A 56,598-nucleotide genomic window follows, 5' to 3' on the forward strand; every position below is an offset into this window, starting at 1 on the left:
ATCAGTGATTCAGACTTGAGAACCCGATCCACCAGGGATTGACCCACGTTTAGTCGGTATTTCGGATAGTTGATGCAGAACCATCGCCTGTCAACATACTCGTCCAGCGTGAGGCCGCCGCCCTTGCGATCGCCAGATCATGGCATATGAGACAAAGCGTCTTGTCCCATGGGTTTCTTTCCACGCAGTAGAACTTGAAATAGGTTTCCCGCACACTTCCTGGGATGTTCTCGCCCGTATGATCGTTGCCGGGAGGTGACGAACGTATGCCTGCGCCAGAGGGGTCTCCATGCCATTTTAGGGGTCGTTTTCAGGTCGCTCCTGCCTGACGATGATTTCCGGTAGAAGGGGATTCCAAAGACCTGGTAATTCTAGCGATGCGGTTCCACATGCGGCCAGATGGGCGTAACCACATCATCCCTCCACAAAACTGAGACAGATGGACCTCGATACTCGTGCCTGCCGTCTTGGTCTTGATGAAGATAATTTGTACTTGTGCGAGATGATCAAGATGCGCTCCGAACGACGATTGATGCCTGAACTGCAGTATACATCCATCCCTTGAACGCGTCAAACGATATTTACTGCCTCCGGCAAATCCGAATTTTGCCCCATTCGACATTCGCCCCCTCCCCAAGTTCGGGGAAGCCCAGTTCCCCTCAGGCTCCAGGTGCGTGAAAGAGGATCGCCCGGTACGGCTGCTCAAGGATGCCAACGGCCGCCTGAATGACGGCGTCAATCTCCCGGTTCAACGCGCCGCCGCAAACCCTCGTCCATGCCGTGCAGGCCAGAACGAGTGCGCAGGAGTCTCGACGTACCTAACCGCGCCCAGGGTCTCCATCCAATCGTAAGGTCTTGACCGCCACATTCTCGATGCCAATAGTCACGAAAGTTGCCCTCGATGACGGCCCGCACCCAAGCGGCGTCGCATCGGCTCGTTGGGCCGCTCGACCTGCGAAGCGCTGGCGAAAAACTTCGTCAATGGCCCGCGACAAGTCGGTTTGCGGGTCCACGCTGATCTGCCAGAAGAAGCAAAGGAGCCGCGCTCGCCCGAGCGCGGTCATTACTTTCTGGCGTAACCGGTTTCGGGGCGAATCCAGTGGAAGGCGTCCGCTGAAACGGCCAGGTCGGGAAGCCATGCGGCGCAGGTCGCAGGACTCGGAACTCGGCCCTTGGACGATGGTCACGTTGGGGTAAGCCCGGCAGTTCTGGGCCACGTGGCGCGCCAGGCGCTCGCCCCGAAGCTCGATTGCCAGCCAGGCGATAGCCCGCCGGGCGAACGAGAGACGGTCGCATTGCCCGCCCGCAGCCGATCTCCAGGATGCGCCCGTCCGGGTAGCGGCCAGGCGGATGATGTCCTCGATCAGCGCATCGAGATAGCGGGTGCACGTTTCATTATAGGGTCCGCGACCTCTCCGAAAATGATGCGGCGTGAGCGGTCAATACTCATCGGCTAAACCAGGTTCGATTCTGTGATCGTTCAGGGCGCCAGCTTCTTCCCAATCTGAGCCACGAGGGCCAAAGAACGGGCGAAGCCAGGCCGCGATAGCAAGATAGACGAAGTGCGAGGGATGGCAAGCAGAAAGTCAACCCCAAGCGCCCTGGCGAGTTGAAAGGTGCAGACGGTGTACATGCCGAGCGGGAAGACCAGGCCCCAATACAGCGGGATGATAGGTCAGCATCCGGTGTTTGTAGAGGTGACGCCATCCGCCGAAGACGAGCAGGAGCGGAATCCACCACGTTCCTATCGCCCAGAAAAGAAAGGTGAAGCCCTCGATGAACGACATCATGTCAGCGAGGAAGGATAGTTGCCGCTCGAGGATGATGTTGGCGCCGCCAGGGTGGTGATGGCGACGGCGCCCATGTTGATCCAATAAGGGGAGGCGTCGACTCCTGCGGGTTGAGCTTGAAGAACATGAAGCGGTAGAAAATGAGCGAGATGACGAGGATGTAGAACATGCATCCGAGCAGGAAGAAGCAGAGCATGGCGAAGAGGAAAATCTCTTGCCAGGCGCCGAAGCGGGGGGCGATCAGCGTTCCCAGCACGGCGACGGACTGCGTGGAGACCACCGTCAACAGCCAGGCGCCGTTGATGCCCCCTTCCAGCGGCGGTTTCTGTTCTTTGATGGTCATCAGCGCGAAGAAGGCGTAGATCAAGACGATCCAGAGAACCAGGCCGACAATCCAAAGCGCCAGCGCCGTTGGCTGTCGCTTTCAGGATGACGAATTGACCGCCCAGCACGTTCGTCCCGGCGACGAGGGTGAGAAAGCCCTGCGCTTCAGGTTGTGGTTGGTGAGGTCGGCGAGGATGCGCAGGAGATGACGAAAGAGCAAGCCCAACGAGCAGCCAGAGCGTTACAGAAAATCTGATTCAGGTAGAACAGGGAAGGGCGAGGAGATCCATGCCCAAGAGATGGCAGGCAGTGGAAACGATGCCCGTGGCGCGACGAGGAGCGAAGTAGGCGGGATGCAGCTCCGCGCTCTCACGATCGAATGGCCCAGAGAGAGGCCCTGGTTTCGTTGGCGGTTCGATTCATGGGTCTATCGCAGCGTCAGTTGTCGTTCCAGGTAGGTTCCCAATGCTCAACCGGTGTCGGGAACCCCTCGTAGCTCTGAACCAGCTTCGATGTCCACGGCAAGGTGAGGGTTGTGACGCCGGCCAGGCGGGTTTCGACATAGTACGCCTGGCCGGCACAGGCGCGACAGAGAATTCTCGCGTCCCGTGTCACCTCGCGCTGGTTGATGATTTCCTCGCCGCAGGCCTCGCAGTTCACGCGCACACCCGCGTGTCCGATCAGGCCGGCGATGTTGATCCGCATCGTCACCCATCGGGAATCGAGCAGGTCCTCGTCGGGCATGCGCTGATAGCCGAGTAGTTGCGCTTCCCAACGGCTGCGCGCCTCAGGCGCAAACGCCGCTTTCCGCCGCACGTCGAGCCGCGGCGCAATGCGAACGCCCGCTGGCTGCGTGTCCACAAAGACGGCGGCAACTTTACGGAAATCTTCCACGCAGCGTGCGCCGACCCACGTAGCAACCCGTTGCTGCGCTGACGCCATCCACGAAGCAGCCGTCGGTCTCGGTGATGGCGAGCAGGCGCTTGTCCGTTTGCGGCAGGTCGAGGGCCAGGAGGAGGCGCCAACATGCTCCCGCGCGTGCACCAGCACCTGCGGGCACAGGCGGTGATGGTGCGTCACGCAGTCGCGTAGGAGTTCATCCAGGTGTTTCATGAGCATTCTTTGCCACGAATTTCACGAATTTGCACGAATGGGGTGCAGTTCCACGCGCCGTTACTTTTGCACCGGCCTGGCGCGATTCCAAATGACCACCTGCAGCGGCCGCCAGAGGTAGGTAATCGGGTAGGTGACCACATGCACCAGCCGCGTGAAGGGGAAGATGCAGATGATGACGAAGCCCCACAGGTGATGCCATTTGACCACCAGGGGCAGCGCCGAGACATATTCGATCTTCGGCTGGAAGACCACCAGGGAGAGCAGCCACGGCTGCGCGGTGCGCAGGAACCAGTCGGACCCCCAGCGGTAGAAGAAGGAGACCCAGAAGCCCAGGATGACCTGCACGAGCAGGGCAAGGATGAGCAGCCAGTCAGCCCAGGTGGTGACGACGCGCACGCGGTCATCGGACATGCGGCGCAGGACGAGCAGGCTGATCCCAACGATGGAGACCAGCGCCAGCGCCATGCCGGTCACCTCGATGATGTAGAGCCGCGTCGGGTCAGCGGTCAGCGCGGCCCACACGCCGGGGAAGAAGAAGGCAAACAGGTGGACGCTCAGAATGGTGACAATGCCGTAGTGCCAGGGCACGGACCCCCAGAACAGGCGGCGGCTTTCCAGGAACTGCGAGGAGAAGCTGGAAAAGGAGAAGCGATCGGAATAGTAGCGGTAGATGCCGACTACTGTCGCCAAAATGACCGCGACGTAAGGAAAGGCAATGAAGGAGCGGCAAGAGGTATCAACGCCCCATCGGCCTCCCCGAAAGGGAGTCCTCCAACAAGAACTTGAACTAATCCACTGCGTCGTATGCCAGGGGAATTTCGTCGAAGGCCTCGCATTGCGCCTGGGCATGGTCTTCCTCCCAGGGCTCGGCCTTGATGAGCGGCTCGCCGACCGTAGTCACCAGCACATCGTACAGGGCTTGCAGCACGGCCAGGTAGAGCGGCAGCGCGGAATGATCGTTCTCGTCGCGCATGCGAGCCGCATGAAGCACCTTGTCCAGCGCCGGCAGGATGGCGTATTGGGTGAGCTCGCAAAACTCCTCCTCATCCTGCAGCACGTTCAAGTAGCGCAGGATGCAGACCAGGTGGTCCGAGAGTTCGCCTCCTTCGCTCAATCCATACGCATGGTAGCGGTTCTTCAGTTCGAGCATGAAGATGCTGCGCTTGTAGGTTTCACCGAGCAGTTGATAGCCGATGTAGGGATACGCGCCGCCCAGGTCGAAGGTGCTGGCGTAGGCCTCCTCCTGTAAGCCGTAGGCCATCGGCTCGACCTCGCGCGCAAACGCGGACAAGAGCGCGTCGGGCGACAGTTGGCGTGAATCTACCGCGAGGAACGGCAGCGCCATGCGGGCCACAGTCTGCGCGCACAGGCGAGATTTCTCGGCCAGGCCGGGCTGGGGATAGTCCAGTACGTCGGCGAATTGGGCCAGGGTGGTTGGGAGCATGGGATGAAGTGTCATGGCTAGAACCTGCGCCCGGGCTGCCGGCGGAAGCCGAAGCCTGTTTCTTGTTTGTTGGTGAGGGGCGGGATGTTTGCTTCGATGGCAACTTCGCGATTCATGGCCGGTACGACGAAGCGTTCATCGTAGGTCGGCAGCGCGGTCAGGCGGAAGATCGCGTCGGCTTCCTGCGGGTCGGTTCCACCGGTGGTGTAGGCCTTGTCGAGTTCCGCCGGCGACACATCCTTGACCGTTTCACTGCGGCGATGAATGCGGACAGCGATCAGTTTGCGATAGACCGCTTCGATCACGTCGGTGTTGCCCGCCGAGAACAGCCGCGCCATGAACTTGATGGGGGACGCGCGCCTTTTCCAACGCGCTCAGCAGGGGAGAGAGACCGTCCGCACCGCTTTGATCCACTTCGTAGTTGCCGTCTTTGGTCTTCGCCAGAACGGGCAGCATGGGCGGGACGTAGAACAGCATCGGCACGGTGCGGAATTCGGCATGAAGCGGCAGGGCGATACCCCACTGCTTGACGAACTTGTAGACGGGCGATTTCTGCGCCGAGTCAATCATGTTGTCGGGAATACCGTTGGCTTTGGCCGCGGCGATCACGGTCGGATCGAACGGGTCCATGATCATGCTGCGCTGCGCGTCAACCAGGCTGGATTCTGCGGCCGAGGCAATTTTCTCGATCTGATCGGCGTCGTAAAGCAGAACGCCGAGATAGCGGATGCGTCCCACGCAGGAATGGAAGCAGGCGGGCGGTTGTCCGCTTTCGATGCGCGGATAGCACAGGATACATTTTTCGGATTTGCCCGTGGACCAGTTGAAGTAGGTCTTCTTGTAGGGGCAGCCGGAGATGCACATGCGCCAGGCGCGGCATTTTTCCTGCGAGAGGAGGACGATGCCGTCCTCGCCGCGTTTGTAGATGGCGCCCGCGGGGCAAGCCGCCACGCAGCCAGGGTTGAGGCAGTGGTTGCAGATGCGCGGCAGGTAGAAGAAGGTCATTCGTTCGACTTCGTTGAGCTGCTGGCGCTCCTCTTGGGTCAGTTCATCGAGATTCTTGTCGTTCTCCGCGTAGACGGGCGAGCCGCCCAGGTCGTCATCCCAGTTCGGGCCGGCCTCGATCGTGTCAATCGGCTTGCCAGTGACGAGCGAGATGGCGCGGGCAGTGGGCTGGTCATCGCCATCGGGGGCGTCGAACAGATGCTGATAGTCGTACGTCCACGGCTCGTAGTAATCGTCCATGTTGGGCAGGTTGGGATTGAAGAAGATGTTGCCCAGCGCGCCCAACCGTCCCTGCAGCTTCAGCCTGAGTTTGCCATCCTTCTCCTCGAAGCCGCCTTTGTATCTCTCCTGGTCTTCCCAGCGCGTGGGGTAGCCCGTGCCAGGCTTGGTTTCCACGTTGTTCCACCACATGTACTCGGTGCCTTTGCGATCCGTCCAGATGTTCTTGCAGGCGATGCTGCACGTGTGGCAGCCGATACATTTGTCGAGATGGAAGACCATTGAAACTTGTGCGCGAATGTCCATGTTCTGCTCCTTGGTATCTCTCACCCCCGTCCCCTCTCCCAAAATGGGGAGAGGAGACGGGGGTGAGGGCTTCTTCTACCACTCCAACTTCTCCATCTTCCTGACCACGCAGTACGTGTCGCGGGTGAAGATGCCGATGGGGCCCCAGTAATTAAAGCCGTAGGTGAACTGGGCGTAGCCGCCCGCCAGCAGCAGCGGGTTGATGCGCGTGCGCGTCAGGCTGTTGTGACCGCCCGCGCGGCGCTTGCCGCGGATCTGCGACTTGGGGATGTAGATCGTGCGCTCGACCGCGTGATAGTACAGGCACATGCCAGGCTGCACGCGCGAACTGACATTGACGCGTGTCACGACCACGCCGTTGTCGTTGTACATCTCCACCCAGTCGTTGTCCACGAGACCAACTTTTTCCGCGTCCTTGTCGTTGATCCAGACGGGATCCATGCCGCGCGAGAGCGTCAACATGCGATGGTTGTCCTTGTACGTGGAGTGAATGTTCCACTTACCGTGCGGCGTGATGTAATTCAGCACAAGGCACTTGTCGTCCACCGGGCTGTTGACGATGTCGCCTGTGGCGCGCGGGTTCAGTTTCGGCTTGAAGGTCGGCAGGTGTTCGCCAAAGTCCAGGTACCACGGATGGTCAACATAGAAGTGCTGGCGCCCTGTCAACGTGCGCCAGGGGATGAGGCGCTCGACGTTGATGCACCAGGCGGCGTAGGCGCGCCCGTCGTTGACCATGCCCGTCCAGCAGGGGCTGATGAGCGTGCGGCGCACTTGCCGCGTCAGGTCGTGGAAGGTCATGTTGACGCCGCGCACACCTTCGGCGAGGTCCGCCAGCGGGAGTCCGACGCGTTCTTCTTCGTGTTTGAACGCTTGATACGAGACTTCGCCGTTGGTTTCGGGCGCGAGATAGAGCAACACGTTGGCGGTATCCAGCGCGTCTTCGAGGCTGGGATATTTCTTTCCGCCCCACTCCACACAGCGCGTGCGGCGCGAGTCGGGCGTGCCGCCGACAGGCTGTTCCATCAAATCATCGTAAAACTTCTCGATGGGAATCTGCACGCCGTTGCCGTTGATTCCGTCCGCGCGGATGTTCGGTCCGAGCGAGATGAAGCGGTTGTACAGATTGATGTAATCGCGCTCGACCACGCGGAAGTGCGGCATGGTCTTGCCAGGGATGGCTTCGCACTCGCCCGCGCGCCAATCCTTCACGTCGGTCTGACCGAGTTCGTCGGGCGTGTCGTGCATGAGCGGGAACGCCACGATGTCGCGCACGGGTTCGGGGAAGACCTCGGGCGCCATCTCGCTGACTCGGAGCGCCAGCAGTTTGAAGATTTCCCAGTCGGTCTTGGATTCCCAAACAGGGGGAACCGCCTGTCCGAGCGGATGCACGTACGAGTGCAGGTCGGTGGTGTTGAGATCGTTCTTTTCGTACCAGAACGCGGAGGGCAGGACGATGTCGGAATACAGCGCCGAAGAGTCCATGCGGAAGTTCAGGTCAACCACCAGGTCCATCTTGCCGCGCGGCACAGGCTCGCGGAAGGTGACGGTCTTGACCTTGCCTTTGGCGTGCTCCTCGGCCGCGATGTTGTCGTGGGTGCCCAGGTAGTGGCGCTGGAAGAACTCGGCGCCCTTGGCGCTGGAGGCCAGCGCGTTGCCGCGCCACATTATCCAGATGCGCGGCCAGTTCTGCTCCGCGTCCGGGTCGTCAATGGCGAATCTGGTCGTTCCATCTTTGAGTTGATCCACCACCCGTTTGATGACATCATCGTTGGACTTTGCGCCTGCCGCGTCCGCGTTCTTGACGACATCAAAAGGATTCTCGTCGAACTGCGGATACGAAGGCATCCAGCCCATGCGAACCGCCATCGTCGCCAGGTCGGCGGCGTGGCCCTTAGCCCATTTGGTCTTCTCAGGGATGGGCGCATAGTCGGTGAAATCGCCCTCGTAGCGCCACTGGTCGCTGTTGATGTAATGCCAGGTGGGAGTCTGCTGGCGGCGCGGAGGTTTGACCCAGTCCAGCGCGAACGCCATCGCCGACCACGGCGCGACCAGCGTCAGTTTTTCCTGTCCCACGTAGTGGTTCATGCCGCCGCCGTTGACTCCGCAGCAGCCGCACAACATCAACGCGGTAATCGGCGCGCGGTACATCAGGCTGTTGTTGTACCAGTGGTTGATGCTGGCGCCGACGATGACCATGGACTTGCCGTTGGTCACTTCCGCGTTGTGCGCAAACTCGCGCGCCAGGCGGGTGACGGTGTCGCGACCGATGCCCGTGTACTGTTCCTGCCAGGCGGGCGTGTACGGGCCGATTTCATCGTAGGATTTCGGGTAATCGCCAGGCAGTCCGCGGCTGACGCCAAATTGCGCCACTAGCAGATCGAAGGCGGTCGTCACGGGGACGCGTCCGCGATCGGTTTCCACGTAGCGGATGGGGATGCCGCGCAGGGCAACTTTCGCCTCGGCGAATTCGTGGTAGGCGACGTTCACAATTTCGTCGTGTTCGTCGAGGAAGGTCAGTTCGGGATCGAGCGGGGTGTCATCCTGCCCGTCCTCCATCTTGAGATTCCACTTGCCTTTTTCCTTGCTCCAGCGGTAGCCGACCGTGCCTTTGGGCATGCGCGGCTGATTGCTGGTTTTATCGAAGACCAGCAGTTTCCAGTCGCCGTTCTCCTCGTTCGTGTAACGCTTGACGCGGTTGGCGCGCAGGAGGCGTCCCGCCTTGTACGAGTCACCATCCTTTTCCAGTTCCACCAGGAACGTGCTGTCGGTGTATTGTTTGAGATAGTTGATGAAATACGGAACCTGGCGTTCTTCGAAGAATTCCTTCAAGATGACGTGATTGACCGCCATCCACAGCGCCGCGTCGGTGCCGGGCTTAACGGGGATCCACCAGTCGGAATACTTGGAGACCTGGCTGAAGTCGGGCGCGATCGAGACGTACTTGGTGCCGTTGTGCCGCGCCTCGGCGATGAAGTGTACATCGGGCGTGCGCGTCATGCTCATGTTCGCGCCGTACGAGACGATGTACTTGCTGTTGTACCAGTCGGCGGATTCGCACACGTCGGTCTGGTCGCCCCAGACTTCGGGGAAGGCGTTGGGCAGGTCCGCGTACCAGTCGTAGAAACTCATGTTGACGCCGCCGAACAATTGCAGGAAGCGCGAGCCGCCCGCGTACGAAAGGTACGACATGGCGGGGATGGGCGAAAAGCCGAAGATGCGGTCGGGTCCGTATTTCTTGGCGGTGTGGAGCATGCCCGCGACGACGATCTCCGTCACTTCGTCCCACGAGGTGCGGCGGAAACCGCCCTTGCCGCGCGCCTTCTGGATGCGCGTCCGCTTCGTCTCATCTCCCATGATGGAGGCATACGCGTCCACGGGACTTTTGCCCGCCGACCGTTCTTCGCGCCAGAAATCCAGCAGGACGCCGCGCGCGTACGGATACTTGACGCGGATCGGGCTGTAGACGTACCACGACGCCGAGATGCCGCGCTGACAACCGCGCGGTTCGTAGGGCGGAAGATCCTTTTCGAGAAGCGGATAATCCGTCTGCTGCATTTCCCAGGTGATGATGCCGTCCTTGACGTACACCTGCCACGAACAGCCGCCTGTGCAGTTTACGCCGTGCGTACTGCGGACGATGTTATCGTGCTGCCAGCGGTTGCGGTAGAACTCCTCCCACTTGCGTGATTTCGGGTTGACCAAGTCTTGGATCCAAGCCATTGCTGCTCCTCCAAACAATCAGATTTCACCCTCACCCTAACCCTCTCCCGCAGGGAGGGGCCCCCCTCCCGGGGGGGGGGGGGGGGGGGGGGGGGGGTTGTTTTTTCCCCTTTTTCTCCCCAGGGGCCCTGCGGGGAAGGGCTGGGGAGGAGGGGGAATTGTTTTACTTCTTTGCGTTGGCGCGCGCGACCAGGGGTCTGCGGACGCCCATCAGTCGTTTTCGCCACCAGACCTGCGCCGAGGCGAGCAAGACCACGCCGCCCGCGCCAGACAACCCCGCCAGCGTCCACAAGGTGGAAGCAGTTCGCAGCGGCGTGGTCGTTGTTTCGAAAAACGCCACCAGGTCTGCGCGCTCCTGGTCGGTCATGGGCTGGTTGGCCCAAATGGCGTTCATGGTGATGGTGGCCGGGCTGCCGAGGAAGGCGGTCAACCCTGCCTGGCCGCCGTAGCGGTTGAACACGTCAGTCAGGTCAGGCCCCAGCGCGCCGCCGCCCAACGCGCCAATGCCGGTCACGCTGTGACAGACCATGCAGGCCGGCCCGCCGTTGGCAAGTCGAGTCGTGCCCAGGAACAGCGCCTTGCCGCGCTCTAAGTCGCCGGCAGGGAGCGCAGGCGCGGCCGGAGCCGCGCGGGCGCCCCACCCGTATCAATGCTCACAAGATAAGCGATCAGCGCGGCCACCTCGCCGTCGGTCAGCCCCAGGTTGGTCATGGGAATCTTGTTGTACTCTTCGTACAACTGCGTGGCTATCGCGTCACCCTCGGCCAGCACCTTGTCCGGCTCCTTGATCCAGCGCGTCAGCCAGGCCCTGTCGCGGCGCGTGGTCACGCCGAGCAGATCAGGCCCGACTAGTTTTCCGCCCCCGATCGTGTGGCAAGCCTTGCATCCTTTGCTGGTAAAGAGTTTTTCGCCTTCGGATGCATCCTGCGCGCCGGCGCGCGTCGGAATCGCAACCAGGGCCAGGATCAACAAACCAAGCGGGATCAGGCAGAAGGCCCGGCAGAGAGACGCAGGTTTTCCGATCATTCGCATCATTGACTCATCCTCCTCAAGGTTTAGGTTTAGGTTTAGGTTGGAAGCCGGGCTGCGCCGCCTCCCAGGGATTGCTGGGCGGCAGGTTCAGAATGGCTTCCACAAAGTCCGAGCTGCGTGCGGGGAGCGTGTGGGCAGAGAAAACACGAAAGATGTTCTGTTCCAGCCCTGCACTGATAACGGGCAGGCTGGGGAACTGCTGCAGGATGGCGGAGGTGAGCGAGGAGACGTTCATCCTATTCTCGCCTTCATCCACGACAATGACCGCGTCGGGGCGCAATTCGAACAGGCGCGCATGGATGTTCTCCTGCGAAAGCTCCATGGGGCCGAGCAACTCCATGTCGTCCACCCGACGCAGAATGGTCTCCAGGCTTTCGCCAAACAAGTGGTGTGAACAGATGAGCAGGACACGACGTTTTACACGTTGCATAAAGTTTGACTCGAACCGACTTCAACAGACAGATGCTTGTTCGCCCAGGAATGAGAATTAAATAAGTGCCCGCTTTGGTGCTGTCTGTATGCTCAAAATTTGCTCGGAACTGGACAGTTAAAAAACTCTCATTCCCCCTGCCCGCACCAGGAAGCAGTGGATGCTTTCGACGCGGGTCAAGATAGGTCAAAAGGGGAAATGAAAAAATCCTCCGTTCGCCCATTCAAGAATGAGAAAAGAAGGATATTTCGGTTGCGCTGAATGCGAAGAACTAGTTCTTGCCTACAGCAGGCCCTTGCTCTTGGCGACGCGTGCGGCCTGGCGTCGTGTGTTCACGTGCAGTTTGGACAAAATGGTGCGCATGTGACTCTTGACGGTGTGAATGCTGATGCACAGTTCTTCCGCAATTTCCTTGTCTGATACGCCCCGCGCCGCGATGGTCAGCGTTTCCAGTTCACGCCTGGTCAGTTCTACCAGTTCGTCGTCATCGGCCGCGGAAAATACGGGCACACGCGAACCGAGGCGGCGAAACTCCTTCAATACTCGCCCGGCCATGCGCGGGCTGAGCGCAGCTTCCCCGCGCAGTGCGCCGCGCAGCATGGCGAGCATATCCTTCGAATGAATGTCCTTGAGCAAATAGCCCTGGGCGCCGCTCTTCAGCGCCTCGAACAGCTTTTCGTCATCGTCGCGCACGGTCAGCATCACGATGGTAGCATGCGCCACCATTTCCTTGATCTGGCGCGTCGCTTCGATCCCGTCGAGCGTGGGCATCTGCACATCCATCAACACCAGGTCCGGCTTGAGTTCCTGCGCCATGACCACCGCCTCCAGCCCATCGCTGGCTTCGCCAACGACGTCCATGTCCGGCTGCGATGTGATGATCCCTGCCAGCCCCTCGCGAAACAGCGCATGGTCGTCAGCCAGCAGCACACGATAGCGGCTCATGATCGCCCCTCCCCATGGGGAAACAACAGGGTCACGCACGTTCCCGCGCCGAGCGCCGATTCGATCAACAGTTTCCCGCCGATGTGTGCGGCGCGCGCCGTCATGACCCGTAAACCAAAGTGCCCGGCCGGCTGCACCGCCGGATCGAAGCCGCGGCCGTCGTCCTCGATCCTGACGAAGCCATGCCCGTTTTCCCGGCCAAAGCGAACACAAATGAATTGGGCGGCCGCGTGACGGCAGGCGTTTTCCAACATCTCGCGCGTCACGTTGAGAATCTGCTCCGTCACGGCGCGCGGAATCGCCGCCGTAAGAACACCCTCCTCCGCCTGCCAGTCAATCCTTGCCTGGTATTTGCCCTCGATCTCACGCACGGTTTCCTGCAAACGATCGCGCAGCTTACGCTCTCGCGGTGCGCCATCCATCAACTGCTGAATGGACGCGCGCACCTGGTGGGTGGCCTGATTGATCGTCCTGCGCATGCGCTCCAGGTTGGCGAGCGCCTTCGCATCTTCGCTCGCCGCCAGCAGGTCGACTGTTTGATCTGTCACAAGGCCCAAATAGCTCAGCATCTGCCCCAGTCCGTCATGCATGTCGGCCGCGATGCGGTTGCGTTCTTCCAGCGTGGCGATCTTCTCTGCCTGCGCAAATAACTGAGCATTCTGCAGCGCCACCGCGGCCGTATTGGCGAGCTTGGTCGCCACGTCCGCAGCCTCCGCGGAGAAATGATTGGGCTGCGAACTGCTCACGCACAAAGCCCCAATCACCTCATCGCCAATGCGCAGGGGAGCCACCACGTGGCTGGCCGCGTGCGCCTCATCCAGCAGACCGCATCCCCCCACGCAGCCTGCACGGCTGCAGACCAGCGCCCGTTGGCTGGCGAGCACCGCGCTGGCGCGGTTGATCGCAGACCTGCGCTCGACCGTTTCGCCGGTCTGCGCGCCGCAGGACGCCTTCAGCGTCAGATACTGATCCTCATCCTCCAGCAGGCACAGCCTGGCGGACTCCGCGTCCAGCAAGGTGCGCGCTTTCTCAGTGACAGAAGTCAACACATGACTGACATCGAGCTGCGAGCTGATCTCATGGCTCACCTCGCTGAGCGCGTTCAGTTCACGTGTGCGCTGCGCGACGCGCGCTTCCAGGGTGGTGGTCAGATCGAGCAGTTCCAGCCGCGACGCGGCCAGGTTCTTGCGCATGACATCGAACGACTCGGACAGGCTGCGTATCTCGCGCGGGCCTGTCACCTGGATCGGTGACTCAAGATCGTTGCCGCCCAACCGGTCCGCCGCGGCAGATAGGTCCTTCAGCGGCGTCAGGGCGGACCGGTGCGTCACCCACGCGCCCACGCCCAGCAGGACCAACGCTCCCACTAGAAAACTCATCTGCATGGCGCGCAGGCGATTGATCTTGGCCGTCGCGTCCGCTTCCAGCAAACGCACCACCGCATCCGCAGCCTCCACCAGGGTGGCCGCTTCATCTTCGAACGTCTGGCGCGTCAGCCAGAAGATGGGATTGCTGCGTGACGCCCACTGCAATTTGTAGAGCTGCGTGCGGAAGTCGCTCCAGGTCTGAGCCACCTGATCGAGCGCGGAAAGAATGCGAGGGTCGGTCGGTCTCTGCAGCGTCACTGAGGCGTCAGGCGGATAAGGCGCCGCGCCGCCTTCGCGCAGGGCGTACAGGGTGCGATCGAAGACTGCTTCGGCCTCCAGCAGCGCGGCATCCACCGCGCTCTTGCGGCTGTCTGCTTCGAGCGCCAGTCGCGTCATCTGCTGCGCCAACATCCGCTGCCGTCCCGCCAGGTTGATGACCAAAGCGTCCTGGCGCTGCGTTTCGCTCCCCCAAATCATCGCGCCGACGGAGACAACGACGAGCAGAACGAAGGCGACAAACAAAAAGATCAAACGCGCTTGCAAACTTTGGAACATCTGAACCCCTCACGTCTACTATAGCACAGGTGGGCGCAGATCAAAAACGCAGGTGAACTGGGTGGCCGGCCAGTCAGCCGCGTCTACACCAGTCATACCGGGCGTTCGTATGCGTACCGTATCAAGACCGCTGGGCCATCCCAACGCCCGGGCCGGGGGACGGATAACAACGAAAAAAAACGAGCATCCCGGCGTATCGTCCGCATGAATAAACCGTCATGTGTGCCGAGCCGGGTGTTCATGTCGCTCTCATGCAGACGATGCACAATGGAATGAGAATTAAATAAGTGTCCGCTTTGGTGCTGTCTGTATGCTCAGAATTTGCTCGGAACTGGACAGTTAAAAAATTCTCATTCTAATCAATGCGCTGAACACCTTGCATCGTACCCATTCTGCAACCCCTTGCACCTGAGCAAGGATTGGCCCCGCCATCCGGCCCCAGCAGGTGAGTCTGTTTCCCTGCCGCGACCGTGGCGCTCCAACAGAGCAATGACCATCCGGTCATTGACCCTGTCTCTGAAGGGAGATTCGTCATGTTACGTAAGTCGCTTCTCGTCTGTTGTGTTGTGTTCCTGGTCGTCCTATTGACTGCGTGCAGCAACCCGCTCGCACCACCCGCCACGGCAACCCCGCTGCCGCCCACCGTCACCCCCATTCCGCCGACCGCCACTCCCGTTCCACCCACTGTAACCCCGACCCCCGTTCCACCCACTGCAACCCCCGTTCCGCCCACCGATACGCCCACACCGGTTCCGCCCACGCCTACCCCAGTGCCGCCCACCGCCACGCCGACGCCTGTGCCGCCGCAAGCCGTGATTGGCGCCAAAGGCCTGAATCTGCGCGGCGGACCAGGCACGACCTACCCGATCCTGGCGGCGGCGAAAGGCGGCGAGAAGTTCGAGATTGTCGGCAAGACGGCCGACGACGCCTGGTGGCAGATCTGCTGCGTCGGTGCCAAGAAGGAGAAGGCCTGGGTGCAGGCTAAACTGGTCACGACCGAGGGTGAAGTAACCGCCATCGCGGTGGTCAAGGACATTCCGCCCCCGCCGCCCACCGCCACGCCCAATCCGAACGCGGCCGGCAGCGGGTCGCCCAGCGGTGTCCTGCTCTACTCCGTCGCCAACATGAGCGCCGGACGCTGGGAGCTGTGGGAATACAACTTTGGCAACGCCACGGCGCGCAAGCTGTTCGACTGGCGCACCGAGGTGGCCTACTCCGCAAATTACAAACAGATCGCCTATTACCTGTGGCCGCCCATCGGCGGCGTAACCGGGACAGGCATTTGGGTGATGAACGCCGACTACACAGGCGAGCACCTCGTCATCCTCGGCGGCGCCTACCCGTCCTGGTCACCTGATGGTAGTCGCCTGAGCGCCGGCGATGGCCGCGATGTCTACATCCTCAACGCCGATGGCAGCGGGCTGCGTCGCCTGGTCAACGGCGAATACCCGGCCTGGTCGCCCAAGAACAACTCGATTGCCCATCGCGCCTGCAACGGCGGCGACTGCGGCATCTACCTGACCGACGCAGACACCGGCGCGCAGCAGCGCGTGACCAGCGGCGGCAGCGACGGTCAGCCAGCCTGGAGTCCTGACGGCAAGCGGCTGGCCTACATCTCCAAGGACGACGGTAACTTCGAAATCTATGTCGTCAACACAGATGGCAGCAACAAAGTGCGGCTGACCGAGAATCTGACAAGCGACGGCCTGCCCATCTGGTCGCCCGATGGCGGCTGGATTGCCTTCCGCTCGGATCGCGAGGGCAAGTGGGCCGTCTACGCGGTGCGCCCCACCGGCGCCAACCTGCGCAAGGTCACCGATGCCGATGTGCTGCCTGTGTGGTTTTTCGAAAAGATGGGTTGGCGCCGCTGATCCGATCAACAGGGGGCAGGGCGGCGCCGCGCCTCAGGCGGCGTCCTGCTCCAGAATCTGGCCGGTCAGCTCATAGCCATGCGCAATGCTTTGATTGATCTTGACCGGATCGAAATCGAGCGAGCCGTGGAAAGGGTCGAACGTCGGTTCGATCACGGTGAGCCTGACCGGCCGGCGGTTGAGGAGCGGCCGCTCTTGCAGCATCCGCACCCGCGGCTGACCGGGTCATCGGCCCCGCGCGTGAGCGGCATCGCTTCTTCGATCTCGCGGCCCAGCGCGGCCAGGCGGTTGACTTCCTGCTGAAAGTAGATGTCGTTGCGCACGATCTCGCTGGTAAAAATATCAACCGTGCGCATCGTGATCGGGAAGATACCCTTGACCGGCCCTGACAGCGCGGTCTTCAACGAGCCGGCCAGGATCATATAAACGTGCTCGGCGCCCAGGTCCACCGCAGCCTGCAGCGGCGAAATCTCCCGCACGCCGCCATCGTAAACCTGATGATCGGGCGCCGTAGTCAGGGGATGGTGTGCTTCCATGAACACCGGCTGCACGCTGGAGGCCAGGATGGCTTCCACAATGTCGGGATGATGCTGATCCATCAATACCAGCTCGCCGGTCTGAAAATCCACCCCGGTCACGCGCAGCTCGATGCCGGAGGTGGCCACCTTGCTGGGGTCCAGGTGCTGCAAAATTTTGGCTTTGAGAGGAGCGGAGACAAAGAGGGATTCGCCGCCAATAGCCCCGGCCAACGCCTGCACCACATCCACCACATGACGGCGCACGCCCCAGAGCTGCAAGGCCTGCAGCAGCGCGCCGAAGACGCCCGGCGCCGCCACCGCAGTGCCAAGAAAGACTGCCAGGCGCCGCACCAACGCCTGCTCCAGCCCGCCCTGCAAGGCTTCGAGATCGTCCAGGTCGTTGATCTCCTGGCCGGACAGGCGACCCAGCGCGGCAAACAACTGCTGGAATTCCGGACTCCAGGCCATCACATCGGAGTTCTTCTGCAGCGAACGCCACAGCCCCTCCATCTCCTCGATCACCGTGGGTGTGCCTTCGGCCAGCTTGGCCCCGTTCAAAGCGCCCACCGAGGTGCCGCAGACGATCTGCGGACGAATGCCGGCCTCATACAGCCGTTTGAGCGCGCCCACCTGAAACGCGCCCTTCGATCCCCCTCCACTCATCACAATGGCGATTCGTTCACTCATGGTTTGGATCCTTCCTTCTCATGTCAATCTCACGTCAATCTCATGTCAACCGGGCTAACCGGGCTAAACAGCCGAAAACGACGTCGTGTGGCTTCGATCAGTTGTTGCTTTGCGCAGCGGCCACCCCGTCAATCCATTCAACGCGGGCGGCTGCAGCGGATTGAGGTTCAAACGTTCCCCGCGTGCCGGCAGCCAGGCCTGCGGGATTGAGTTTGCTGCTATTATGTCTACAGATATTGGGCGTCCATCTCCATGAAAGACGGAGACAATCAGAACCTCTCCATCTTCCGCGATCTCAAAAGCATCATGAAGGTCCAGCAGGCCTGCACGAATTTGTGAGAGGCGCCGATCTGTGAGTGGCACATACAACCACGTTTCGTTCGTATCGTTCTCATCAGCCAGGACAGCTATGAACAAGATGCCTTGCTTATTACGGCAGGCAAAAAGTAGCGGCCTGTCATAGAACTCGTATGTCTCAAGCAACTCAATTTGATCAAGATCAATCGTTGGTATACTGGTTATCATGGTGATCTATCCTCGATGGTCACTACTCGAAACCATCGCCAGGGTTTCATATCCTCATCCTCAGGTTGCCACCATGTATGATGAGATTGATAGATTGCGTTTGTCAAAACAAACGATGCGTGAGGTTACTCTGTCGAATTCTAGCAGAGCAAATGATCGTTGTCAATAGCGGGAGGGGATGGGGGATGAGCTGACCCTGGTCAACGGCGGCGGTCACCTGATCCTGTTGGCCGAAAACGATCGTGGCTATGCGAACCTAAGTCAGCTCACCGCCCTCTCCGGCTGCCGCCAAACTGTTGCTGGATTTCGCCAAGGGGGACGCCATCGAGCGCCGCCGCTGGACGAACCAGACCGAACTCGCGGCTCGCCTCGGCACTGTCCCAGACGTGTTGAGCCGTGTCATTCGCGAGTTGACGAAGGCGGGGCTGATCGAGATGGACAGGCAATCCATCCGCATCCTGGATCGCGCTGCCCTCTCCGCGCGGGCGATGATTCAGGGCGAGTAAATTCGGTACACGGATTACGCGGAACATAGGGATTTCGCGGATTATTTTAAAAAATCCGTGTCCATCCGTCCAACCCGTGAAATCCGTGTACAAAGATGTTCTTCAAAACCCGGCAAAAGTCGGGGCGCGAAACGGGGGTAAGGAGTAAAGTAGGGGCATAACAAGCTGTACGGAATCGGCTTCGCGCTCTATGCGCTGGCAATGATCTATCCCGTGAAGGAACTGTTCGAGATCGCGCGGGATGGGTTGAAGAAAATCGAAACGAATTGACAACTGGCGGGCCGCGCTGGCAAAGTAGGCTGGCGCGGCCGGTTCACAGAAGGAGTGCATCATGGAAATTACAAAAGACACACGTGTCTCAGACATCCTGCTGGAATACGGCGACATCGCCGATGTGATGGAAATCTTCGGCGTCAAACGCGTGGGGAAATACTCCTTGCGAATGTTCCTCGCCAAAGCGCTCACAGTGGAATGGGCGGCGCGCATCCATAAAGTGCCGCTGGACGAATTTCTCGAAATTCTCAATCAGGCCGTCGCAAAGAAATAAGGAGGCTGACATGCCTCACCCATACTTCCTTATGTCATTGCTTTACCTGTCCCTGGTCGCGTTGGCCGCACTGGCTTCGATCCTGACGGGGTTGGAGATCATTCCATTATTTGGCAGCTTGAAATGGCTGAGAGTGCACCTGGTTACGCTTGGCGCGTTAACTGAAATTATATTTGGACTTGCTCCAGTCCTCGTGGCATCTGCGCGCCGATTGCCGCGCCCGAAGATCCGCTGGGATACGTGGCTATTCCTGAACGCGGGACTGGTGCTTCTGCTAATCGGTATCCCGACCATTACGCGCTCGCTCATCGTCACTGGCGGAACACTGATAGGTATTGCCGTGATTCTGCTCATCAAGCAACTGATTGACCTGCGCCCCGCGCAAGCCTCCTCAAAAAATGCCGGCCTCGAAGGGCGCAAGTTCTACATCACCGGGCTGAGTTACCTGATACTTGGAGGTTTGGTCGGCACAGGGCTTTGGCTGGGATGGAGCGAAGTCTTGCACATCGCCTCCCCCATCGAAGTCCACGTCCACACCAACCTGTGGGGCTTCGCCGCCATCATCCTGGCCGGTTTGCTGGTGGACTTGTACCCCTCGTTCGCAAATCGTTCGTTGGCCTGGCCGCGTAGTATTCCGTGGATCTTCTGGTCAATGACGCTGGGCGCATTGGGGTTGATCTCCGGGCCGTGGCTGAACGTCAGTATATTTACCGTTGTTGGTTTGATCCTGCACACACTCGGAAGCATCCTGTTGCTCGTCATCGTGGTCAAGCCCGTGCTCGGCGACCGCCGCGTCTGGACGCCCGGCATGTGGCATTTGCTCACATCCTATATCTGGTTCTTCATCCCGGTCGTGGTCGCGCCGCTGATCGTTGCCCGCGCCACCGATTTCCCCGTGCAGGAAATCTCCGGCAGTGGCGGGCCGATCCTGATCTTTGGCTGGATCCTGCAATTTGGCTATGCCCTGGTTCCGTATCTGTTCACACGCTTCTTCGAGCCAAACAAGCCCGCGCGCTTGGGCGGGACGTGGTTGAGTCTCGTCACCGTGCATCTCGGAGGGATTCTATTCTGGGTCAGTCTGTTCTTCCCGAATGTCGAGCCGGTCTCGCGGGCGCTGGCGTATGGATTCTGGATTGTCTCCGGGCTCCCGATTTTGATCTCGCTGTGGGGAAGCCTGCGTTCCGGGTTGCAAAAAGTAGAGGAATCCCAGGCTGTGAGTTTGGAAGAATGAACGCCATAAGGAAAATTACAATGACCAACAAACTGATTTTGACGCTCATGGCATTCCTGCTCGCCTCGTGCGGCATGATGTCGGCTCCGTCGGTGGAACAGCCGACGCCCATTCCAACCTTCGCCTCCGCTGATTCAACCGCGCAGGATCCTGCCACGAATCAAGTCCCTGCGTTGGGTGGGAAACAAAGCGGCGATCTGCTGGTGTGGATCTTCAGCGATCCCAACCCACCCTCCCGCGGCGATAACATCCTCGAAGCGCTCGTCACTGATTCCAATGGCCAGCCGATCACCGATGCAACGATTTCCTTCGACATTGACATGACCAATATGAGTCACGGCCGGAATGTAACCGCCGCTTCATCATTGGGCGAAGGACGTTACAGCGCTGAAATCCATTTCCTCATGCCACGAAAAGGCCCTGGAATTCGTGCAAATTAGTGAAATTCGTGGCAGAGAAAGCTGGGCGGATTCTTGCCACGAGGGCAGAAGCTCGATTCGTGCAAATTAGTGAAATTCGTGGCAGAGAGGGCCGCAGCGATCGAAGCAACAAAAGAAGCCCGGTTCCTGCAAGGAACTGGGCTTCTTTCGTTCAAGGAGGAGAGGAGGAGAGGATAGTTGCATTGTGAGATGCACTGCGCGAAAATGGGGTGCGCGCAGAAAGATTTGCAGGGAGGTTCAAGATGAAAACGCAACACCTACCGTGGCTGGTCTGCTTCTCCGTACTACTTTTTGCCGGTGCGTCGGCCGCGCCCCCCCCATCGTATCAAGACCACGCGTTGTTCCTGCCACAGATGTTCCAGCGCTTCAGCCGCAACCCGCAGTTCGTCGGTCACCTGGGCGGCGAGATGAACACGGTGGCAATCAGCGGGACGCTGGCCTTCATGGGCATGGGCGCGTACCTGACGGTGATTGATGTGTCCATCCCGCTCAGCCCCACTCAAATCGGGCATATCATGCCTTCTTCAGGTCTCGTCCAGGATATTGCATTGGTGGGAGAATATGCCTACGTGGCGAGCGCCGGGGCAGGTCTTTACGTCATCTCGATCTCCGATGCAACCGCGCCGGTCGTGGTTGGCCATGCGCCGGGCGGCGCTGTAAACGTGACAGTCGTGGGAGACTACGCCTACGTGGCGGCTGGCGGTGACGGCCTGCGCGTGATCTCAGTTGCCAACCCGACCGCGCCCGTGGAGGTTGGGTTCTATGACACGCCCGGCAATGCCAACGGCGTGGCCGTGGCGGGGCAGTACGCTTATGTGACGGCCGAACGGGAGGGATTCCGCATACTCTCCATTGCTGACCCGACCGCGCCGCTGGAGATTGGTTCGATGTTTCCGCGGGGGGATGCCCACGGCGTGGCGGTGGCAGGAGAATACGCCTACGTGGCAAGCGGGTATGGCGGCTTGAGCATCATTTCGATTGCCAACCCGGCCGCGCCGTATCAGGTGGGGTTTTGCGACACGCCAAGATTTGCGTGGAGCGTGGCTTTGGCGGGAGAGTACGCCTATGTGGCCGACTCGTTTAGCATGTTGCGCGTGATCTCGATTGCCAATCCGACCGCGCCCGTCGAGGTGGGTTCTGTCGTCACGCCGGACGGAACCAAGGATGTCGTGATGGCGGGAGCGTATGCCTATGTGGCAAGCAGGCATGGCGGCCTGAGCGTGGTTTCGACTGCCGATCCAGCGGCTCCTGCGGAAATCGGGTTCCTCAGGGCGCCGGAGATGGCTCAAGACCTGGTCGTGGCAGGGCCGAATCTTTACGTCGCCACCGGATGGTTGAGCAACCTCAAGGTGATCTCTGTCGCTCACCCGGCGGCGCCACGGGAAATCGGGGCTATCTCCATACGGGCCGTGGGTGTGGCGTTGGCGGAACCTTATCTCTACGCAACGACTGGCGATTTGGAGGTCATTGCCATCGCCAATCCGGCCATACCGGAAGGAATCGGAGTCTACAATACGCCAGGAGACACCACCAACGTCGCCGTAGCCGGCGATCTGGTCTTTCTGGCCGACGGCTTCAATGGCCTGGAAATCGTACGGTTCCCAGGCGACTCGACAGGACAAGATTCAAGCGATTCGAACCTGTTGAGCCTCGCTGCAGCCGATCTGAAAGCTGCCGTGGCGACAAAAGCGGCAGATACCGCCCAGGAACCTGGGTCGCGCCTGTTCATGCCAGCCATCAGCCAGCGCTTCACACGTAACCCTCAGTTCGTGGGCCACCTGGGAGATAACATTGACACCGTGACCATCAGTCATACCCTGGCCTACGTCAACATGGGACGACACCTGGCGGTGTTGGACGTCTCGAATCCGGTCAACCCCGTTCTGGTGGGGCAAACCGCCCCCTTTCCAGACAATGTACAAGATGTAGCAGTGGCAGGGGAGTACGCTTACGTCCTGTTGAATCACCTGTATCAAAATGGCAGTCTTCGTGTGATCTCCGTGGCCGATCCTACCTCTCCGGTCGAGATCGCATCCTACGATATACCCACAGGCGTCTTTGCCGTAGTAGTGGCGGGACAATACGCCTATGTAGCGACTGACGACCTGTACGTGATCTCGATCGCCGACCCAAGCACGCCGACTGGGATCGGATTCGTCGCCCTGCGTTATGCTGAAGACGTAGCAGTGGGCGGATCGTATGCTTACGTGACAGACCGCGACGGCCTCCATATATTCTCTATTGTCAATCCCTCTGCGCCGACCCAGGTTGGATTCTACGCCACACGCGGGGGAGCGAGCAGCGTGGCCATCGCAGGAACATATGCCTACGTCACGGATGTCGGCGCTTACTCCGCCCTGCGAGTGATCTCTATTGCTGACCCGACTCGACCGGTGCAAATCGGGTACTGTGACGCTTTCTGGTACACTACTCGCCTCACCCTGACGGAAGGTTATGCGTACGTGGCAGAGCCGTTCCACGGCGTGCGCGTTTTTTCGATCTCGAATCCTGCCGCGCCCACCGAAGTGTGGTTTTATTACACACCAGGCTATTCCAGGAATGTGACGGTGGCGGGGGAATATGTCTACGTGGGCGATGGCCCTGAAGGCTTGCGCATAGCCTCCCTGGCAAACCCGGCTTTACCGGTTGAGGTTGGCGTTTATGATCCATTTTCCTATGCCGCTGATGTAGTCGTAGTGGGAGAGTACGCCTATGTCGTTGGCCATGGCATGCACGTCATCTCGATCGCCAACCCGAGGACGCCCGTGGAAGTCGGGTCGTACAGCGCGGTGCGGAGTGTCTCTGCTGTTGCAATTGCCGGACAGTATGCCTACCTGACAACTTTGTGGCCGACCGGCCTGAGCGTCATCTCGATCGCCGATCCGGCCGCGCCAGTCGCAGTTGGATTCTGCGAGACGCCGATCTATGGTAGTGACGTGGCAGTAGCAGGAGACTATGTCTTTGTGGCAGATGGGACATACGGCGTGCGTGTCATCTCAGTTGCCAATCCGGCCGCGCCGGTGGAGGTTGGATTCTATGACACCTATGCGGCCATGAATGTCGCCGTAGAGGGCAATCTGATCTTCGTCGCCGACGAGAAGAATGGGCTGCTCGTCCTGCGCTTCGATGGCGATTGGAATGCGGAGTGATCGGAAGTCCGATCCTGCACGCGCCGATTCTCTTGCCCCTTGAACTTCCGCCTTGCCCGCTCCTATGCTATACTCAAGGAAAGTCAGCCATATCAGCGTTGATTCGATTGATTCAAGGGAGATTCAAGACTAATGAAGTCAGTAAAGTCAGTAGAGGCATTACTGGAAAAGCTCAATATCCAGGAGACCAATTTCGGCGCGTGCTCCGGCCCGGACGGCTGGATCGAAGATCGCGGCGGGCGCGAATTGGTTTCGTACAACCCCACCAACGGCGAGGCGCTGGCGCGGGTCATTCAGGCCACGCCGGCCGCGTACCAAACCCTGATGACGCGGGCCAATCGCGCCTTCGAGACCTGGCGCCTGCTGCCGGCCCGCGCCGCGGCCAGGTGATCCGCGACCTGGGCTACGCACTGCGTGAGATGAAAGAGCCGCTGGGCGAGCTGGTCAGCCTGGAAATGGGCAAGATTCGAGTCGAAGGCCTGGGCGAAGTGCAGGAGATGATTGACATCTGCGATTTTGCCACCGGCCTGGCGCGCCAGCTCTACGGCCTGGTGATCGCCTCGGAGCGGCCGCTGCACCGCATGATGGAGCAGTGGCACCCCCTGGGCATCGTCGGCGTCATCAGCGCCTTCAACTTCCCGGTCGCGGTCTGGAGTTGGAACACCGCCATCGCGGCCGTGGCCGGCGACTGCGTGGTTTGGAAACCCTCCTCAGACGTGCCGCTGTGCGCGGTGGCCGTGCAGCACATCACCAACCGCGTGGCCGCGGACTACGGCCTGGACGGCGTCTTCAACCTGCTCATCGGCCGCGGTTCTGAGGTGGGCGAGCTGATGCTCAACGACCCGGCCATGCCGCTGATCTCCTTCACCGGCTCCACCAACATGGGCCGCCATGTCTCCGAAGCGATCGCCCGGCGCTTTGGCCGCAGCATCCTGGAGTTGGGCGGCAACAACGCCATCATCGTCACCCCTCACGCCAATCTCGACCTGGCCACCCGCGCCATCCTGTTCGGCGCGGTGGGCACGGCCGGCCAGCGCTGCACCTCCACGCGGCGCATCATCGCCCATCGCAGCGTGGCCGCGGCGCTGAGCGATCGCCTGGTCAGGGCCTATCAGCAGGTGCGCATCGGCGACCCGCTGGACGCGGGCACGCTGATGGGGCCGTTGGTCAACCAGGGCGGCGTGGATGAGATGATGGCCGCGCTGGAGCGCGTGCGGGCCGAGGGCGGCGTCATCCTCACCGGCGGCAATCGCCTGCCGGACAAGGGCGCCCTGTTCGTGGAGCCAACCATCGTCAAGATGCCGGCGCAGACGCCCATCGTCCAGGAAGAGACCTTTGCGCCGATTCTCTACATCCTGGAGTACGACACCCTGGCAGAGGCGATTGCCCTGCATAACGGGGTGCCGCAGGGCCTGTCGAGCAGCATCTTCTCCACCAACATGCTGGAGATCGAAACGTTCCTGTCCGCGGCCGGTTCGGACTGCGGCATTGCCAATGTCAACATCGGCACGTCAGGCGCGGAGATTGGCGGCGCCTTCGGCGGTGAAAAAGAAACCGGCGGCGGCCGCGAATCTGGCTCCGACGTTTGGAAGTACTACATGCGCCGCCAGACCAACACCATCAACTACTCGACCGAGCTGCCTCTCGCGCAGGGGATCAAATTTGGGGAATAAGGAGATTGCGCTATGGCCGGTTTGGGGATTCGCAACATAGACACGAAAACCATCATCAGAATATGCCGAGAGCATGATGTCAGCAAGATCGGTGTCTTTGGCTCATTGGCGCGCGGAGAGGCCAGTGAGGCCAGTGATATTGACTTACTGATTAAATTCTCTAAACGAAAGAGCCTGTTGGCGATGATCGCTCTGGAGCGCCAATTGTCAGTCACACTGGGACGAAAGATTGACCTGTTGACCGAAGCGGCCATCAGCCCATACCTTCGTGATCGTATCAAACAAGAAACTCGGACGATTTATGAAGCACGATGACATGATCTATTTGGGCACGATGAGACACACCAGCACGAGGATTGATCTTGACGAATACTCCTGATCTCGTTGCCAGACCTGACGACTTGTGGCGAGTCGTCAGGGGCGCGATAGTTCAATTACAGACAGAAATAACCTGGAAGCCGGGAAAAGCAGTCGAGCATATTCGAACTAGAATTCGATATGGACATCTGTCATCGAATGCGACTCTGGCCGACTATGAGACAATCATTACGGCCGTCGTTCGAGATGCGAATGCGCTAGTATATGTCTATCATTGGCGCCATGATATCTACCCCGCTGTCGCCGGTGTCATTCAAAAACAAACATGGCTTGTGATGTTCAATCCTCGAGGTGTCATGGAGACTGCTTTTCCACCCGAGGATGCAGACCAATACCTGTCTGATCGCCGGTTCCAGTTTCTGGGAGTCTTGGGAGAGTTGTTCCATGAATAGGCTATTGCAGCGATATTTGATTGCGGTTGAATCATCAGAAGTGAGCGGTTTCGAGCATCTTGATATGCTGATGCTGCGAGATAAACTGGCAGAGCAGAACCAACAGCTTACCGCCCGTGAGCGTACGCTGCTCGTGGCGGCGGATCGCCGCCTGTTCGAACAAGCGAGCATGTTCGATGCTGCACTCAGCCAGATCACCAGCCTGGCATATGAACGCTCACAGCGAAATCCGCCGCCGTCACATTGGTGGTGGTATCTTGATGTGGTGGCGGGTGTACCGAAAACCGTACAACGCGCCGCTCGGCGGATTTCACCGGCAGCGAGCCTTGAGCTTGCCAGATAGGAGAGACCAGTCATGAGTGGTGACCCACGGCCCTGGATTCGCCAGGTTCCGGTTGACGAAGCGACCGGCCTGTTGAAGCGCCTCTTCGAGGAGACGCTGAAACGCGCGGGTCGCGTCTGGCGCATCGTCCACATCATGAGCATCAACCCGCGCGCCATGCAGGCCAGCATCGGCTTCTACAGCGTCATCATGCATGGCGAATCGCCCCTCAGCCGCGTGCAGCGCGAAATGCTGGCGACGGTTGTGGCCGCGGAGGTGGGCTGTCACTACTGAACGCAGGCCCACGCCCACGATCTCCGTGTCGAGATCGGTCATGTCAACACCGATGCCAACGCGGCCGACGCGTTCGTGCATGCCATCGTCCGTGACTGGCGCCAGGCCCCGCTGGCGCCGGTGGATCGCGCCCTGTGTGAATTTGCCGCCCGGCTGACCCATCAGCAGCGCAGCATGGGGCCGGCCAACCTGGATGCGCTGCGGACGATGGGCCTCGATGATCGCGCCATTCACGACGCCGTCCAGGTCATCGCCTACTTCAACTACATCACCCGTATCGCCGATGCCCTGGGCGTCGAACCAGAGAGCTTCATCCCGCCCTGGGGAGAGCCAGACCAGGCGCCCAAGCATCACCATGATCGAACTTAGCGACCTCCTCGACGCCACGCACGGCCGCCTGCTCGGCCCGGCGTCGGCCACACGCTTCAGCGACTTTGCCTTCGACACCCGCACCCTGAACGGCCAGGCCGCCGATCCCGGCCCGCTCTTCGTCGCCATCAAGACCGAGACCGGCGACGGTCACGATTACCTGGAACAGGCGCAGCAGGCCGGGGCAACCGGCATCCTGTGCGAGCAGCGCCGCCCCGCCCCTTGCCCATCACCTGCATCCTGACGCCCGACACCCGCCAGGCCTTGCTGGCCTACGCCGGCGCCATCTGCCGCCTGCGGCCGCTGGAAGTGATCGCGGTGACCGGCTCCAGCGGCAAAACCACGGCCAAAGAACTGATCGCCGCCAGCCTGACCGGCGCCACGGCAGACGCCGCTGACGGCCCGGTCTTCCGCAACCCTCACAGCTTCAACGGCCGCTTTGGTCTGCCGATCGCGCTGGGCCGCCTGCAGCCCTGGCAGCGGCGGGCCGTGCTCGAACTGGCCGCGGATGAGTTTGGCGAGATCGCGCTGCTGGCCCAGGTGACGCGGCCGACCGTGGGCCTGATCACCGCCGTGCATGAAAGCCACCTCGATGTTTTTGGCAGCCTGGACGCCATCGCCCGGGAGAAAGGCGCCCTCCTGACCGCGCTGCCCGCGACCGGCCTGGCTCTGCTCAACGCCGATGATCCGCGTGTGCTGGCCCTGGCGCCTCTCAGCGCCGCGCCGGTGCTGACCGTCGGCCTGAGCGCGGCCGCGGACGTGCGCGGCGTGGTGCGCATCCCCGCGCCCATCGTCGCAGCAGCCGACGCGCAAGACCAGCCGGCCGGCGAAATCGAAGTGACCTTCAGCCCGGCTGCGCAGGCGCGCCTGCCCCTGCCGGCGGCCGCCGTGCGCCTGCCCATGCGCCTGCTGGGCGACCATCAAGCGCCCCTGCTGCTGGCAGCCCTGGCGGTGGGCCTTTTCTACGGCCAGCCGCTGGACGCCATCCTCGCAGGGTTGGCGGCTTGTCGGCCGCTGCCCGGCCGCCTGCGGCCGCTGCCCGGGCTGGCGGGCGCGGTGCTGCTGGACGATTCGGCCAACGCCAACCCCGCCTCCATGCAGGCGGCGCTGACCACCCTGGCCGCCGCGGGCCGGCCGGCCTGGGCCATCCTGGGCGACATCGGTGACCTGGGCGCGCACGAGGTCGAGGCGCATCGCCGGCTGGGCAGCCAGGCCGCGGGCGTGGTCGGTCAGCTCATTGCCATCGGCGACCGCAGCCGGCGCCTGGCCGAGGCTGCGGCCGCGGCCGGCCTGCCTGCGGAGCGCATTTTCCACACCTACAGCAAGGCCGAAGCGGTCCGCCATGTGCAGGAGATGTTGGCCGCGGTCAGCGCCGATCCGGACGCCCAGCCGCCGGTCATCCTCATCAAGGGCGGCCGCGCCCTGCGCCTGGAGGAGGTGGTGGCCGGCCTGCTGGCGCCGGCGGCCGCGGCCCAGGCGTCAGCCCTGCTGGTGCGCCAGGATGCGGGCTGGCGCCAGGTGCGCCTGGCGCGGCCCGACCGCCCCACCTGGCTGGAGGTGGATCTGGAGGCGATTGCGGACAATCTGCGCATCCTGCAGCAGGTTGTGGGGCCAGGCGTGGACATCTGCGCGGTGCTGAAGGCGGACGGCTACGGGCATGGCGCGGTGCGCGTGGCGCGCACGGTGTTGAACAACGGCGCGCGGCTGCTGGCCGTGGCCTGCCTGGCCGAGGCGATCACCCTGCGCCGCGCGGGCATCGCCGCGCCCATCCTGATCCTGGGCTACACCCCGCCCTGGCAGGCGCGTGACGTGGTGCTCAACCGGGTCACGCCAACCGTCTTCGATCTCGATTTTGCCCAGGCCCTGCAGCGGGCGGTCAGCGCGCTGGACGCCGGCCAGCCGGGCCGCAGTCTGCGCACTGCGGCCGGCTTTGCCCTGCACGTCAAGGTGGATACCGGCATGGCGCGGCTGGGCCTGGAGCCGGACGCGGTCATGCCGTTCATCCAGGCCCTGCACGAACTGCCCGATCTGTTCGTCGAAGGGATTTTCACGCACTTTGCCACGGCCGACAGCGCGGACCAGACCTACCTGCGCTGGCAGTTGGGCCGCTTCCAGGCGGTGTTGGAGCAACTGACGGCCCAGGGCCTGCGCCCACCCTGCGTCCACGCGGCCAACTCCGCGGCCACGCTGACCCTGCCGGCCAGTCATTTCGACCTGGTGCGGACGGGCATCGCGCTGTACGGTCTGCAGCCAGGGCCGGAGACGCCCCTGCCGCCGGGGATGCGGCCCGCCCTGCGCTGGAAGAGCACCGTGGCCCAGGTCAAACGGCTGCCGGCCGGCGCGTTCGTCAGCTACGGCGCCGCTTACCGCACTGAGTGCGAGCAAACGATTGCCGTGGCGCCGGTGGGTTACGCGGATGGTTTTCGCCGGACGCCCTTGACCTGGCCGCCGGTGCTGGTGCGCGGACAGCGCGCGCCCATCGTCGGCCGGGTCACGATGGATCAGACGATGTTGGACGTGACGCACATTCCCGGCGTGCGCGCCGGCGACGAGGTGGTGTTGATCGGCCGCCAGGGCGCGCAAGAGGTGACGGTGGATGACGTGGCCGCGGCGCTGGGCACTATCAACTATGAAGTGGTGAGTGAAATCCTGGCCCGCGTCCCGCGCGTGGTATAATGTATGATGCATCTTGATGATGCAAGCGAGAGCGCCTGCCCTGTGGGCCGCGATGAAACCGATGAAACCGATGAAAGGCAAGCATGGCGATCATACTCCTGGTGGTGACAAAGCGTGCCGATTTTCCGCGTGCCGATTGGCGCGCGCTGGCCGAACATCAGATCGAAGTGATTCATGCCAGCTCACAAGCCAGGGCTTGGGAGGCCATCGCGCAGGCTCAGCCCGATTTTGTGCTGCTCGCGGCCGCGGCCACACGCCTGGTGACGCGTCCATTCATCGAAAAGGTGCGCCAACTGGCGCCTGAAGCCGGCCTGATGGGATTGGCCGACGCGGAATGGCCGCTGGCGCCGCTGCTGGATCATCTGCTGCCCCCATCTGCCACGGACTGGGACCTCTTGCGGGCCATGCCGGCCGTCAAACGGATGCGCAGTAACCACATCCTCATCGTCAGTCCCATCAAGCTCGACACGCAGCAGCGCCGGCTGTGGATCGGGCAAGATGAACATCACCTGACGCCCAAGCAGTGTTGTTTGCTCGGACTGCTGATGCGCCGCCCTAATGAAATTATCACGCGCCGCGAGTTGATGGAACAGGTGTGGCAAACCGCCTACCTGGGCGATACCCGCACGCTCGATGTGCATATGCACTGGCTGCGCAAGAAGATCGAAGTGGACCCGAAAGCGCCCAAGATCCTGGTCACAGTGCGAGGGCAGGGGTTCAGCCTGCGCGGCCCGGCGTAGGAGGGGATGGCTAGGAGACCGGAGATTGGGGATCGGAGATTGGGGATCGGAGATTGGAGACCGGAGATTGGAGATTGGAGATTGGAGATTGGAGAGAGGGGGACGCAAAAAGCCCATTTCACGCTGCGATGGGCGTGAAATGGGCTTTGCTGTCGAATGAATCGGCGCTAAATCAGGCCGCCGGGCGAGCCGCAAATGTCCGGTTGTACGCCAACATGAGGCGAGACTTGCGCCGGGCCGCGTTGTTGGGGTGGATGACGCCTTTACCTGCCGCCTGATCCAGGGCACTGACAGCCATGCGCAGGGCTTCCTGTGCTTCGATTTCGTTTTTGCCGGTCAATTTCACCCGCGCACCCTTGAGATAGGTGCGCATGGAAGTCAGGACCAGGCGATTATGCTGATGTGCCCGCTCATTGCGGCGAATGCGCTTCAACGCAGACTTATGGTTAGCCACGAACTCTCCTCCAGAATCTTCTAGTTACCGCTTAGTGATAGCAGGTTAGTATAGTCGAACACCCTGGTTCTGTCCAATTTACGAGGCTACAGCGTCGAGGCTTTGCAACGCGTCGGCCATGGCGTCTTGAATGTTGGGGTAGGCCAGCCACGCCGACGCCAGGCCAAAGAGGGCGCCGGTGGCCGTGCGTAGAAGATAATTGCTCTCGCGCCAGCCAAAAAGCTGCGTCAAACCATCCACAGCAATCGGCGCCAGGAAGATCAGATAGGTCTTGATGGTCAGGCGCGGCAAAACGACACGGCCGCGCAGGAGACCAAAGACCCAACCCCCCAGCAGCACTGAGCCATAGATTGCCAGGTCACGCTGGCAGAGCGCGATCTTGTAGCCAAATTGCATGTCGCCCAGATAGAGCGGCCGCTCCAGGATGCTCGGGCCTGGCAGCACGCCAGCCGCGGTCAGCTCGGACAAGGAGTAGAGGGGCTGCGGGCCGAACAGAAAATAGGAGCGTTCGGGCAGCTCATGGCACAACAGCCGATAGAAGGCGTAGATCAAGCGGGCCGAACGTTCATGACCGCTTTGCATGAGGATGGGCGCGGCGACGGGGACAGCCAGGTAGAGAATCAGCAGGACGCTGAAGAGCAGCAGCCAATGGCGCGCAATCCAGGCCACCATCCCATTGACGGCGCGCGTCAAGCGGTCCGGCGGCGCGGGGACGCGATCAGCCAGCGGGCCAGGTGTAGACATCTCAGGCAACCTCCTCAAGCTCTTGCAGCAGTTCTTCCATGTCAATCGGCGCGAAAAAGGCGCGGGTAGGGGTCTCGATCACCGGGATCAGGTAGCGAAAACGCTGCCAGAGCGCCGGATCAGCCGTGATGTCCACCTCCTGCACGCGGATGCCGAGGCGGGCGGTGTGGGGGCGCAATTCCCAGAGCACTTGCTCGCACAGGTGACAGCCGTCCCTGTGATACAGGATGATTGTGGGCATGGCGGGCGCTACAGGATGGGCGCCAGGTTCTTCTCGATCAGCGACGGCGTGAGCACGCCCAGCCAGCGCGCGCTGACCTTGCCGTCGCGGTCAATGAAGAACGAACTGGGCATCACGCGCACCTGGTAGGCCCGCGCGGCCGTGCCATCATCCATGACGATGGGCAGCGCCATGCCGAACTCCTCGGCAAACGGGGTGATTTTTGCGGCACTCTCTTCCAGGTTGACGGCGATGACCACAAAACCGGCCTCTTTGTGCTTCTCATAGGCCGCCACGATGTCGGGCATCTCCAGGCGGCACGGTCCGCACCAGGTGGCCCAGAAATTGATGAGGATCGGCCGGCCGCGCAGGTCGCTGAGGCGCACCTCCGCGCCGTCCGCATAGCGCATGGCAAAATCGGGCGCCGGAGAGTTGGCCGTGGGCTGCGCCTGATCGTTGTTGATGTCATCGGGCATCGCGGCCGTTGCCAGGTCGTCGGCCGGCTGGGCGGGCACGCGCAAGGTGCGTTCACCGCCGGCCGTGGGCGCGGGCGCGGGCGCGGCGCAGGCGCTGAGCGTCAACAGCAGCAGGCCGCTGAGCAGCAGGCGCAGGCCATGACCCCGGCTGCGGTTCCAGGCGAACAGGGGGCGTTGGACGCGGTGCAGGTTAGCCATTGCGAGTTGTGAACTCCGTCAGCCAGGGGAGAAGCTCTTGCAGCCGCGCGCCGAGCGCGCCGAGCTGATAGGTGAAGAGCAGGTAACCGATATAGACCAGGAAAAGGCCGCTGATGAACGAAATGATGCCCAGGTAGGCCCGCGCCCGGCGCAGCGCGCCGGTCATGGATTCGAGCAGCAGGCCGGTGAGCAGGAAGGGGATGCCCAGGCCCAGGGAATAGGCGGTGAGCACGACGATGCCGCGGGTGACTGAATTGGCAGAGGAAGCGGTCAGAAGAATCGTGCCCAGGATCGGCCCCACGCACGGCGTCCAACCGGCAGCGAAGAAGATGCCGACCAGGAAGGAGGAGAAGAATCCCAGGCCGGGCCGGGTCTGCACATGCACGCGGCGTTCGGTGTAGAGCAGCGAGTTGAACCAGCCCAGGACCGGCAGCGCAACCTGGCCCACGGCGCTGTCGCGCCAGGCCGGTCGCGCTTGAATGGCCCGTTCCAGCGCCGTGAACAGCCCCATCATGTGCAGGCCGAACAGGATGACGATGACGCCGCCGACCCGCTGAATGGCGTACACCTGTTGATTGAGCAACTGTCCGAGGGCGCTGGCAGTGGCGCCCAGCAGGACGAAGATGGCGGTGAAGCCCAGGACGAAGAAGATCGCGTGCAAGAAAGTGACGTAGCTGTTGCGCTCCGTCGTCCCCACGGTGGTCACAGCGGTCCCGCCCAGGTAGCCGATGTAGGCCGGCACCAGGGGCAGCACGCAGGGAGAAACAAACGAGATGAGGCCGGCCACAAACGCCGGCACGATGCCGATGTCCATGTCGGGGCTATTCCTCCGCGCCGCCGTGCAGCGCCTGCCATTCACGATCGGCCGCCTGGAAGCGGCGCAGCAGGCTGACGACGACGAAGGCCACGATGGTAAGTGCCAACAAGTAAGCGGCAATCAGATATGACATAGGTTTTTCCTGGTTCTCCTGGTTATCATGACGCGCTCTGCTGTTCGCGCAGCGCGGCCACGCGGTCGCGCAACTGCTCCAGCCGCACGCGATGAATCATCAGGGTGATGAAGAGAAGCGTATAGACGATCATGCCCGCGATCATCGCCAGGCGAATGCTCGGCCCCATGGCGAAGCTGCCCTCCGCGGCCGCGTTGTCGCCCCCCATGACCATCGGGTGGATCGTGCGCCACCAGCGGATCGAAAAATAGGTGAGCGGCACGCCCATGAAGGCAAAAATGCCATACACGGAGGCGAAGCGCGCACGCTGTTCTGGATTCTCCACCGCGCCGCGCAGCATCAGATAGGCGATGTACAGGAGCCAGACGATGGCCGACGTGGTCAGGCGGGGATCCCAAGTCCAGTAGGTGTTCCAGGTTGGTTTGGCCCAGATCGAACCGGTGATGAGGGTGCCGGTGGCAAAGGCGATGCCCAGTTCCACGCCGGACAGGCCGATCGTGTCCCAGATCTTGCGGCGCGTGATCAAATAAAGGATGCCGGCCACAAAAGTCGCCAGGAAGGCCAGGCCAGCCGCCGCGTTGTTGCCCATATGAATGTAGAAGATGCGCTGGGCCGCCTGCTCTGCACCCTGCAAATTGGCCGCGGGCGGCGCCCAGATCAGCGCCATATAAAGGAAGATGACCAGGGCCACGCCGGTGATGATATTCAGAATGGTGAGGGGAAGACTGCGCTGTGCGGTCATGTACGGTTTCTCTCCTCTCTCTGTGATTCTCGCTCTTTCTCGCTATTCTTCGACAATGAAATCAAACGTCATGAACGACGCCGCCAGGTACATGATGTCGAACACCAACAGCACCTGGAGCCAATTGCTCAGCTCAGCCAGGGTGTCGCCGTCCAACAGACCGCCGGTGGCGCGCACCCCCGCGATGATGACCGGCACCATGACCGGCAGCAGCAGGATGGGCAGGAGCACCTCGCGCGCACGGGTGTTGACCGCTAACGCGGCGAAGATGGTGCCCACCGCGGCAAAGCCAATCGTGCCCAGCAGGACGATCAGCAGCACGGCCGGCGCCCACAGCGCCACGTTGAAAAGCACGCTGCACAGGGGAATCAAGAAGGCTTCGACCACCAGTATGAAGACCAGGTTCGCCAACATCTTGCCAAAATAGATCGCGCTGCGATCCACCGGCGTCAGCAACAGGCCTTCCAGACTGCCCTTGTCCTTCTCCAGAGCGAAGGAGCGATTCAGGCCCAGCACGCCGGAGAAGCTGATGGCGACCCACAGGACTCCCGGTACAACCTGGACGGCGTTATCCACGCGCAGATCGAAGGCGAACTGGAAAATGATCACCGACAGCAGCGCGAAGACGAACATGGCGCTGAAGATGTCCTTCGTGCGCAGCTCGGCGGTGACATCCTTCCAGAACACCGCGGCGATTTTTCTCAGATAACGCATGCCTGCCCCATCCTGCTGCGCCTGTTCAGGCCGCCGCGGTGTGTGTTCGATAGATTTGCTGAAAATCGGCCGCGCTGAGCGCAGTGGACAGCCCTTCGTAGCGAATTTTGCCGCCGTTGAGAATGACCGCCCGGTCGGCCCAGGCCAACCCTCGCTCCAGGTTGTGGGTGGTCAGCAGCACGGTGCGACCGCTGCCCCCCACCTCTGCCAGCACCTGGCGCAGCATGTCGGCCGCGGCCTGATCCAGCCCGGTGTCCGGCTCGTCCAGCAGCAGAATGGGCGGGTCGTGCAGGATGGCCCGGCCGATCGCCAGGCGCTGCACCATGCCGCGCGAAAAGGTGCGCACCGTCTCCAGCCGCCGCGGCCACAGGCCCACGCGGCGCAGGACCTCTTCGGCCCGGCCGGCCAGGTTGGGCACATCGTACATGGCGCCGTAGAAGGCCAGGTTCTCCCAGGCCGTCAGGTTGTCGTAAAGCAGGGGGGCATGGGTGACGACGCCCAGGTAGCGCCGAATCTCATCGCCGGCCTTGCGCACATCCACGCCGCCCAGAAGCACATCCCCGGCGCTGGCCTTGCTCAGCGTGGCGATGATGCGCATGAGGGTGGTTTTGCCGGCCCCGTTCGGCCCCAACAGCGCCACCCGCTCGCCTTCGACCAGGGTCAGGTCAACGCCGCGCAGAACCTGCTGCGCGCCAAAGGTCTTGCGCACCTGACGGACTTCGATCATGGGTGCAGGACCGCTCATGCCGCGCCAGCCTGGGCCGCGGCTTCAAGATCGCGCAGCATCTGTGCCACGGCCAGCAGATCGGCCTTCAGGCGGCCGCGCTGCGCCGCATAGTCCGTCTCAGGGATGTTGCCGCTGGCGTGGCGATCATCCAGCCGGGCAATCGCCAGGATCAGGCCCTGGCGGCGGCGCTGCAGGGCGGCGACATCGGCCCCGGCGGCAGCAGGGATCTTTTTGTCCTCGTCTTCATCGCCCTCAGCCTCGGCGATGCGCTGGCGCTGGCGCACGGCGTAGTAGAGCACGCCGAGCAGGCCCAACGCAGCAAATACCGCAACGCCGACAGCCAGCCAGGGTGAATTGGCCTGCGTCGCGGCGGCCGTTTCCGGTGACCGATTGAAGGGAAGATTGGTCAACTTCAACTCAATCGTCTTGCCGGCCGGCACCTCTGCGGCGGTGAAGTTGAAATAGGTGGCCTGCTCCACCTGACGCGCCGGGCCTTCCTGCAGATCCGGGCTGCTGACCTGCGCGCCCACATCGGCCACCAGCACGTTCAGGCTGCGCAAAGGGACGGCCACCGGGTGCTGCAGATCGAGAGTAAGGGAGGTGAACGGGATGACGTAGCGCAGCAGGGTCTGGCGCACGCCTTGTCCAGGCGGCAGCGGCAGGGTGTCGGCCGCGCCGTCTGGCGTGAGCTGGTAGCGGCGGCCAAGATCGCCATCGTCGAAGCTCAGGTTCTGGAAATCAGGGGGCAGCGCAAACGGCAGCACGCTGCGCCCGGCGTCATCGTCCTCCGACACGGCGCCGACGTAGACGCGATCGCTGTTGTTGCTCCAAATGTAAAGCTCCGCCATCAGCAGATTGGACTGGTCGAACTCCAGGAACCAATGCGCCCGCTCCACCGCCAGCACGCTGCTGTCGTTGGTCGGCTCGTAGACGGTAACGGAGCCATCCTGCACAGGCGCTTCGGCCGTGAACGTCATCACACCGGTGCTGTAGGGCACATCCTTGAAAGAGAGGTTCGCCACGTACAGCCAGCCCGGGTCGGTGTTCAGGCTATCGAAGCGGTAGAGGCCGGTGACGGAGGTGGTGCTGCTGATTTGGGTTGCCAGATCGAAGTCGTCGAACACGCTGAGGGTCACGGTCAGGCCGGCGGTGACATCGCCCTGCGGCGTGTCGTTGGTCACCACGCCGCTGATGGCGCCGTTGCCCGGCGCAAACGTGCGCGCCTGCAGCGGCGGCAGCGTCCAGGTGCGCACAAACTCCAGGCTGGCCCAGCGCTCCGCGTCGCTGAGATCGGCGACGCGGCTGTGCGCGGACGACTGCAAGGAGTCGAACCAGTCGCGCTGGCTGCGGTTGGCCGTGGCATCCAGGCTGGTCAGGTCGAGCAGGTCGGCGCCGGCGTCCGGGCCATCGCCCTTGCCGGCAGCGCCATGACAGCCGGCGCACGCCGCCTGGTAGACCGCTTCGCCCTGCTGCAGCTCGGCGGGGTCGAGGTGCAGCGACCAGACGTAAGCCAACACATTCCAGAGGTTCTGATCACTGGTGCTTTGAGCGAAGGGCGGCATGAATCTTTCGATGCGGCCATTCTTGGTCACCGCAAAGAGATCGGCCGGCGTCCTCCCCCACATCGCTGCGGTGTCAGCAAACTGCGCGGGCGGGAATTGCAGTTGTGCGGCCTGAGGCCCGTTGCCCATCCCAGTTTCGCCGTGACAGGGCGCGCACTTCTCCAGGTAGATGGGCAGGCCGGCGCGGGCATCCGCGGGCAACGGGGGCGTTTCCTGGGCCGGGGGCGCTGCGGCCGCGGGCGTGGAGAGCAGCAGCCAGGACGCCAGCGCCAGGAGCAGGCCGGCCGTCGTCAGGAGCGCCAACCAGGGGCGCAGATCGAACAGGCGACGGCCCGCTGCGCCTGGCGTCCCATCCCGGCCCGTGTTTCGGTTCAACGCGTCACACCGCCGTTCGTTCAACTGATCTTCTTGACTTCTTGGGGCGCTTCTTCATAGCGCGAAGGGCACTTGAGCAGCAAGGTGTCAGCATCGAGGACGCCGTCGGGCCGCAGGCGACCTTCGACGATGGCAACCGAGCCTTCACGCGTCATGTTGTCCGGCTGCACGCCATGGAAATGGACTGGCAGCTTTTCGCCCGTGCCCCGCTGATCGAGGATGGTAAAATCGAGGTTGAAATTGGTGGGGTCCCAGCTCACCGTGGTGATCTCCACCAGGCCGCTGACGCGCACCTTGCGGTCCATCAACGCCGCCTGCTGCGCCTGCACCTCACCGACTTCCTTGTAATAGGCGCCTTCGCTGCCGATGACGGAGATGATCAGGTAGAGAACGACCGCGGCAATGAGCACGCCGCCGAAGATGAACTTGAGCTGCTTGTTCGCGGTGCGACTGCCGCTCTGGATGCGAGAAATGGCAGAAGATTCAGCCATGTAAGCTACCTCTTTTCAGTATAGGTTCGATCGTACGGGAATTATAGCATCTTATCATTGGCCTGTCAACGACAAAAATCACCGCCTGGCGTCGAAGGCCTTGAGGCGCAGGGAGTTCGTCACCACGAAGATGCTGCTGAAAGCCATCGCGCCGGCGGCCAGCACCGGGTGCAGGCGCAGACCGAACAGTGGATACAGGGCGCCGGCTGCAACCGGAATCAGGATGACGTTGTAGAAGAAGGCCCAGAACAGATTCTGCTTGATGACCCGCATCGTGCCGCGGCTCAGGGCCAGCGCACGGGGCACGCCACGCAAATCACCGCTCATCAGGGTAACGCCGGCCGTCTCCATCGCCACATCCGCGCCGGTGCCGATCGCAATGCCCACGTCGGCCTGCGCGAGGGCAGGCGCATCGTTGATGCCATCGCCCACCATCGCCACCAGGCGCCCCTCTTGCTGCAGGGCCTTGACCTGCGCTGCCTTGTCGCCCGGCAGCACCTCCGCCAGCACCCGCTCGATGCCCACCTGGCGGGCAACGGCCTCGGCCGTGCGCCGGTTGTCGCCGGTAATCATCACCACCTGCAGGCCCAGCTCGTGCATGCGGGCAATGGCCGGCGCCGATCCCTCTTTGACCGTGTCCGCCACCGCGAACACCGCGGCCGGCCGACCGTCCAGCGCCGCCAGCATGGCCGTCTTGCCCGCGGCCTGCAACTGCGTGACTGTCGCAGCTATTTCACTTATGTCAATCTTCTCCTGCTCGAACAGACGCACGTTGCCCACCAGGATCGCCTTGCCCTGGACGCTGGCACGCACCCCCATCCCGGCCAACGCCTCGAAACGATCGGGCGAGACCAGCCGCATCCCCTCCGCCTCGGCCGCCCTGACAATGGCCTGACCCAACGGGTGCTCGGAGCCTTTTTCCGCCGATGCCACCAGGAACAAAACCTCTGCCCTGGAATCCTGATACGGCCCGGCAAGCACCAGATCGGTCATGGCGGGCTTGCCGTGGGTGATCGTGCCGGTTTTATCCAGCACCACGGTCGTCAGCTTGTGGCTGCGCTCCAGCGCCTCGCTGCTCCTGAACAGAATCCCACTCTCCGCACCTTTGCCGGCGCCCACCATGATCGCGGTGGGCGTGGCCAGGCCCAGCGCGCAAGGGCAGGCGATCACCAGTACCGCGATCATGTAGACCAGCGCCTGCGTGAAGCCGACCTGGCCGACAAAATACCAGCCCAGGAAAGTCAGCGCCGCGATCGCCAGCACCACCGGCACGAAAATAGCCGAAACCTGGTCGGCCAGGCGCTGGATCGGGGCTTTGGAGCCTTGCGCCTCCTGCACCAGGCGGACGATCTGCGCCAGCGCCGTTTCGCGGCCCACCTTCGTCGCCTCGAACTTGAGCATACCCTGGCTGTTCAGTGTAGCGCCAATCACCAGGTCACCCGGCTTCTTGTCCACCGGCAGGCTTTCGCCGGTCAACATGGACTCATCCACGGCCGAACGGCCTTCGACCACGATGCCATCCACCGGAATCTTCTCGCCGGGCCGCACGATGACGTAGTCGCCGCTGCGCACCTGCTCGACCAGGATTTCGATCTCTTGACCGTCGCGCACAACGTGTGCGGTGCGCGCAACCCCATCAGCGCCTTGATCGCGGCCGAAGTGCGCCCCTTGGCGCGCGCCTCCAGCAGCTTACCAAGCTTGATCAGCGTGATGATGACGGCCGCGGTCTCGAAATACACGTGATCGCCCAGGCCATGCCAGCCGAACAGGCTGCCGATCAGGATCGCCAGGCTGTAGAAGTACGCAGCCGAAGACCCCATCGCCACCAGCACATCCATGTTGGCCGAGCCGTTGCGGATGGACTTCCAACCGCCGCGATAGTAGTCGCCGCCCACGTAGAACTGCACCGGCGTCGCCAGCGCCAGCATCAGCCAATGCACCCACTCGCCGTGCGCCCACATGCCGAGCAGATTGAGGTCGCGCGCCATGCTGAAGAGGAAGAGGGGCGCGGCAAACGTCACGCCCACCCAAAACTTACGCGTCTGGTCCGCGATTTCCGCCTCGCGCGCGGCCGCTTCAGCGTCTTCCAGCGCCTCATCGCCCGTCGTCTGCACCACGCCATAGCCCGCCTTTTCCACGGCCTGGATCAAATCCTGACGGTTGGCGACGCCGGGAATGTAGACCACGCTGGCCTTCTCACTGGCGTAATTGACATTGGCCTCGACGACGCCCGTCACCTTGCGCAAGGCGCGCTGCACCGTGTTCGCGCAGTTGGTGCAGGTCATACCGGTGATGGGCAGGTCAACCGCAGCCTGGGGCACATCATAGCCCGCGTCGCGAATGCGCTGCACCAGTTGATCTTCCTTGAGCAGGCCGGGGTCGAAAGTAATCACCGCGCGCTCGCTGGCATAGTTCACCAGCGCGTCGGTCACACCCGCGGTCCGCTTCAAGGTGCGCGTGATCGTATTGGCGCAGTTGACGCACGTCATGCCGATGACCGGCAGACTCAGTTCTTTGGTTGACATGGCCCGTTTCCTGTAATTTACTTCTCAGCCGGGTAGCCGATTTCCACCAGGGTGGCTTCCACCGCGGCCAGGCGGCTGGCATCCACCACCTCGACCATGACGGCCTTACTGCTGACATTGCCTTTGACCGAGGTGACGCCGGCCACATCCTTCAGCTCGCGCTCGATGGTGTTGACACAGTGATGGCACGAAATGTTCGGTACTGAATAGGTCTTGACTGTCATTGTTGGAATCCTTTCGACGATCTTGCTTGTTACAGTTTACTGCCGGTCTCGAAAACGTGCAGGAGTTCGCCCAGGACGCGCTCCCGCTCCTGCGAATCATCGCTGCGCACCGCAGTAATCACGCAGGAATTGAGATGGTTGTCAAGCAGCAGGCTATTGACCCGATCGAGCGCCTTCTGCACGGCCTGCACCTGACTAATGACATCAATGCAGTAGTTGTCATCAGTCACCATACGCTGAATACCGCGCACATGGCCTTCGATGCTCTTCAACCGGCTCAGGACCTGCTCTTTAGTCTGCGCGTTCATGGTTTGCTCCTGCTCTAACCCCCACCCCCCACCGGGGGGGGGCATAGGTTCATTGTAACACCATTCGCGAGGGATGTCAACCAGGGATCCAAAGAGGAAAAAAAGGCTGCCCGGCGGGGGGGCGCGCGCCCGCCCCGGGGGGGGGGTTGGGGCCGAAAACCCCGGGGGGGGGGGGGGGTGCGGGGGGGAGCGGGGGGGGGGGTTTTCGGGAAAGGGGGGGGGCCGGGGGGGGGGGCCGGGCCGGGGGGGGGGGGGGCCCTCGCCGGGGGGGGGGGGGGGGGGGGGGGGGGGGGGGGTGCCCGGGGGGGCGTGCGGGGGGGGGGGGGGGGGGGGCCCGGGGGGGGGGGGGGAGGGGTGGGGGGGGGGGGGGTGGGGGGGGGCCGGGGGGGGGGGGGGGGGGGGGGGGGGGGGGGGGGGGGGGGGGGGGGGGGGGGGGTGGGGGGGGGTGGGGGGGGGGGGGGGGGGGGGGGGGGGGGGGGGGGGGGGGGGGGGGGGGGCGGCGGGGGGGGGGGGGGGGGGGGGGGGGGGGGGGGGGGGGGCCGGGGGGGGGCCGGGGGGGGGGGGGGGGGGGGGGGGGGGGGGTGGGGGGGGGGGGGGGGGGGGGGGGGGGGGGGGGGGGGGGGGGGGGGGGGGGGGGGCCCCGGGGGGGGGGGGCCGGGGGGGGGGGGGGGGGGGGCGGGGGGGGGGGGGGGGGGGGGGGGGTTCGCGGGGGGGGGGGGGGGGGGCGGGGGGGGGGGGGGGGGGGGGGGGGGGGGGGGGGGGGGGGGGGGGGGGGGGGGGGGGGGGGGGGGGGCCCGGGGAGGGGGGCGCCGGGGGGGGGGGGGGGGGGGGGGGGGGGGCGGGGGGGGGGGGGGGGGGGGGGGGGGGGGGCTGCGGATATTTGCCACGCTGGGCCATGTGTGCTAAACTGGCTCCATTCTATCTGAAAGGGGGCGCCGTCAGGCATGACAAATCAAGAGTTCTCCTCACCTCTCTGCTTCGATGCGTGCGCCCTGTGTCTGCGGGAGTCCTAACGGCTTCTGTTCACAGTTTCAGCCTGACCTCTCACGGCCACGGGTGCATATTCGACCCGTGGCCGTTTTGTTTTCCTGCTCCAGCCACAGCCTGCGCCTGCGCCCCGACGCACCTGCTGGCCCGAACTGCGCCAGGCACAGACATCGGCATCCGCTAAAGAATCTGCGCGGCCACGGGATTTGATTCCTGTGGCCGCTTTTTTTTGCTTACCGCCGCAGGGCGATGCCACAGCAGTCTGTCCACAGAGGTTTGGCCACGGCACGACCTCTGCCTTGATCTGACCTCTTGTGTCGCTGACACAAGAGGAAACATGAACACCGACCGTACGATGGAGCATCAGAACGATGGATTTACGTTCTTACGAAGACAATGAGGGATTCATCCCCTACCTCGTGCCCGACCGACGCGCGCATCGGGCAGAGAGAGGGCAACGCGAAGCGCGTCCGCCGCAACGGCTGCCCGTAGTCATCCCTGAGACCGCGGTCATGATCAGTGACGAGAATGAGATGGTCATGACCTTCGGCGCGGGCGCCAGTGAGGAAACATTGCTGCAGACTGCGCTGGGCGGTTTCTACCGCGACCATGTGATTACCGATGTGCTGGCGCGCGTCAAAGGCGGCAAGGAGGCCAACGTCTACTGCTGCCAGGCGCATCCGGGCACCGGACTGTCGCTGATTGCGGCCAAAATCTACCGGCCGCAGGCGCATCGCACCATGCGCAACGACGCCATCTACAGGGAGGGGCGTTTGATGTTGGACGACGAGGGTAAGGGCATCATGCGCGGCGCGCGGCTCAAGCGCGCCATCGCCAAGAAGACCGATTTCGGCCGCGAGGTGATGACCTTCTCCTGGATCGAGCACGAGTATGACATGCTGCAACTGCTGCACGCGGCGGGCGCGGACGTGCCCCGGCCCATCGGCCATGTGAGCAATGCCATCCTGATGGAGTACCTGGGCGATGTCAACGACCCCGCGCCCAACCTGAACAGCGTGGTCTTGAGTCGGACCGCCGCGCGGGTCATGTTCAAGCGCCTGCTGTGGCATGTGGAGCTGATGCTGAAGCACAACCGCATCCACAGCGACCTGTCAGCCTACAACATCCTGTACTGGGAGAGCAAGGCCGTGGTGATTGACTTCCCGCAGGCCGTCGTGGCGCTCACGAATCCCCACGCGTTCGACCTGCTGCAGCGCGACATCGAGCGCCTGTGTCAATACTTTGCGCGCTACGGCATCCAAGCCAACGCCCCCGCCCTGGCCGCCCGCCTGTGGCAAGACTTCATGGAAGCCAGGCTGTAAGACAGCCACGGCCCGCACATTATCCTCCCCTTGCGCAGGCTGGCTGCACCACAAATCGTCGGGCAAGCCGCAATTGCACGACACAACAGCCAACTGCAGTCGCCTAATGTTGCACCACCGGCAGGAACACCTGCAGCGGCGTCAGTTCATCCTCCGGCAGCACGGTCACTTGCACGGCTGCCGAGGCGGACGCGCCCTGTTCATCGGTAGCCGTGACGGTGATGGTGTGGCTGCCGACGCTCAGCCCGACGACCGTAAGCTGCGCGCCGCTCCCCAACGGGCCGCCGAGGCTCGATTCCCACCGCACCTGGTCATCGTCCAGGTTACCGGTGTCAGCGTCGTAGGCATCCGCCACCAGGGTCAACGTCTGCCCGGCCATGATGACCACAGCGCCCTCCGGCTGCACGATGGCGACGGTCGGCGCCAGGTTGGGCACGACGAACGTGCCATCGGACATGTCGCTGGCGCTGTGAATGCCATCGCTGACCCACACCCGGAAGCGCGCCGCCGTGCCCGCGCTCAGGTTGGCGCGGGGAATCTGCGCGCTGGTCCCGGTGATACTCTGCGTGACCATCTGCCAGGTAACGCCATCGTCGGGCGTGAATTGCACGGCAAAGGTCAGCGGGTCACCGTCCGCGTCGGAGGCGCTCCAGGTGACCGTTACAGGGCCGTCGCCGGGCGTTTCGCCGCGGTTGGGGGAAAGCACCGTCACGGTCGGTGAATTCGCGCCGGCCGTGACGGTGCTCAACACGTCGCCGTCCGGCCCCTCGATGTCAACCCGCACCGTGCCCGCCACGTAGGGCACCAGTTCGCTGATGCTCAGCAGCTCAACCTCCCGCGGGTCGGATGATTGCAGGAGCGGGCCGCCCTCCATCTCGGTGGGGGTGAAGGGGTAGCGCGCCAGCTCACCGTCGTCAGTATCGCGCAACACGATGGCATAGGGGCCGGGGATAGGCGGCGTGATCTCCGCCGCGTTCGGGATGACGTACAACGACTCCAGGGCCACGGCAGCCGTCGCCGGGTCAATGCTGCCGCTCACCAACAGCCGATCGGTGGCCGTCGCAGCAGTCAGCAGGCCCCTTCTGCTCTGGAACCGGTCCAGCAGCGCCTCAAAGGTGAAATCGCTGATCCATTCGTTGGCGCAGTAGGTCATGACGTCGGTCCAGGTTGGTCCGTAAACCGTCTGGGGGCCGGCGTCGAAACCGTAAAGCGCAGTTGGCCCTGTCAGCACCGGACTGATCCGGCCGCCTGGGTAGGGGTAGCTGGGGCCGCCCACTGCGCCACAGAAGTTGGCATGGCGCCGGCCAAAGGAGTGCGCCAACTCGTGCCCGCCGTACCAGTCGCCGTAGCTGCCATCGGTATCCCAGCCCCCCGCGCCGCTGCCGGTGGGGCCAGAAGCGACCTTGCCAGGAATGGGCGCGCACCCGCGCATGAACGCGATGGTATCATCCACCATGCCGTAGTAACGCGTGGATGATGAGATCTTGCCGGTGAGGTAATCGAAGTCCCACAGCAGTTTCAGTTTGAAGTTGACCCCGTTGCACGTGGGAGAAGTGGACTGCCAACTTCCCTGCCCCGTGTTGGGGTTGACGACCCATTGCCGCGTCATCGTACCCCAGTACAGATCCCTGGCGACGAACTCGATTTTCGGGGTGGGATAGGCCCGCCGTAGCCAACTCATCAATTGGGTCACATGGTTCTGCGCCGGGTAATAGGTGGTTCCCTGAAACGTGTAGCCGATGCGGAAGATGACGATGCTCAGGCCAGGGGCGGTCTCATAGCTGACCTGCGCCGAGGCGAAGTTGTTGGCCGGGGTGGAGTCGGCCACGCCGGCCAACGTCTTGACCTGCGCATTCAGGCTCACCGTGCCATAGCGGAAGGTCTCCGGCAGGCTCGAACAGGAACGCTTGCCCCACGGCCCCGCGGTTGGGCGAGGGTGAAACCAAAATCTTGCCCAGGACGCCGTTGATGGGCGTCAGCACGGCCACGGCGTCCCCGCGCTGGACGGTGAGCTTGGCGGTACCCCAGGGCGACCCGCTCATGCCGGAACGCACGTGGAAGCGCACGAAGGTGCGTTTGCCGGCGACCAGGCGCACGCTGTTGTTCAGGTCTTGCACCGCCTGCGTCACTTCCAGGCCGGTGGCAATCAGGTCGGCAAACTGGAGCGGCGGGGCCGTGGGCGTGCGGGTTGGGGTGCGCGTGGGTGTAGGCGTGCGGGTGGGTGTGCGGGTCGGCGTGGCGGTCAGGGCCATCGTCGCGGTGGGCGTCGCGGTGGGTGCGTTCAGATGATACTCGACATAGAGCAGCGGTTCCTGGCCACTGAATTCACGCGCGGAGAAGTCGCGCAAGCCGGGGGCGGCGCCATCGCCGCGCAGCAGGAAGCCTTCGTTGGGCGCCAGGCCAGTCAGCCAACGGTCCACGATGCGCAGCACATCCCAACGCTTGAGGCCGGTCGCCTGATCGAGCGCCATGGGCGGGTCGTCTCGATAGGTTGCCGGCGGCCCTGTGCGCCAGGTGGTCGCCATTTCATCCCAGGGCGCGTTGACCTCGTCCACGTAAATGACAAAGCTGGCCGACTCACCGGCCGCGCGCTGATAGAGGCGCAGCTCGGCCCGGTCCAGGATGGCGCCGGCCGGGATGCCAGCAAGATCGAAACGCACCAGGAGGTGGGTCTCCGTGGGCACGCGGCGGTCAGTGCGACCGACCGACAAGGTGCGGCTATCGCCGAAGTTGGCCGCGGGGTCGGCTTCATCCAGGTAGGTGTCGCTGACCGCAATGAGCGTTGCCTCGGTCAGCGGCGCAGGGGACCGGCGGTCCTGGGCCTGGATCGGCGATGAGACGGCCAGCGCCGCCGTGACTATCAGCAGCGCAATCAGCAGGACAAGGAGCAGTCTACGCCATGTGATCATATCGCCCTTCTCCTCAAGAACAGGCCTGCCTCAGGGCAGACGCGGAGGGTTCGCCAGCGGTTGAAGAAATCATTCAACCCCATCCCTGAGCCTAGAAGGCGCTTAGGTGGTGGTGGCGTCGGTGGTAACGACTTGTTGGGCGCGCCCCTGTTCAGGAGTCACTTCACCGGACACTAGCCGCGCTGGCTCCACTTCTAATAGGTGAACATACGCTCGTGTTCGAGCGAAAGTCGGACGAGTACATTCGGCAGAGCGAACTCTACTGGCTTGCCGCTCAAGTCAGCCTCGGTTACGCCACGCCCTTTGCTGGACATCCCCGACAGATAAAAGCGTCCACCACCCGCGACGATGGCGTCGTAGAGTTCGCGGAGCTTGCCTGTGCCTAAACCCACGAGGCTGTCCAGCACTGCATCGCGGATCAGCTGAACGGCCACTCATTTGACTTTACGACGTTTGGTGGATTTGCCTTCGGGGCGCGTCAACTGTTCAACATCCAGTAAGTCTTGGGGACGCCCTGCCGCACGTTTGGCCGCGATGAGGTCTTGCCGGGCAATGAACGGCACCAACAACCCATCGAAGTCCACCTCCGTACGTCTCGGCCAAGCTTCAGCGAAGACCGCACCAGGAATACCCATCAAGATATCCACGCGTACGGTGGCACACCCATCTGGTAGAAGTAACCTTCTTGGGCGAAATCGGCTTCGGTCAAATCCGTCAAAGGCGCGCCGAATTCGCGCAGGGCGCGATAAACGGCTGTAGCGTTAGTCGCGTCGGCGCTAATCCAGAGATCCGGGTCTTTGGTGTAACGCGGCTCGGCGTACTGAATCAGCGCATAGCCGCCGATGACCAGATACTTAACCTGGTTGGTGTTGAAAAGCCTCAACAGATCGCTGAAGTCGGAGTTGACGAACATCGCCGCCTTTAACCTTGTTCGCGTGGACGATCAGTTCCCAGGTGGCGTCGAAACGCGCCTGGGCTGGTTGGTCTTGCCAGAACTCGAGGTCGAATGACCGGTCAAGTTTGGTCAGTTTGCCGTATCGCTCGACGAATCCTGTTCTCATCGTTCGCTCTCTGCTGGCGTGGGGGAAGTGCGTTGATTCATGGCATTCTCGCCTAGCATTATACTTCAACGGCGAGTCATGCGCCATTTTGCCGGTTGTCCACTGTGTTACATTGGCCGCCCAACGTTCCGCTTCACCCGCTTGCGTAGCGCAGCGAAGCGAAGCGGAACCGAGCGAAGCGAATCAGGTGCAAGCCGGGATTATTGAGCGGCGTTCTCCGCCCCGTTTCGCAATTCATCTAAGCAGAAAAAAGGTAATGACGAAAGGGGCGGCCGCGGCGCCTAAGCCCAAGAGGGAGACTGCTATTCCGGTTGCCGACCTGGCTAAGGTGTGGCTACCGCCAGGCACAGATCCGGCGCGACAGGGTTATCCCGCGCTGTCGTAGGCTTGTCTGATCCAGGTCATGAGCTCTTCATCAACTTCCTTTGCATCGGTGACGTCAACTTTGTACTGACACATACCGCCCACTGGCAGCGCAACTAATCGCGCTGTGGGCTCAACGCCCTTCATGTTCAATCCGACTTCGACGCGCGTCTTGGTGGCCGGACCGATCATGGCGAACTGTTTTTTGCGACGCAGGCTGACGTATGTTTTCTTCGGCGCAATCTCAAATGGCCCGAGCCTGGCAATGGCTGCCATCAGCGTCTCATGAATTGGCAGCAGGTCGGCTTTGGCGCCAGCATAGAGCGCGTTCACGGCATCATCGGTCGTTGCCACCGCAGCTTGTGCGGCGCGTTCACCATCGGATTGCAGAAAGGTGAGGGCGAGCCTGTTAGCGTCACCATGCCCCATACCAAGGTCGCGCTTGAGCAACTCCAGGATCTCACCATGCTTGGTCAGGCCGCTCTTCCGAATGAGGGCGTATAGCTCGTCGAGCGTTTTCCCGGTTTTCGTCTGAATGTTCTCGAGTTGAGTCTCAATAGCTTTGTCAACACTGTTCATTTGTCGTCTCCTTTGGGGATATTCAAGCCTTCTATCAGGGCGAATCCCACCGGTTGGGTGTACGCTGCGTTGGGCGGCGGTGTTGCCCAAGCATGTGCCATGATTTTACAATTGTGGCGTTCTGTACTCAAGTCCTTGTGGAGATGGCTTGCCATAACGCGTTGTAAGCCAAAGCAAAAGGATATAAACCAACGGCCAGATAAAGTCCATGTAAAGCGTAAGCCCTGCGTTGCCCGTCGCCAGGTTTTGATGTTGGACGAGGTCAACTACATGGGTTATACCAGCGATCCAAAGGAAAGCAGTTTTGGCAATTACATAGGGAAGCCAGAAGTCGCGTCGCCAGAAACCCAAAAAGCCGAGCAATCCCACGGCGAGATTAGCTCCGGCAACCTCCTTCTGAAATGGATTGCCTGGTGGCCAACCTATCGAAATGGCCACCATGTCCGAAAAGAAGAAATGTGTGATGAACGATGCAATACTGGCAAAACCGCCAATTCCGAAAGTAACCATAGTAATGACTTCAAAGATCTTTCCACGTGTTCGCTCTTTGAGACCAGAAATGATCACCCACGAAGAAATGACGATGCCTAGTAAAGTTGAGCCAAAGCGGAATAAGTCTGATGTAAAGAACAAATCACTCATATTTCTCCTCCAAAGGCAAAAAGGCACGGCAGTACGAGCTTATGTCCCGTGTACCTATGATTGATACATGCCCCGCCTCCCTGGAAATAGATGCGTTGTTCACACTTGGTCGCCCTACGGGCCGAGATAATGCGCGTTACACTGCCTTCCTCCGCGTGTACACAGAGCTACTCGGCCAACAGCAGGCCAATCTTCTGCAGAACCTCGCGCGTTACTGCGTCTGGCAAGGCGCAGCTGAGCTCCACGGCACGGGCTTGCCAATCCAAACTCTTGACTTGATCCGCCAAAATGACGCCACTAATGGGTAAACCGTGCGGCAGGTTGACCTCGAACGGATACCCTTTGACGGCGCTGGTAGGCCGGTTCTGACCTTATTACCAGCTACTTTTTTGTTCAACGATTTTCCAACCTTGCCAGATCGGAAATTGAAGAAACACAAGCATCCAAATCCTTTAGAAACCCGTCTGAGATGGCATAAATCCAACCATGTATGGTTACCATTTGATTTCTTTGCCATGCTTCTTGAACAATTGTTGTGTTAGCAACATTCATTACTTGTTCAATCACATTCAACTCACAGAGCCGATTGATCCTTTCTTCTGCCGTAGAAAACCGAAAAAGTTCGCTGGCACTTCTTTGATAAATGTCACGAATGTGACGAAGCCAATTATCGATCAATCCATGAGGTTGACTTTCGAGCGCAGCCTTTACGCCGCCACAGCCATAATGACCACAAACAATAATGTGTTTGATTTTCAGAATATCTACGGCATATTGCAGCACGGAGAGACAATTCATATCTGTATGAATTACAAGGTTGGCGACATTACGATGAACAAAGAGTTCGCCGGGCAGGAGGCCGATGATTTCATTAGCTGGAACGCGACTATCCGAGCAACCAATCCAGAGAAACTCCGGGGTTTGCTGTTGAGCAAGCCTGGAGAAAAAGGAAGGATTAGTTTCGGAAATTTGAGCGGCCCATTTCCGGTTGTTCTCAAAAAGAAGGGAGAGAGTATTCATTGGAAAAACAAAGAGCACTTTTCACTATATGCAGAGGCCCAACAATTAACGTCACCTGCGCCTGCGGCCAGACTACTTTCGCGACCCACGATCCCCCCGCCGCAAGCGTCAGGTGGACGTGGTGTTAGGCCCTGTCCTGACTCACCCCGCAAAATAAGCCCCGCCCGCCGCCGATCACAAGATCAGGCAGGCTGCTCCAGAGATGCCGAATTTGCACCGATTCGACTATTGAATTCCATCTCCATCAGGATTTTTAGGATCACCGCCGCCGATTTCAATGTAAAATAGATCAACCAACATTGGAGCGCCATCGCCGCGGCTCCAATAAACAAGGCAATGAATAGAGCCAAGAGATCTCCTTGCGGATTCCCCGCAAAGTACGATGCAATGCTCCGGTGAAGACTGAACAAGCTCGCAAGACTCGAAACAATGGTGGCTACAACGGCAAGTGGCGCGAACTTGTTTAGCCGCTGGACCAACCGAAGAACTTGGGTGGGCCGGTAAAAGGCCGCGGCACCTTTTGGATGTGCAGCTTTCTCAGCTAGTATCCCGACATCATAAGACCCATCCTCATCGGGTTCCAAGTGTTCAAGAACAGGTTCATTCTGCGCCGGCAGTTCGACACGGCGCTGTTCAAGTATGGACTTGATCACATCGAAAGCGACGTTCCTTGCGCGACCCCTGACCTCTCCGCCACGCCAAAGTGCGAGCTAACCTTGTTTCGTCTGCCAGATACGCAATTTGATCTTCCGATATGCTCGCCGGAAATATACACGCTCGAACACGCCGTGCAGGAGATAGATTCCAGCAAAAAGGATACACATGCCTACTGCGACGCCACCAATGATCGCAAACAGCGACCATAGCCTGAAATCAGGGGTCGATCTCAAATAGATCGTTCCCATCACGACCGCCATCCAAGCGGCTAGGATGAAGGGTGAGACTAACGTCAGACGGCTTATCCTTCCTTCAACGTGAACTTCGTGTCCGTCCCAGGTAATTTGTCCGATGGTGCCGAGGGCCGACAACCCAAAAGGCAATCTAAAACGACACAATTGCTTTTCCTCAAGCCGAAAGACACACCAACGCGCCTTATGGTTCTGCCCCTGTGCTAAATGGTTTTGTTGACCTAGTTCAGGTTCGGTGAAACGAATCCACGGCCACCATTTGTGGTATTGGTCAATCTCCAGGCGCCACCATCTGCGCAAATCCCGAGCTTCCATGAGGATTATTAGGACAAGCGGGGCGAATAGAAAAGTGAGAAGGATAAGATCATTCATGGTGTGGTCCTTTTCGGCATTGCGTGCAGTTGTGACCTCTCCAGTCACCTTATTTACGCGGCAGAGGCCTGGATGCCCTGCGTCATGAGGCACTCGGGTCTAACGGCCCGCGTAAGCTGCGGCTGCGCTCGACATAGTCTGCAATCCGGCAAGCTCTTGCCGGCGCAGCCGTCAGCTTGACACAATGTTAGGCCCGTACCCCAGCCACACCTGCCCAACGCGACCTGCTGCCCATGACGGCAAACCAAGCCAACACCTTACAGCGAAGCAGTGTGGTCGCCGTAGGCAGGCTTTACTTGTCATCATAGTTCGTGGGAAACAATAGGCGAACCTTGTCGTCCCACGTTAGATTATTGAAGACCCATTCGGTTTCGGGTTTATAGAAGACAAACATCCAACGAATCGCATGACGCTCGAATTTCTCAAGATAGACGAACTCCGTTAACGACTCACCGACCATATTCTGCTGAATGAACTCCACGCCAATAGGCTCACCATATCTTGCCTTACGTTTATCGAGTTCCTCGACGGTGAGCCGAGCGATGTTCTGCACATCCTCTTTCCCTTGCGGCCAAGTGGCTTTAGAGTCGATGAGGGCGAAAGCACCGTTGACATCGTTTTGAGCGACTTTAGCCATGAAAGCATCTAGCAAAGCCTTCGCTTCGGGCGCAACAGCTTCGATGGTGCCTTTCTGCGGCTTGACCTGTCCACAACCTACCGGGAGCATTCCGACCAGAAGAACGAACAGGAGTGACCATCTTTGCAAGTTCATTGGTTTTCCTTCGCGCTACAGTATTCCAAGTGAGGCCGCGCTAGTTGACCGCCGGACTTTCCTCCGGGAACGTAGCCACGCTCGGGTTAGTTCTGGCCGTGTTCCTCGTCGGCTTCCTGCTCCATCTTTTGGAGACGGGTGTAGTAATCCGCAAACTCGTTGAGATGAGCGAGCGCGATTTTGCCGGTGAGGATGGGGTCGTTGCCCGTCACGTCGGTGGATGGGTCGCGCCGACCGTGCTCCAATTCGACATCCAAACCCATGCGGAACTGTTCCACATCAAAGCGGCTCCAGTCAATGCCGAGTTTGTCACCAATGTCGCGGGCCTGCTCAGTCGTGAAATGCTGTTTGGCTGACATGTAGGTTCTTCTCCTTTAGTAAGGGCATCCAGGCGATTGCCTGAATTTATCAGGGTAAATTTTCTGTGACGAATGATCGTTGGGGTTGCTTGACTGACAGAAACTGATAGACCGTTTACGTTTCCTCCTTGTGCTTTTCTGCCCTGGGTCAGGCATGGGTTCTACAACACCTGACCCGTAATAGTACAGCGCAACGTGATTCCTATGCGCCGCCGCCCAAGGGTGAGCATGAGCGGCGGGCGGTTGGGCCGCCTTTATCTTATGCACTCCGCAGCTGCTCTGGGTGCGACGATCTGGAATTCATAGTCGCATTTGTCCCGCTGCACCGATAGGCAATGCGACCCCGGCGTGATGGCGGTGGATAGCGTGATCGCTCCCTCGCAGAGATTGACGTAGCGCTGCAACTCGCCGATGTATTCATTTTACAACGAGCCGCCCAACGCCAACCGTCAGCCGCCGGGGCCGCCAACACCGCCAACCGGCCCAGATCCTCCCCGGTCAGTGTACGGAATGTTGGGCAGCGGTGCCACCAGTAGAGCCTGACCGGACGAGCCTGGGCAAACCAGCGGGCCATTCCAACCACCTGCCCGTGGACGGCCATCGAAGCTCCGCCCAACGCCAACCGGTCTCCGGTCTCCGGCAGAGTCGCCCAACGGCTCGCGTCAGCCGCTCGTCGAGGCGCCGCCGAATGCGAGTCGGCTGGACGCGGTGTTAGCCCCGCACCGATGCCAAAGGCGGGTGCGATGCGAACACGCGCCAGGTTTGTGCCTAGGCGGTTTTCGCCGGCCGTAATGCCAAACTGGTCCAAATAGCTCCCAGCAAATCCACGACCCCAAACAGAATGAGGGGTGGCTCGGCGAAGCCTGCCAGAACAAAGGCGGCGAAAAAGAGAATGACCGTCGCCCGGACATAGACCGTCCAACGGAAGAAGTCGGTTAGTTCCTTGCGCGCCGATTGGGTGTAGTAAAAGCCCAAAAAGAGCAGCAGCATACCGACGACACGAATCCACACGTCAGTGGTTGCGGGGAGAGCGAACATCCCCAGTAGGAAATTGGGTGCTACCAGCAGGACAATGCCGAGCAGCGCGAGATACAGACCAAACACAAAGATACTACGCGCACTGTTGCTCATCTTTGGCTCCTTTCAACTCTGAGTGGACACGCATGGGTCGTTGCCCGCCGTCTGTCACTTGACTCGTCCTTGAATGACAAAGGCAAGAAGGCCCACACGCCTTTTGTGCTGATGATTAGCAGGCTAACAGCTAGGTTCAACTGCGCCTGCGGCTGGCGAACCTCACGCGACCCCTGACCTTACCGGCGCAGCCGTCAACTGCACGCTGGTGTTAGACGAAAACAGAGAAACCGACGGCCCTATGAAGCCGTCTGTGATGTCTGATGCGCCTCCATGTACGCTCGTAGTAGCGAGTTGATCCGCGCCTGATACCCTTCGCCTTGATCACGAAACCACCCCAAAACATCCTCGTCCAGACGGATTGTGATTTGCTGCTTGCTGGGCGGCGGCTTGAGCCCGCGCCGCACCACCGCCTTGGCGAACAACTCCGGCGTGATTTCAGGAGCATCACTCAGGTCGATGTCCTCATCTTGCAGAGCGTCAAACCGCTCCCAGTCAGTCAGTGATTCCTTGGAAATAGATACGTTGTTCATACTTGGTCGCCCTACGGGCCGAGATAATGCGCGTTACACTGCCTTCCTCCGCGTGTACCACGACTATCACCCGTCCTTGAAGTAGTCCAAGTGAGACGAAACGGCGTTCCCCGTAGTCGAAACGGTCATCTTCCATCAGCACCGTGTCACCCGCAAAGACCTCGACGGCGTCGCGAAAGTCAATGCCGTGCTTGCGGGCGTTGCTGAGGCGTTTGTACTCGTCCCACTCGTATTGCATGGCCCAAGTATAACTACAGGATGTAGTTACTGCAAATCGGCCGCTCAGGGACATTGGTTGCGCCCAACGCCAACCGTCAGCCGCCGGGGCCGCCAACATCGTCAACCGGCCCAGATCCTCCCGGTCGGTGTACGGAATGTTGGGCAGCGGCCCCCCAAGCACCACCTGACCCGACCAGCCTGGGCGAACCAGCGACCTCTTCCTACTTCCTCATTCCTCATTCAGCAGAGCCGCCCAACGGCCTCGAGCTAAGCTGCCCGGCGGAAGCAGGCAGACTCCACCTGATTGTCGCGCATGCCAGCGGGCCAGGCACCCTACCCTGTCCGCCAGCCCGCCGGGTCAGCTTCAGCGAGTTGTTATGCGGCGACCTCGCGATGAGACCCTTCTAGACGGTGGGTGTCATGTCATAGTTGAGAAATTCTTGTAGCCAGCCCGGCACGGCATCGGCATACTCGGATTTGAACGGCTCCCCCTCACCTGCGGTGACCCGGCGCCACGTCAGCGCGCGGCAGACCATCCCCACCCGATACGCCAGCTTGAGGGCCGCGTTCAGGCTCTCAAGCGATGCGAAACACGTCCACGGCTCAAGGTAGACGTCGTAGAGCCGCACAAGCTCGGGGGCGTTTTCCTCCAACTCGAGTCGCCACGCGATCACGCGTGACGTCACCAGCAATGTGCAGAACGGATGCGCCACGCCGCTCTCACCCCAATCAGCGAGTGTATAGTGATTGTTGCGGACAAAGATGTTGGCGTCGTGGAAATCCTCGTGGTGAAGTGTCTCGGGAATGCCATAGCCAGCCAACTGCTCGCACATGCCACGGAACTGTGGTGCGAACTGGCGCAGGCGCTGATACGCCTCCATGCTGAGGCCTTTCGGATGGCCGATGAGCAAGGCGTCGGTGTCGGTCAGCAATTGCTCATAATAGTCTGGCAGCATTGTGAGGCGTCGATCGAGCACGCCGAGTTCCAGTAGCTCGTTGACGCGGCTAGTCAGGTCGATCTGCACCTCAGCGTAGATCCGCAGCACTCGCTCCCAATGCCCCAGATCGCGCGTGGATTGGACGAGGCTGCGGAGCGTCACCCCCAGGTTGGGCATCAACATCCAGCCGCGTGCGAGATCGACTGCCAGCACCGGCGGCATACAATCGGGGCGCCATCGCCACAGCGCCTGCGTGAGTGCTGGCTCGTGTGCCAGGGTCGGACTGGTCGCTTTGAAATAGATGTCACCCGCGGTTGATGGCACGCGTAGGACCGTCGAATGCACCTGAGGTTGCTCGATGGTACCGGTCACGTTAATACCCTGATGTCCTAGCGCAGCGTGAATCCAGGTGCTGGCCTGCTCAAACCAGCCCGGTTGCAACCAAGGTAGTTGTATCGCCTGATTCGGCATCATTACTTCTATCCAATCAATGTGGAGAGTTAGTGAGAAGGATGTCGGGTCACATCCAGCTTTCGAAGACAAAGGCTGCTACGCTGATCGAAGCCGCATAACGGCCAAGTTCAGCGGCGGGCCGGTGACGCCTGACCTTACATAACGGGCAGCGCGGCCCGTCCGCTGGAACCAATGTTAGGCCCCGCCCAAGCACCACGCCCCAAAACGAGACCCGCTGCTCATGACGGCAAACCGTACTGACCACTCGCAGCATAACCACAGACCTGTCGTGAGTATCCGTCAAGGCATCAGCCCGCGGGCATGACGTGAGGTGATGTGTGCGTGCGCGCTATCGTAGACGGGCGTGCCTTTGGCGGACGTTTGACAAACGCAGGCGAGGCAGCCTGAATCTGGCCCAACGCCTCACGGTCAAAGACCCGTTCGCCACACACGGGACACTCGTAGAAGGTCAGTGCAGGCACGACATAGGTCTGGCCGCGGTATGCGCCTGTCCAATCACGGCAAACTTGTTTGATTTGGTCGCTACCACACGTTGGGCAGTGCGTAATGTGCAGTTTCATGGGCTTCACAAGGCTTTCTTGGATGAGATCAGAAAATAGTACCGCTCGATACCCGCTTCCTCAACCAACTTGCCTTTGCTGTAGATCATCAGGCCATCGAGATTGGTGCTTTGAATGATATGCAAGTACTCGGTGCGTTGCTGTCGCCAGGGGCTTTGCGAACGGAGC

At 61.4% G+C, this 56,598-nt stretch carries 56 protein-coding genes and 3 pseudogenes (1 of these 59 only partly in view); 15 read left to right on the top strand and 44 right to left on the bottom strand.

Annotation, left to right across the window (positions count from 1 at the left end):
- Positions 1 to 1,791: 1,791 nt before the first annotated feature.
- From IPM84_22510 to IPM84_22560, 11 genes and pseudogenes are all read right to left on the bottom strand, one after another.
- Positions 1,792 to 2,157: a hypothetical protein gene (locus tag IPM84_22510; protein MBK9095474.1), complete on the bottom strand. Its 366-nt coding sequence runs from the start codon at positions 2,155 to 2,157 to the stop codon at positions 1,792 to 1,794.
- A gap of 395 nt (positions 2,158 to 2,552) precedes the next feature.
- Positions 2,553 to 3,227, bottom strand: a complete 675-nt coding sequence (locus tag IPM84_22515; GenBank protein ID MBK9095475.1) for a TraR/DksA C4-type zinc finger protein — start codon at positions 3,225 to 3,227, stop codon at positions 2,553 to 2,555.
- 60 nt (positions 3,228 to 3,287) lie between these two features.
- The gene (gene narI, locus IPM84_22520) at positions 3,288 to 4,079 is read right to left on the bottom strand and encodes a respiratory nitrate reductase subunit gamma (protein MBK9095476.1); all 792 of its coding nucleotides are present in this window, start codon (positions 4,077 to 4,079) and stop codon (positions 3,288 to 3,290) included.
- The gene (locus IPM84_22525; protein ID MBK9095477.1) at positions 4,018 to 4,689 is read right to left on the bottom strand and encodes a hypothetical protein; all 672 of its coding nucleotides are present in this window, start codon (positions 4,687 to 4,689) and stop codon (positions 4,018 to 4,020) included. Before IPM84_22525 ends, narI begins: the two co-directional genes overlap by 62 nt.
- A gap of 2 nt (positions 4,690 to 4,691) precedes the next feature.
- A pseudogene (gene narH / locus IPM84_22530) lies at positions 4,692 to 6,204 on the bottom strand (nitrate reductase subunit beta).
- A 75-nt stretch (positions 6,205 to 6,279) separates the two neighbouring features.
- Positions 6,280 to 9,924, bottom strand: coding sequence for a nitrate reductase subunit alpha (locus tag IPM84_22535; GenBank protein ID MBK9095478.1), 3,645 nt, complete (start codon positions 9,922 to 9,924; stop codon positions 6,280 to 6,282).
- Positions 9,925 to 10,087: 163 nt separating this feature from the next.
- On the bottom strand, positions 10,088 to 10,498 hold the full coding sequence (locus IPM84_22540; GenBank protein ID MBK9095479.1) for a c-type cytochrome: 411 nt from the start codon (positions 10,496 to 10,498) through the stop codon (positions 10,088 to 10,090).
- Positions 10,499 to 10,512: 14 nt separating this feature from the next.
- Positions 10,513 to 10,959, bottom strand: a complete 447-nt coding sequence (locus IPM84_22545) for a cytochrome c (protein ID MBK9095480.1) — start codon at positions 10,957 to 10,959, stop codon at positions 10,513 to 10,515.
- Positions 10,960 to 10,972: 13 nt separating this feature from the next.
- Positions 10,973 to 11,386, bottom strand: a complete 414-nt coding sequence (locus tag IPM84_22550) for a hypothetical protein (protein MBK9095481.1) — start codon at positions 11,384 to 11,386, stop codon at positions 10,973 to 10,975.
- A 282-nt stretch (positions 11,387 to 11,668) separates the two neighbouring features.
- Entirely contained in the window at positions 11,669 to 12,331 is a 663-nt protein-coding gene (locus tag IPM84_22555; GenBank protein ID MBK9095482.1) for a response regulator transcription factor, read from the bottom strand.
- Positions 12,328 to 14,253, bottom strand: a complete 1,926-nt coding sequence (locus IPM84_22560) for a type IV pili methyl-accepting chemotaxis transducer N-terminal domain-containing protein (protein MBK9095483.1) — start codon at positions 14,251 to 14,253, stop codon at positions 12,328 to 12,330. The genes IPM84_22555 and IPM84_22560 overlap by 4 nt, the downstream gene beginning before the upstream one ends.
- Positions 14,254 to 14,786: 533 nt before the next feature.
- Here IPM84_22560 and IPM84_22565 point away from each other — a divergent pair.
- On the top strand, positions 14,787 to 16,124 hold the full coding sequence (locus tag IPM84_22565) for a PD40 domain-containing protein (protein ID MBK9095484.1): 1,338 nt from the start codon (positions 14,787 to 14,789) through the stop codon (positions 16,122 to 16,124).
- A gap of 152 nt (positions 16,125 to 16,276) precedes the next feature.
- Here IPM84_22565 and IPM84_22570 read toward each other — a convergent pair whose 3' ends face one another.
- Positions 16,277 to 17,329: a patatin-like phospholipase family protein gene (locus IPM84_22570; protein ID MBK9095485.1), complete on the bottom strand. Its 1,053-nt coding sequence runs from the start codon at positions 17,327 to 17,329 to the stop codon at positions 16,277 to 16,279.
- Between the two features lie 63 nt (positions 17,330 to 17,392).
- Positions 17,393 to 17,854: a hypothetical protein gene (locus tag IPM84_22575; GenBank protein MBK9095486.1), complete on the bottom strand. Its 462-nt coding sequence runs from the start codon at positions 17,852 to 17,854 to the stop codon at positions 17,393 to 17,395.
- A gap of 296 nt (positions 17,855 to 18,150) precedes the next feature.
- Here IPM84_22575 and IPM84_22580 point away from each other — a divergent pair, with 296 nt between their 5' ends.
- From IPM84_22580 to IPM84_22640, 13 genes and pseudogenes are all read left to right on the top strand, one after another.
- The gene (locus IPM84_22580; GenBank protein ID MBK9095487.1) at positions 18,151 to 18,360 is read left to right on the top strand and encodes a winged helix-turn-helix domain-containing protein; all 210 of its coding nucleotides are present in this window, start codon (positions 18,151 to 18,153) and stop codon (positions 18,358 to 18,360) included.
- 331 nt (positions 18,361 to 18,691) lie between these two features.
- On the top strand, positions 18,692 to 18,907 hold the full coding sequence (locus IPM84_22585; protein ID MBK9095488.1) for a DUF1858 domain-containing protein: 216 nt from the start codon (positions 18,692 to 18,694) through the stop codon (positions 18,905 to 18,907).
- A 10-nt stretch (positions 18,908 to 18,917) separates the two neighbouring features.
- The gene (locus IPM84_22590; GenBank protein MBK9095489.1) at positions 18,918 to 20,138 is read left to right on the top strand and encodes a hypothetical protein; all 1,221 of its coding nucleotides are present in this window, start codon (positions 18,918 to 18,920) and stop codon (positions 20,136 to 20,138) included.
- Between the two features lie 20 nt (positions 20,139 to 20,158).
- Positions 20,159 to 20,578: a FixH family protein gene (locus IPM84_22595; protein MBK9095490.1), complete on the top strand. Its 420-nt coding sequence runs from the start codon at positions 20,159 to 20,161 to the stop codon at positions 20,576 to 20,578.
- A gap of 242 nt (positions 20,579 to 20,820) precedes the next feature.
- Positions 20,821 to 23,727: a hypothetical protein gene (locus IPM84_22600; GenBank protein MBK9095491.1), complete on the top strand. Its 2,907-nt coding sequence runs from the start codon at positions 20,821 to 20,823 to the stop codon at positions 23,725 to 23,727.
- A 132-nt stretch (positions 23,728 to 23,859) separates the two neighbouring features.
- Positions 23,860 to 25,400: pseudogene (locus IPM84_22605) on the top strand (aldehyde dehydrogenase family protein).
- A gap of 12 nt (positions 25,401 to 25,412) precedes the next feature.
- Positions 25,413 to 25,715, top strand: a complete 303-nt coding sequence (locus tag IPM84_22610; protein MBK9095492.1) for a nucleotidyltransferase family protein — start codon at positions 25,413 to 25,415, stop codon at positions 25,713 to 25,715.
- Positions 25,716 to 26,162: 447 nt separating this feature from the next.
- Positions 26,163 to 26,513, top strand: coding sequence for a hypothetical protein (locus IPM84_22615; GenBank protein MBK9095493.1), 351 nt, complete (start codon positions 26,163 to 26,165; stop codon positions 26,511 to 26,513).
- A 12-nt stretch (positions 26,514 to 26,525) separates the two neighbouring features.
- On the top strand, positions 26,526 to 26,786 hold the full coding sequence (locus IPM84_22620; GenBank protein MBK9095494.1) for a hypothetical protein: 261 nt from the start codon (positions 26,526 to 26,528) through the stop codon (positions 26,784 to 26,786).
- Positions 26,787 to 26,960: 174 nt separating this feature from the next.
- Positions 26,961 to 27,155: a hypothetical protein gene (locus IPM84_22625; GenBank protein MBK9095495.1), complete on the top strand. Its 195-nt coding sequence runs from the start codon at positions 26,961 to 26,963 to the stop codon at positions 27,153 to 27,155.
- Positions 27,142 to 27,399 (top strand): hypothetical protein, encoded by a 258-nt coding sequence (locus IPM84_22630; GenBank protein ID MBK9095496.1) that lies wholly within the window; start codon positions 27,142 to 27,144, stop codon positions 27,397 to 27,399. The genes IPM84_22625 and IPM84_22630 overlap by 14 nt, the downstream gene beginning before the upstream one ends.
- On the top strand, positions 27,378 to 29,831 hold the full coding sequence (gene alr / locus IPM84_22635; protein ID MBK9095497.1) for an alanine racemase: 2,454 nt from the start codon (positions 27,378 to 27,380) through the stop codon (positions 29,829 to 29,831). Before IPM84_22630 ends, alr begins: the two co-directional genes overlap by 22 nt.
- Before the next feature lie 83 nt (positions 29,832 to 29,914).
- Complete coding sequence (locus IPM84_22640; GenBank protein MBK9095498.1) at positions 29,915 to 30,571, top strand: winged helix-turn-helix transcriptional regulator; 657 nt, start codon at positions 29,915 to 29,917, stop codon at positions 30,569 to 30,571.
- Between the two features lie 172 nt (positions 30,572 to 30,743).
- Here IPM84_22640 and IPM84_22645 read toward each other — a convergent pair whose 3' ends face one another.
- The 13 genes and pseudogenes from IPM84_22645 to IPM84_22705 all read right to left on the bottom strand — a co-directional run bounded on the left by IPM84_22645 (position 30,744) and on the right by IPM84_22705 (position 41,281).
- A complete protein-coding gene (locus IPM84_22645; GenBank protein ID MBK9095499.1) occupies positions 30,744 to 31,025 on the bottom strand; it encodes a 30S ribosomal protein S20 in 282 nt (93 codons plus the stop codon).
- A gap of 78 nt (positions 31,026 to 31,103) precedes the next feature.
- The gene (locus tag IPM84_22650; protein ID MBK9095500.1) at positions 31,104 to 31,769 is read right to left on the bottom strand and encodes a DUF2085 domain-containing protein; all 666 of its coding nucleotides are present in this window, start codon (positions 31,767 to 31,769) and stop codon (positions 31,104 to 31,106) included.
- Position 31,770: 1 nt separating this feature from the next.
- Positions 31,771 to 32,010, bottom strand: a complete 240-nt coding sequence (locus IPM84_22655) for a glutaredoxin family protein (protein MBK9095501.1) — start codon at positions 32,008 to 32,010, stop codon at positions 31,771 to 31,773.
- Between the two features lie 8 nt (positions 32,011 to 32,018).
- On the bottom strand, positions 32,019 to 32,663 hold the full coding sequence (locus tag IPM84_22660; protein ID MBK9095502.1) for a TlpA family protein disulfide reductase: 645 nt from the start codon (positions 32,661 to 32,663) through the stop codon (positions 32,019 to 32,021).
- Positions 32,656 to 33,477 carry a sulfite exporter TauE/SafE family protein gene (locus IPM84_22665; GenBank protein MBK9095503.1) on the bottom strand — a complete coding sequence of 274 codons (822 nt, stop codon included), beginning with the start codon at positions 33,475 to 33,477 and terminating at the stop codon, positions 32,656 to 32,658. The genes IPM84_22660 and IPM84_22665 overlap by 8 nt, the downstream gene beginning before the upstream one ends.
- A 161-nt stretch (positions 33,478 to 33,638) precedes the next feature.
- Positions 33,639 to 34,355, bottom strand: coding sequence for a cytochrome c biogenesis protein CcsA (gene ccsA / locus IPM84_22670; GenBank protein ID MBK9095504.1), 717 nt, complete (start codon positions 34,353 to 34,355; stop codon positions 33,639 to 33,641).
- 42 nt (positions 34,356 to 34,397) lie between these two features.
- Entirely contained in the window at positions 34,398 to 35,069 is a 672-nt protein-coding gene (locus IPM84_22675; protein ID MBK9095505.1) for a heme exporter protein CcmB, read from the bottom strand.
- A 25-nt stretch (positions 35,070 to 35,094) separates the two neighbouring features.
- On the bottom strand, positions 35,095 to 35,814 hold the full coding sequence (locus IPM84_22680; protein MBK9095506.1) for an ABC transporter ATP-binding protein: 720 nt from the start codon (positions 35,812 to 35,814) through the stop codon (positions 35,095 to 35,097).
- Positions 35,811 to 37,733 (bottom strand): cytochrome c, encoded by a 1,923-nt coding sequence (locus IPM84_22685; protein ID MBK9095507.1) that lies wholly within the window; start codon positions 37,731 to 37,733, stop codon positions 35,811 to 35,813. Before IPM84_22685 ends, IPM84_22680 begins: the two co-directional genes overlap by 4 nt.
- Before the next feature lie 20 nt (positions 37,734 to 37,753).
- A complete protein-coding gene (locus IPM84_22690) occupies positions 37,754 to 38,224 on the bottom strand; it encodes a cytochrome c maturation protein CcmE (protein ID MBK9095508.1) in 471 nt (156 codons plus the stop codon).
- Between the two features lie 78 nt (positions 38,225 to 38,302).
- Positions 38,303 to 40,749 (bottom strand): annotated as a pseudogene (locus IPM84_22695) (copper-translocating P-type ATPase).
- Positions 40,750 to 40,766: 17 nt separating this feature from the next.
- Complete coding sequence (locus tag IPM84_22700; protein MBK9095509.1) at positions 40,767 to 40,973, bottom strand: heavy-metal-associated domain-containing protein; 207 nt, start codon at positions 40,971 to 40,973, stop codon at positions 40,767 to 40,769.
- Positions 40,974 to 41,002: 29 nt separating this feature from the next.
- Complete coding sequence (locus IPM84_22705) at positions 41,003 to 41,281, bottom strand: metal-sensitive transcriptional regulator (GenBank protein ID MBK9095510.1); 279 nt, start codon at positions 41,279 to 41,281, stop codon at positions 41,003 to 41,005.
- A 1,358-nt stretch (positions 41,282 to 42,639) separates the two neighbouring features.
- On the opposite strand from IPM84_22705, the gene IPM84_22710 reads away from it, so the two are divergent.
- Positions 42,640 to 43,590, top strand: a complete 951-nt coding sequence (locus tag IPM84_22710; GenBank protein MBK9095511.1) for a hypothetical protein — start codon at positions 42,640 to 42,642, stop codon at positions 43,588 to 43,590.
- A 103-nt stretch (positions 43,591 to 43,693) separates the two neighbouring features.
- Here IPM84_22710 and IPM84_22715 read toward each other — a convergent pair whose 3' ends face one another.
- From IPM84_22715 to IPM84_22800, 18 genes are all read right to left on the bottom strand, one after another.
- A complete protein-coding gene (locus tag IPM84_22715) occupies positions 43,694 to 45,454 on the bottom strand; it encodes a hypothetical protein (GenBank protein MBK9095512.1) in 1,761 nt (586 codons plus the stop codon).
- On the bottom strand, positions 45,366 to 46,499 hold the full coding sequence (locus IPM84_22720) for a DNRLRE domain-containing protein (protein ID MBK9095513.1): 1,134 nt from the start codon (positions 46,497 to 46,499) through the stop codon (positions 45,366 to 45,368). Before IPM84_22720 ends, IPM84_22715 begins: the two co-directional genes overlap by 89 nt.
- Before the next feature lie 194 nt (positions 46,500 to 46,693).
- Positions 46,694 to 46,933, bottom strand: coding sequence for a DsrE family protein (locus IPM84_22725; GenBank protein ID MBK9095514.1), 240 nt, complete (start codon positions 46,931 to 46,933; stop codon positions 46,694 to 46,696).
- Positions 46,934 to 47,134, bottom strand: a complete 201-nt coding sequence (locus IPM84_22730) for a hypothetical protein (protein MBK9095515.1) — start codon at positions 47,132 to 47,134, stop codon at positions 46,934 to 46,936.
- Complete coding sequence (locus tag IPM84_22735; protein MBK9095516.1) at positions 47,134 to 47,412, bottom strand: hypothetical protein; 279 nt, start codon at positions 47,410 to 47,412, stop codon at positions 47,134 to 47,136. Before IPM84_22735 ends, IPM84_22730 begins: the two co-directional genes overlap by 1 nt.
- Positions 47,413 to 47,926: 514 nt before the next feature.
- The gene (locus tag IPM84_22740) at positions 47,927 to 48,502 is read right to left on the bottom strand and encodes a DUF4287 domain-containing protein (protein ID MBK9095517.1); all 576 of its coding nucleotides are present in this window, start codon (positions 48,500 to 48,502) and stop codon (positions 47,927 to 47,929) included.
- 105 nt (positions 48,503 to 48,607) lie between these two features.
- Complete coding sequence (locus IPM84_22745) at positions 48,608 to 49,144, bottom strand: hypothetical protein (protein ID MBK9095518.1); 537 nt, start codon at positions 49,142 to 49,144, stop codon at positions 48,608 to 48,610.
- A 393-nt stretch (positions 49,145 to 49,537) separates the two neighbouring features.
- Entirely contained in the window at positions 49,538 to 50,164 is a 627-nt protein-coding gene (gene can / locus IPM84_22750) for a carbonate dehydratase (protein MBK9095519.1), read from the bottom strand.
- A 182-nt stretch (positions 50,165 to 50,346) separates the two neighbouring features.
- Positions 50,347 to 50,817 (bottom strand): hypothetical protein, encoded by a 471-nt coding sequence (locus tag IPM84_22755; protein ID MBK9095520.1) that lies wholly within the window; start codon positions 50,815 to 50,817, stop codon positions 50,347 to 50,349.
- 57 nt (positions 50,818 to 50,874) lie between these two features.
- Complete coding sequence (locus IPM84_22760; GenBank protein MBK9095521.1) at positions 50,875 to 51,444, bottom strand: hypothetical protein; 570 nt, start codon at positions 51,442 to 51,444, stop codon at positions 50,875 to 50,877.
- Between the two features lie 292 nt (positions 51,445 to 51,736).
- Positions 51,737 to 52,216, bottom strand: coding sequence for a hypothetical protein (locus IPM84_22765; GenBank protein MBK9095522.1), 480 nt, complete (start codon positions 52,214 to 52,216; stop codon positions 51,737 to 51,739).
- Positions 52,217 to 52,302: 86 nt separating this feature from the next.
- Entirely contained in the window at positions 52,303 to 52,575 is a 273-nt protein-coding gene (locus IPM84_22770; protein MBK9095523.1) for a hypothetical protein, read from the bottom strand.
- 768 nt (positions 52,576 to 53,343) lie between these two features.
- Positions 53,344 to 53,706 carry a hypothetical protein gene (locus IPM84_22775; GenBank protein ID MBK9095524.1) on the bottom strand — a complete coding sequence of 121 codons (363 nt, stop codon included), beginning with the start codon at positions 53,704 to 53,706 and terminating at the stop codon, positions 53,344 to 53,346.
- Positions 53,707 to 53,945: 239 nt separating this feature from the next.
- Positions 53,946 to 54,239 carry a BrnA antitoxin family protein gene (locus tag IPM84_22780; GenBank protein ID MBK9095525.1) on the bottom strand — a complete coding sequence of 98 codons (294 nt, stop codon included), beginning with the start codon at positions 54,237 to 54,239 and terminating at the stop codon, positions 53,946 to 53,948.
- On the bottom strand, positions 54,202 to 54,477 hold the full coding sequence (locus tag IPM84_22785) for a BrnT family toxin (protein MBK9095526.1): 276 nt from the start codon (positions 54,475 to 54,477) through the stop codon (positions 54,202 to 54,204). The genes IPM84_22780 and IPM84_22785 overlap by 38 nt, the downstream gene beginning before the upstream one ends.
- A gap of 385 nt (positions 54,478 to 54,862) precedes the next feature.
- Positions 54,863 to 55,870 carry an aminoglycoside phosphotransferase family protein gene (locus IPM84_22790; GenBank protein MBK9095527.1) on the bottom strand — a complete coding sequence of 336 codons (1,008 nt, stop codon included), beginning with the start codon at positions 55,868 to 55,870 and terminating at the stop codon, positions 54,863 to 54,865.
- A 287-nt stretch (positions 55,871 to 56,157) separates the two neighbouring features.
- Positions 56,158 to 56,430 (bottom strand): type II toxin-antitoxin system MqsA family antitoxin, encoded by a 273-nt coding sequence (locus IPM84_22795; protein MBK9095528.1) that lies wholly within the window; start codon positions 56,428 to 56,430, stop codon positions 56,158 to 56,160.
- Between the two features lie 5 nt (positions 56,431 to 56,435).
- Positions 56,436 to 56,598: the 3' portion of a hypothetical protein gene (locus tag IPM84_22800; protein MBK9095529.1), read on the bottom strand. Its footprint extends 152 nt past the window's final position; the window shows 163 of its 315 coding nt (coding positions 153-315); its start codon lies off the right edge, out of view; its stop codon occupies positions 56,436 to 56,438.

It is taken from the genome of Candidatus Amarolinea dominans, assembly GCA_016719785.1.
Classification (GTDB): domain Bacteria; phylum Chloroflexota; class Anaerolineae; order SSC4; family Amarolineaceae; genus Amarolinea; species Amarolinea dominans.

What these genes read in the sequence shown, in the direction of transcription:
- IPM84_22555 (MBK9095482.1), bottom strand. Translation starts at nt 12,331, where the DNA reads ATGAGCCGCTATCGTGTGCTGCTGGCTGACGACCATGCGCTGTTTCGC.
- IPM84_22785 (MBK9095526.1), bottom strand. Translation starts at nt 54,477, where the DNA reads ATGCAATACGAGTGGGACGAGTACAAACGCCTCAGCAACGCCCGCAAG.
- IPM84_22560 (MBK9095483.1), bottom strand. Translation starts at nt 14,253, where the DNA reads ATGTTCCAAAGTTTGCAAGCGCGTTTGATCTTTTTGTTTGTCGCCTTC.
- IPM84_22745 (MBK9095518.1), bottom strand. Translation starts at nt 49,144, where the DNA reads ATGAGTGATTTGTTCTTTACATCAGACTTATTCCGCTTTGGCTCAACT.
- ccsA (MBK9095504.1), bottom strand. Translation starts at nt 34,355, where the DNA reads ATGACCGCACAGCGCAGTCTTCCCCTCACCATTCTGAATATCATCACC.
- IPM84_22680 (MBK9095506.1), bottom strand. Translation starts at nt 35,814, where the DNA reads ATGAGCGGTCCTGCACCCATGATCGAAGTCCGTCAGGTGCGCAAGACC.
- IPM84_22525 (MBK9095477.1), bottom strand. Translation starts at nt 4,689, where the DNA reads ATGACACTTCATCCCATGCTCCCAACCACCCTGGCCCAATTCGCCGAC.
- IPM84_22625 (MBK9095495.1), top strand. Translation starts at nt 26,961, where the DNA reads ATGGGGCCGGCCAACCTGGATGCGCTGCGGACGATGGGCCTCGATGAT.
- IPM84_22640 (MBK9095498.1), top strand. Translation starts at nt 29,915, where the DNA reads ATGGCGATCATACTCCTGGTGGTGACAAAGCGTGCCGATTTTCCGCGT.
- IPM84_22585 (MBK9095488.1), top strand. Translation starts at nt 18,692, where the DNA reads ATGGAAATTACAAAAGACACACGTGTCTCAGACATCCTGCTGGAATAC.
- IPM84_22515 (MBK9095475.1), bottom strand. Translation starts at nt 3,227, where the DNA reads ATGAAACACCTGGATGAACTCCTACGCGACTGCGTGACGCACCATCAC.
- IPM84_22780 (MBK9095525.1), bottom strand. Translation starts at nt 54,239, where the DNA reads ATGAACAACGTATCTATTTCCAAGGAATCACTGACTGACTGGGAGCGG.
- IPM84_22710 (MBK9095511.1), top strand. Translation starts at nt 42,640, where the DNA reads ATGGATTTACGTTCTTACGAAGACAATGAGGGATTCATCCCCTACCTC.
- IPM84_22795 (MBK9095528.1), bottom strand. Translation starts at nt 56,430, where the DNA reads ATGAAACTGCACATTACGCACTGCCCAACGTGTGGTAGCGACCAAATC.
- IPM84_22590 (MBK9095489.1), top strand. Translation starts at nt 18,918, where the DNA reads ATGCCTCACCCATACTTCCTTATGTCATTGCTTTACCTGTCCCTGGTC.
- IPM84_22655 (MBK9095501.1), bottom strand. Translation starts at nt 32,010, where the DNA reads ATGCCCACAATCATCCTGTATCACAGGGACGGCTGTCACCTGTGCGAG.
- IPM84_22545 (MBK9095480.1), bottom strand. Translation starts at nt 10,959, where the DNA reads ATGATGCGAATGATCGGAAAACCTGCGTCTCTCTGCCGGGCCTTCTGC.
- IPM84_22595 (MBK9095490.1), top strand. Translation starts at nt 20,159, where the DNA reads ATGACCAACAAACTGATTTTGACGCTCATGGCATTCCTGCTCGCCTCG.
- IPM84_22565 (MBK9095484.1), top strand. Translation starts at nt 14,787, where the DNA reads ATGTTACGTAAGTCGCTTCTCGTCTGTTGTGTTGTGTTCCTGGTCGTC.
- IPM84_22660 (MBK9095502.1), bottom strand. Translation starts at nt 32,663, where the DNA reads ATGGCTAACCTGCACCGCGTCCAACGCCCCCTGTTCGCCTGGAACCGC.
- IPM84_22650 (MBK9095500.1), bottom strand. Translation starts at nt 31,769, where the DNA reads ATGTCTACACCTGGCCCGCTGGCTGATCGCGTCCCCGCGCCGCCGGAC.
- IPM84_22770 (MBK9095523.1), bottom strand. Translation starts at nt 52,575, where the DNA reads ATGTCAGCCAAACAGCATTTCACGACTGAGCAGGCCCGCGACATTGGT.
- IPM84_22730 (MBK9095515.1), bottom strand. Translation starts at nt 47,134, where the DNA reads ATGGGTATTCCTGGTGCGGTCTTCGCTGAAGCTTGGCCGAGACGTACG.
- can (MBK9095519.1), bottom strand. Translation starts at nt 50,164, where the DNA reads ATGAATACTCTCTCCCTTCTTTTTGAGAACAACCGGAAATGGGCCGCT.
- IPM84_22535 (MBK9095478.1), bottom strand. Translation starts at nt 9,924, where the DNA reads ATGGCTTGGATCCAAGACTTGGTCAACCCGAAATCACGCAAGTGGGAG.
- IPM84_22620 (MBK9095494.1), top strand. Translation starts at nt 26,526, where the DNA reads ATGAGTGGTGACCCACGGCCCTGGATTCGCCAGGTTCCGGTTGACGAA.
- IPM84_22630 (MBK9095496.1), top strand. Translation starts at nt 27,142, where the DNA reads ATGATCGAACTTAGCGACCTCCTCGACGCCACGCACGGCCGCCTGCTC.
- IPM84_22550 (MBK9095481.1), bottom strand. Translation starts at nt 11,386, where the DNA reads ATGCAACGTGTAAAACGTCGTGTCCTGCTCATCTGTTCACACCACTTG.
- IPM84_22705 (MBK9095510.1), bottom strand. Translation starts at nt 41,281, where the DNA reads ATGAACGCGCAGACTAAAGAGCAGGTCCTGAGCCGGTTGAAGAGCATC.
- IPM84_22675 (MBK9095505.1), bottom strand. Translation starts at nt 35,069, where the DNA reads ATGCGTTATCTGAGAAAAATCGCCGCGGTGTTCTGGAAGGATGTCACC.
- IPM84_22790 (MBK9095527.1), bottom strand. Translation starts at nt 55,870, where the DNA reads ATGATGCCGAATCAGGCGATACAACTACCTTGGTTGCAACCGGGCTGG.
- IPM84_22700 (MBK9095509.1), bottom strand. Translation starts at nt 40,973, where the DNA reads ATGACAGTCAAGACCTATTCAGTACCGAACATTTCGTGCCATCACTGT.
- IPM84_22575 (MBK9095486.1), bottom strand. Translation starts at nt 17,854, where the DNA reads ATGATAACCAGTATACCAACGATTGATCTTGATCAAATTGAGTTGCTT.
- IPM84_22720 (MBK9095513.1), bottom strand. Translation starts at nt 46,499, where the DNA reads ATGATCACATGGCGTAGACTGCTCCTTGTCCTGCTGATTGCGCTGCTG.
- IPM84_22665 (MBK9095503.1), bottom strand. Translation starts at nt 33,477, where the DNA reads ATGGACATCGGCATCGTGCCGGCGTTTGTGGCCGGCCTCATCTCGTTT.
- IPM84_22600 (MBK9095491.1), top strand. Translation starts at nt 20,821, where the DNA reads ATGAAAACGCAACACCTACCGTGGCTGGTCTGCTTCTCCGTACTACTT.
- IPM84_22570 (MBK9095485.1), bottom strand. Translation starts at nt 17,329, where the DNA reads ATGAGTGAACGAATCGCCATTGTGATGAGTGGAGGGGGATCGAAGGGC.
- IPM84_22740 (MBK9095517.1), bottom strand. Translation starts at nt 48,502, where the DNA reads ATGAACAGTGTTGACAAAGCTATTGAGACTCAACTCGAGAACATTCAG.
- IPM84_22690 (MBK9095508.1), bottom strand. Translation starts at nt 38,224, where the DNA reads ATGGCTGAATCTTCTGCCATTTCTCGCATCCAGAGCGGCAGTCGCACC.
- IPM84_22735 (MBK9095516.1), bottom strand. Translation starts at nt 47,412, where the DNA reads ATGTTCGTCAACTCCGACTTCAGCGATCTGTTGAGGCTTTTCAACACC.
- IPM84_22610 (MBK9095492.1), top strand. Translation starts at nt 25,413, where the DNA reads ATGGCCGGTTTGGGGATTCGCAACATAGACACGAAAACCATCATCAGA.
- IPM84_22760 (MBK9095521.1), bottom strand. Translation starts at nt 51,444, where the DNA reads ATGAATGATCTTATCCTTCTCACTTTTCTATTCGCCCCGCTTGTCCTA.
- IPM84_22765 (MBK9095522.1), bottom strand. Translation starts at nt 52,216, where the DNA reads ATGAACTTGCAAAGATGGTCACTCCTGTTCGTTCTTCTGGTCGGAATG.
- IPM84_22775 (MBK9095524.1), bottom strand. Translation starts at nt 53,706, where the DNA reads ATGAGCAACAGTGCGCGTAGTATCTTTGTGTTTGGTCTGTATCTCGCG.
- IPM84_22615 (MBK9095493.1), top strand. Translation starts at nt 26,163, where the DNA reads ATGAATAGGCTATTGCAGCGATATTTGATTGCGGTTGAATCATCAGAA.
- narI (MBK9095476.1), bottom strand. Translation starts at nt 4,079, where the DNA reads ATGCCCAGGCGCAATGCGAGGCCTTCGACGAAATTCCCCTGGCATACG.